Source organism: Curtobacterium flaccumfaciens (genome assembly GCF_013359815.1).
GTDB lineage: Bacteria > Actinomycetota > Actinomycetes > Actinomycetales > Microbacteriaceae > Curtobacterium > Curtobacterium flaccumfaciens.
Genome location: NZ_JABMCF010000039.1, coordinates 167,222 through 222,371 on the forward strand (window position 1 = coordinate 167,222; position 55,150 = coordinate 222,371).

Sequence of the window (55,150 nt, forward strand, 5' to 3'; positions counted from 1 at the left end):
CTCGTCGCGCAGGCTCGCGGCCTTCTCGAAGTCCTGCTCCTCGATGGCGGCTTCCTTCGACCCGCGGACCGTCGAGATCTTCTCGTCGAACTCGCGGAGCTCCGGCGGTGCCGACAGGATCGACAGACGCAGGCGAGCGCCGGCCTCGTCGATCAGGTCGATGGCCTTGTCCGGCAGGAAGCGGTCCTGCACGTAGCGGTCCGCCAGGTTCGCCGCGGCGACGATCGCGCCGTCGGTGATGGACACCTTGTGGAACGCCTCGTACTTGTCGCGCAGACCCTTGAGGATGTTGATCGCGTGGGGCAGCGACGGCTCGTTGACCTGCACCGGCTGGAAGCGACGCTCGAGTGCGGCGTCCTTCTCGAAGTGCTTGCGGTACTCGTCGAGCGTGGTGGCACCGATGGTCTGGAGCTCACCGCGGGCGAGGAGCGGCTTGAGGATCGAGGCCGCATCGATCGCACCCTCGGCCGCACCGGCACCGACGAGCGTGTGGATCTCGTCGATGAAGACGATGATGTCGCCGCGGGTGCGGATCTCCTTCGTGACCTTCTTCAGGCGCTCCTCGAAGTCACCGCGGTAGCGGGACCCGGCGATGAGCGACCCGAGGTCGAGCGAGTAGAGCTGCTTGTCCTTCAGCGTCTCGGGCACGTCGCCCTTGACGATCGCCTGGGCGAGGCCCTCGACGACGGCGGTCTTGCCGACGCCGGGCTCACCGATCAGGACGGGGTTGTTCTTGGAGCGGCGGGAGAGGATCTGCATGACCCGCTCCATCTCCTTCTCGCGCCCGATGACGGGGTCGAGCTTGCCGTCACGCGCGGCCTGGGTGAGGTTCCGACCGAACTGGTCGAGGACCTGCGAACCCTGCTGCGCGTTCTGCTGCTGCTCGCCGCCGACGGCGACCGCTTCCTTGCCCTGGTAGCCGGACAGGAGCTGGATGACCTGCTGGCGCACCCGGTTCAGGTCGGCGCCGAGCTTCACGAGGACCTGGGCTGCGACCCCCTCGCCCTCGCGGATCAGGCCGAGCAGGATGTGCTCCGTGCCGATGTAGTTGTGACCGAGCTGCAGCGCCTCGCGCAGGGACAGCTCGAGCACCTTCTTGGCGCGCGGCGTGAACGGGATGTGCCCGGTCGGCTGCTGCTGGCCCTGCCCGATGATGTCCTGGACCTGCTCGCGCACGGCGTCGAGCGAGATGCCCAACGACTCCAGCGCCTTGGCGGCGACGCCCTCGCCCTCGTGGATGAGGCCGAGGAGGATGTGCTCGGTGCCGATGTAGTTGTGGTTGAGCATCTTCGCTTCTTCTTGAGCGAGGACGACAACACGACGGGCCCGGTCGGTGAATCTCTCGAACATGTGCTCTCCCTTGGCCCCTGATGAGCGGAGCCGACGCTGTGCCGGTCTCGTGTGAGTCCGGCCAAGTACTTCGAGAGTAACCAGCGCTCCCCCCGGGGGCTGCCCCTGTTCGCCGTGGGCGTGACCAGGGTGCGTCTTGTGCGCAGTGAGCGAACGACGAGACGGACGAGACGGACTGGAGGCTCGTGGCGGGATCGCCACGGGCCTCCAGTCCGCTTGTCGGTCGCGCTGGGTCAGGCGCGCCGCACCGCGCGACGCAGGTCGCGTCGGAAGCGGCGCGCGTCGACGCCCAGGGCGTCGAGGACGTCGTGCGCCGAACCGGCGAGCGGATCGTCGACCGAGTCGAGCACGGCGAGGACGACGTGCGGTGGCCGGATGCGCTCCGAACGGCCCGCGACCGTCGCGGCTCGGGCGAGCACGCGCATCGCGGCGGGCGTGCACGCGACCCGGTCGTGTTCGCCGGGGCAGGTGGTGTGGGCGCCGACGAAGGCGCGGATGCCGGAGCGGACGGTGTCCGGGGTGATCCGGTGGGCGTCGAGGACGGGCCGGAAGCGGGGCATGCCGGCGCAGAGCGTGACGGCGGCCAGCAGCAGGTGTTCGGCGTCGACGAAGCCGAAGCCGGACTCGTGGGATTCGAGGTCGGCGAGCAGCACGATCTCGCGGCCGTGCCGGACGGAAGGGAGGGCGACGGAGAGTTGAGCGGTCTGCATGTATTCAGAATATCGCATGCCTCTGAGAAGGGACAGCCCGCATCGGAGGTCCGCTCGGTACGATCCGGTCATGGAGCAGCCCGTCGTCGGCCTCGTCGTCCACCCGACCAAGAACGTGCAGGAGTCCGTGACGACCCTGCAGCGCTGGAACGCGTCCGGCCAGGGCGAGCTGCTCGCCCGGCGTGCGGACGCCCAGCGCATCGGCGGCGGGGTCGACGTGGTGGACGACGACGACTTCACCGACCGCGTCGACCTGGTCGTGGCTCTCGGCGGCGACGGCACCATGCTCGGCGCGATGCGGCTCGTGGCGAAGCGCCCGGTGCCCGTCCTCGGCGTGAACTACGGCAACGTCGGGTTCCTGGTCGAGATCGAGCCGCCCGAGCTCGAGAGCGCGCTGGAGCGGTTGTCCGCCGGCGAGTACCAGCTCGAGCCGCACCACGCGCTCGAGGCCCGGTTGTCCTGGGGTGGCGCCCGCACCGACTACCTGGCGTTCAACGACCTGACCATCGTGCGACGACCCGGCTCCGGGCAGGTCTCGGCGGACCTCAGCGTCGGGGGCCTCGGGTACGGGTACTACCGGGCCGACGCAATCGTGGCCGCCACCCCGGCCGGCTCCACCGCGTACAACTACGCCGCCGGTGGGCCGGTGCTCTCCCCCGCGCTGTCCGGCTCCGTGGTGACGCCGGTCGCGCCGATGGCCGGGATCGACCGCTCGGTGGTGCTCGCCGCGCGGGAGCGCTACCGGTTCGACATCGCCGAGGGCACCAGGAGTGCCGCGCTCGAGGTCGACGGGCTCGTGGTCGGCGAGGTGGCCACCGGGGCGCAGATCGACATGCGGCTCCGCAAGGACGCCGGCAGCGTGGTGCGCCTCGACGCCGAGCGGCACGGGCGCACCGGGCGCGTGAAGCTCAGCCTGCTCGACCTGCCGGTGCGTCCCGACCAGCTGGTCGAGCTCATCCCGAGTGACCTGCGGCAGAAGCTCCGGCGCGAGATCGACGACTGACGCCGCTGGCCCTGGCGCTGGCGCTGGGCCGGTCCTGGCCCCGGCCCCGGGAACGTGAATGGCCCGCTCGAGCAGTGCTCGAGCGGGCCGTCCCATCACCCCACCGGATCGTCTTCCCACAGAACGACCCGGTTTCCCCGCGCCGGCACGGGTGAACGTGCCGGCCGAAGTCCACTGACCTAGTCGGTCAGGTACAGCTGCATGTCCTGCGAGACCGCCTTGGCGAACAGGCGCAGCTTGGCGCGCGACTCCACCCGGCTGACGGCCTGGCGGGTCGTGTGCACGATCTTCGAGATCTCGTCGAGGGTCATCGGCTTGTCGTCGTCCAGGCCGTAGCGCATGCGGATGACGTTCGCCTCGTCGCTCGGCAGCTCGGCGACGATGGAGCGGATGTCGCGGTGCAGCAGCGTCGTCTCGGTGAGCTCGTTCGGGCTCGCGGCGTCCTCGTCCTCGATGAAGTCACCGAGTTCGCTGTCGTCCGAGTCGCCGACCACGGTGTGGATCGAGACCGGCTCGTGCGAGCGGCCCTTGAGGTCGACGAGTTCCTCGACGCTCATGCTCAGCTCAGCGGCCACTTCCTCCGGCATCGGCGCACGGCCGAGGTCGACGGTGAGGTCACGCTCGGTGCGCGAGATCTTGTTGATGAGCTCGACGGTGTGCACCGGGATGCGGATCGTGCGCGCCTTGTCGGCGAGGCCACGCGAGATGGCCTGGCGGATCCACCAGGTGGCGTAGGTCGAGAACTTGTAGCCCTGCGTGAAGTCGAACTTCTCGACGGCACGGACCAGGCCGAGGTTGCCTTCCTGGATGACGTCCATGAAGGGCAGGCCGCGCTGCGAGTACCGCTTGGCGATGCTCACGACGAGGCGGAGGTTCGAGGTGATCATGCGCTCCTTGGCGCGCTCACCGTCACGGACGAGCCAGCGGAGTTCACGCTGCAGGGTCTTCGCGAGACCCTTCTCGGTGGCGAGCTTCTCTTCGGCGAAGAGCCCGACCTCGATGCGGCGTGCGATCTGCGCTTCTTCCTCGGCGGTGAGGAGCGAGAGACGGCCGATGTGACGGAGGTAGTCGCCGACCTGGTCGACCGAGGCGCCGCGGACACCGGCGAGCTGCTCGTCGGCCTCGACCTCGGTGTCGAGGGAGGTGGTGGCGGACTCGGCGGTCGCGGTCTTCGATGCCGATGCCTTCTTGGTGGCGGTGCGGCGGGTGGTGCTGGGTGCAGCCGTTGCGATCGTCATGGTGTTTCTCCCTGCGTTCGACGGTGATGGCTTCGTGGGGCGTTGCCGGGGGGTGCTGATGAGTAAAGCGGCCCGGAGGTGTACCCCACAAATCGTTCGGAGCGATTCTCAGGGTTCTCCGTGCTTCGTCATCGAAAGCGTCCCCCGCGGGGTACAGCCCACCGACAGTCTGGTCCCCCATCCGGCCCCGGATCAAGCCGTCAGCGCCGTGTTTCCGGCGTTGCAGGCGTGTTTCACCAGCGTTTCCAACCCTGTACCCCGAGCGACTGCGTACTCCGGACATGCAAAAGGGGTACGTCCGACCGGATCAGTGCGATCTGGTCGTCGTACCCCGAATACCGAATGGGTGGGGGTCACCAGGAGGGTTCGAGCCACCCGTCCCGGCGCTTGGAGACCTCGAGGTCTGCGTCTCGGTCGAACTCGTCGTACTCGCTCTCGATGTCACCGACGAGGCTGCGGCCCGTGAAGGGATGTGCGGTGGTTGCCATGCGGACGATGCTCACCCCGGCACGCGTCGGCGAGGTGAACGGTGTGTGACGGTCCGTCGGCGCTCAGACGTCGAGGTCGTCGACGTCGCCCTCGTCGTCGAGGGGTCCGTCGTCGCTGCCGACGGGCGAGACGGACGCCCCGGACGCCGGGTGTCCGAAGGCGTCCTCCACGTCGAGGTCGTCGAGGTCATCGACGCCGGCGGCGGACTCCGGGATGGTGGGCATGCGCGACAGGATCACACCGCGCGGTGAACACGGGGTGAAGTGGATCGGGCGCGGGCGGCTACTCGGCCGACGTCGGAGCCGGCGCAGGGCGACCGTGCTCACGCTCGAAGCGGGCGCGTTCCTCGGCCTCGACCTTGGCGTACGCGGCACGCTCGGTCCGGTCGGCACGCATGATCGCGCGCATCACGAACCAGAAGATCAGGCCGACGACGATGGTCGGCGTCAGGGCGAAGACGATCCCGCTTACGACTCCTTCAGGCACCCGAGCATCGTACCCCGGTGGACTCGGAGTTATTTGACCAGCGGGAACAGGATCGTCTCGCGGATGCCCAGGCCCGTGATGGCCATGAGCAGACGGTCGATCCCCATGCCCATGCCGCCCGACGGGGGCATCGCGTGCTCCAGGGCCCGCAGGAAGTCCTCGTCGACGCGCATCGCCTCGAGGTCACCGCCGGCCGCGAGCTTCGCCTGCTCGACGAACCGCTCCCGCTGCACGACCGGGTCGACGAGCTCGGAGTACGCCGTGCCGAGCTCGAAGCCGCGGACGTAGAGGTCCCACTTCTCGACGACGCCCGGACGGGTGCGGTGCTGCCGGGTGAGCGGCGAGGTGTCGACCGGGAAGTTCATCACGAAGGTCGGACGGTCGAGCGAGTCGATGACGAAGTGCTCCCAGAGCTCCTCGACGTACTTGCCGTGCGTGGCGTGGGCGACCTCGACACCCTCGGCCTCGGCGAGCGCCTGCAGCTCGGACAGCGGGGTCTCCGGGGTGATCTCGCGCCCCGCGGCCTCGGACAGCGAGCCGTACATGTCGATGCGGGGCCACTCGCCACCCAGGTCGTAGGTGCTGCCGTCGGGCAGGGTGACCTCGAGCGCACCACCGGTGACCGCGCGGGTCGCGTTCTGCACGAGCTCCTGCGTCAGGTCGGCCATCTGCTCGTAGTTGCCGTACGCCTGGTACGCCTCGACCATCGCGAACTCGGGCGAGTGCGACGAGTCGGCGCCCTCGTTCCGGAAGTTGCGGTTGATCTCGAACACCCGGTCGATGCCACCGACGACGGCGCGCTTCAGGAACAGCTCGGGTGCGATGCGCAGGAACAGCTCGGTGTCGAAGGCGTTCGAGTGCGTCACGAACGGTCGGGCCGAGGCGCCGCCGTGCTGGGTCTGCAGCATCGGGGTCTCGACCTCGAGGTACTCGTGCGCGGTGAAGGTCTGACGGAGCGAGGCCATCACGGCGGCGCGGGCACGCACGGTGGCGCGGGCCTCGTCGCGGACGATGAGGTCGAGGTAGCGCTGGCGGACCCGCGTCTCCTCGTTGAGCTCGTTGTGCAGGTTCGGCAGCGGCAGGATCGCCTTCGCCGCGATCGCCCAGTCGTCGACCATGATCGACAGCTCGCCGCGGCGCGAGGAGATCACCCGTCCGTGCACGAACACGTGGTCGCCGAGGTCGACGAACTCCTTCCAGCGGGCGAGGGACTCGTCCCCCACCTCGGCCAGGGAGACCATCGCCTGGATGCGCGAGCCGTCGCCCGACTGCAGGGACGCGAAGCAGAGCTTGCCGGTGTTGCGCGAGAACACCACGCGACCCGCGATGCCCACGACGTCCTGGGTCTCCTCGCCGGTCTCCAGATGCGCGTACTGCTCGCGCACGGCCGGGATCGTCGTGGTGATGGGGAGCTCGGCGGGGTACGCCTCGATGCCCGACTCCAGCAGCTTCGCCCGCTTGTCGAGCCGGACCTGTCGCTGCTCGCTGGTCTCCTGCTCGGCCAGTGCGGCGGCGTCGGCGATCGCGGTGTCGGGGGTGACGGTCTCGTCGGTCATGCGGGTGCGGCTCCGATGGTCGTGGGGGTCGGGGGAAATGCTACCCGCGCCGCGGTCCCGCCCCCGAACCGCTAGAGCGTCGACTGCCCGTCGGCGGCGGTGAGCGCGTTGTCCACGGCGGAGCGGACGAGCGCACCGAGGACACGGCCCGGGTGTTCGACGCCGATGCCGGACAGGGTGCCCGCCGACTGGTCGACGATCGCGGTCGAGAAGCTCACGGCCGCCCGCACCGCGTCGGCGTAGGCGGGCCGGTCCGCCTCGGCGACGACGAACGGCTCGGCGCCCATCTCGACCACGAGCGCCTGGGCGATCGGCAGGACAGGCGCCGGGGCGGTCACCGCGCAGTACGCGTCGCGCAGCCGGGACAGGTCGACGCTCGTGCCCGTGAAGGCCATCGCGGGGTGGATCGCGAGCGGGATGGCACCGGCCGCCATCGCCGGGGCAAGGATGCCGACGCCGTGGTCCGGGCTGGTGTGCACGACGAGCTGCCCCGGCTGCCAGATCCCGGCGTCCGCCAGCCCCTGTACGAGCGAGGCGAGCTGGTCGTCCGGCACCGCGAGCAGCACGAGTTCGCTCCGCTCGACCAGGTCCGGCGTCGCGAGCACCGGTGCGCCGGGCAGCATCGCCTCGGCGCGGTCACGACCCTCGTCGGACACGGCGGTCACCCCGACGACGGCGTGCTCCGCGTTCGCCAGGGCTGCTCCGAGGACGGGTCCGACCCGTCCGGCGCCGACGATGCCGACCCCGAGACGCCCGGCCCTCATCGTGCGGCTCCGGTCGGTGGGACGTCGTCCCAACCGGCAGGGACGACGCCGGACCGGTGGTCCGCCGTCGGTCCGGCAGGGGCTCCGGACCCGGGCGCGGTGTCGGCCGCAGCGTGCATGGCGGCCGCGGGACGGGCCTCCCGTTCGCGCCAGCGGTGGGTCGTGTCGACGGCGGCCGCCTCGACGGCACGCTGCGTCGTCTCCGACCACAGGCGCTGCGCATCACGCGCGTCGAGCGCGCCGACGCGGGCCGAGACCGGCCCGGCCACGGTGTGGACGTGGACGGCTGCGAGCCGCAGGGCACGCTCGAGCGGACCCTGCTCGACCTTGACGCTCTGCACCCGGGGCAGCGGCACGATGACGAGCGAGCGCCACACGGCACCGAGCCGCAGCAGCACCGCACCCTGCACGAACCGGTAGCCGTTGCGGCGGAACGCGAACGGACGGAGCCAGGCGCCACGGCGTGGGGAGTGCACGAAGCCGCCGCGGTCGCCCGAGGTGGTGAGGCTGTCGTCGACGACGTCCACGGCTTCGGCCGCACCCTCGCGCAGGGCTTCCTGCGACGCCTCGGGGCCGGCGACGACGGTGCCGACGAGCCCGGGCAGGATGATGTCGAGGACCTCGCGGACGTCCGCCGTGGTACCGACGGGCAGCACGATCGAGGACACCTGCTGGTTGCTCGACGCCCCGTTGCCGGCGCTCGTCGCACGGTTGATGCGGATGTCCCACCAGCCGAACGGACGCCACAGCAGCGGCTGCGCGACGCTGACGGCGTGGATGCGGCCGGGCGGCAGCGTCTCGTTCGACGTCGAGACCAGCCCGAAGCCGATCCGGATGCCGTCGCGGGTCTCGGCGATCGTGTACTGCAGCGAACGGGAGAACTTGCGGACGTAGTAGCCGCCGGCACCGAGGACGGCGGGGAACAGCCCGAACAGCACCGCGAACTCGCCGGTGAGGGCGACGCTGACGATCATGCCGGCGATGACGAGCAGCAGGAACAGCGTCGTGCCGGACAGCAGCATCGAGGCGATGAGCCGACCGGGGCGCACCTTGACGATGCGGGTCGCGTGCACGGCTTCCGGATCGAGCTCGGGCGAGAACATCTCGTCGACGCGGTCCTGCAGCGCCCCGTGCGACTGCCGCGACGGGCCACCGTGGCCGTCGTCGTCCTTCGCGCCGGACGCCAGCACCAGGATCCGCTGCCGCAGGTCGTCGGCGGCGCGGGCCCCGAGGTAGGCGAGCTGCACGTTGGCGTCGTTGCCGGCCTGCGCGATCTCGAGCTTGGCGGTGCCGAACACCCGGGGCACGAGCGGCCGCTGGATGTTGATGCCCTGGATCCGGTCGAGCCGGGCCTTGCGGTGGTTCCGGAACAGCACGCCCGAGCGCACCTCGACGATCTCGCCGGTGACGCGGAACTCGTGCATGCGCCAGGACAGGTAGAACAACCCGATCAGCACCAGGAGCAGCACCACGATGCCGAGCAGGACCCAGCCGACGACGCCGTGCTCGTACACGTACCGGACGGGGTCACCGTCCTCCTGCTGCTCGCCCGGGATGAAGAACTCGACGAGCTGGTCGCGCAGGCTGTTCAGCACGTAGCCGAGGATGACGATGAGGAAGATCCCGCCCTTGAGCAGCGGGGTGAGCGGGTGCAGGCGGTGCCACTCGCCGTCGGTCAGGGGTGCCGCGGCGGCCGCGTTGCCCCGGGTGGGCGGGGCGGGCGGAGCGGGGGGCGGGGTGCCCGGTCGGAAGGTCACGGACGACCCCTACAGTCCGGCGCGACGGGACTCGGCGAGCTCGACGAGGCGGTCGCGCAGCTCGTCGGCGTCCGCTGCCGGGACACCCGGGATCCGGACGTTCGTCGCAGCGGCGGCGGTGACGAACTTCAGCTCGCTCATGCCGAGCGCCCGGTCGAGCGGGCCCCGGGCGACGTCGACGAGCTGCATCCGGCCGTACGGGACCGCCGTGAACCGCTGCCACATGAGGCCGCGGCGCACGACCAGGTCGTCGTCGCGGAGCGCGTAGCCGATGGCACGGACCCGTCGGGGCGTGAGCGCGGCGGTGATCGCCGTGGTGACCGCGACGACGATGCCGATGGTGAGCCAGACCGTGCCGGCCCCGGAACCGAAGCCGTCGGTGACGATCCCGATGAGCACGCAGCCCGCGGTGAGCACGACACCGATCACGAGCGTGGTGATGAGTTCGGTCCACACGAGCTTCGCGGACACCCGCTGCCAGGCGATCCCACCGAGGCCGAGGCCGGGCTCGTCGAGTCGTTCACGCGGCATCGCGGGCCTCCTGGGGTTGCTCGGTCAGTTCACCGTCGTCGAACCGTTGCGGGGATCGTCACGGTCGTCGTCGTCACCCGGAGGTGCGATGCACATGCGCTCCGCCACGAGTGCGCAGACCGTCAGGACGATCCCGCCCCCGACGGCGATCACGTTCGGCAGGGTCGAGCCTAGCGAAGGCGTCGCGGAACGGGTCAGCAGGTACAGCACGAGGCCGAGGGCGAACCCGCCGAGCAGCGTGCCGCAGATGCTGGACGCCTTCGCGAGCACGACGACCCGCGTCGCGTAGAGCGGGTCGACCGGCCGCTGGCGTCCGGCACCGTCGCGCGCGTGCCGGCGCACCGGGCGCGCCATGAGCACGACGGCGACGCCGATGAACGCGAGCGTGACGCCGAGCGGGATCGAGAACAGGAACGTCGGCAGCTGGCGCGACGCCAGGACGGCGTCGAGTGCGAAGCCGGCGACCACCGTCACGACGGCGATGCTGATCAGCGTGGAGGCGCGGGTGGGCTTCATGCGCTGGTCGCGCTCCCCGCAGGCCGGGAGGCCCGTGCCGGCTCCGCGAACAGGCGCGGCTCGTCGACGCGCTCGGTGTCGTCCCCCACGGCGGTGAGCAGGTCGGCCACCGGTCCGGCACCGGGCAGGACGGCCTCGGGGTCGGCGTCGAGCCACGGGGCGAGCACGAACGCGCGCTCAGCGGCCCGCGGGTGCGGCACGACCAGGGTGTCCGTGGCGATCCGCAGGTCGTCCACCGCGACGATGTCGAGGTCGAGGGTGCGGTCGCCCCACCGGACCTCACGCGTGCGGCCGTGGGCGTCCTCGATGCCGTGCAGGGCGTCGAGGAAGGCCTGCGGCTCGAGGTCGGTGTCGACGACCACGACGGCGTTCCGGTAGCGGGGCTTCGACGTGTCGAGGCCGTCGAGGGTCACGGCGACGGACTCGACCTCGCGGCTCGAGGCCACCGGCTCGACCCCGGGCAGGGCGGCGATCGCGGTGGCGGCGGCGCGGAGCGTGCTCCCCCGGTCGCCGAGGTTCGCTCCGAGGGCGACGACGACCCGGTGGGTCATTCTTCTTCCTCGTCCGGCACCGTGGCGCCGCGGGTGCGCCGGATGGTGATCGAGACGTCGGTGAACGGCACGGTGATCGGGGCCTGCGGCTTGTGCACCGTGACCTCGGTCGCCAATGCGGCACGGTGGGTCAGCACGGCGGCGGCGATGCGCTCGGCCAGGGTCTCGATCAGGTCGACCGGGTCGCGTTCGATCTCGGCGACGACCTGCTCGGCGAGGACGCCGTAGTGCACGGTGGCGTCGAGGTCGTCGCTGCCCGAGGCGGCGCGGGCGTCGAGCTCCACGGCGACGTCGACGACGAAGTCCTGGCCGTCCTCGCGCTCGTGGTCGAAGACGCCGTGGTGTCCGCGGGCGCGGACCCCGGTGAGTCGGATGGTGTCGTTCACGATCGAGCTGCCCTCCAGGCGTCCCAGACGTCGAGCACGGCACGGGTCGGTGCCGGGTCGTGCACGCGCACACCCCACGCGCCGCGTTCGGCGGCGAGCAGGCTGATGGCGGCGGTGGCGAGGTCGCGCTCCCTGGGCGGGGCACCCTCGGGGCTCCCGACACCGTCGAGGAACCGCTTGCGTGAGGCGGCGACGAGCACCGGCAGGCCGATCGAGGCGAAGCGCTCGTAGCCGGCCAGGATCTCCCAGTTCTGCACGCCGTGCTTGGCGAAGCCGAGGCCCGGGTCGATGACGACCTGCTCCTGCCGGACGCCGAGCACGATGAGTTCGGCGACCCGGAGTTCGACCTCGCGCCGGACCTCCTCGACCGCGTGGGTGTACTCGGCGTTGCGGTACATCCGGTCGCTGTGGCCGCGCCAGTGCATGACGACGAAGCCCACCCCCGTCGACGCCACGACCCGGGCCATGTCCGGGTCGGCGAGTCCGCCGGAGACGTCGTTGACGATGGCGGCACCGAGGTCGACGGCACGTTCGGCCGTCGCGGCGTTCATCGTGTCGACGCTGACCGGGATGCCCTCGGCGACGAGCTGCTGCACGACCGGCAGCACGCGTTCCTGCTCGACCGGCACGGGCACGCGCTCGGAACCGGGGCGGGTGGACTCGCCACCGACGTCGATGACGTCCGCGCCGGCCGCGACGAGGTCCCGTGCGTGCTGCACGGCGGCGTCGTAGGCCTGGTGCAGCCCGCCGTCGCTGAACGAGTCGGGGGTGACGTTGAGGATGCCGAGCACCCGGGTGCGTTCCTCGGCCGGGGTACCGCGGTCACGGCGACGGCCGGTCACGACCTCCGGCACCGGCTGGGGTGCACGGAGGTCGATCGCGACCGTCGCCGGTTCGGCGGCGGCGGCGCGGGCACGACTCACCTCGGCGAGTCGACGCTCTCGTCGCGTCGGCAGCTCGGTCATGCCGGCCTACGCGGGGGCGATACCCGGGTTGCCGAACGGGCGACGACGGGTCTTCGAGGTCGACTCGGAGTCCGACGGGTCCGCTGCGGTCGAGGCGGCCTTGCCGGGCACGTCGATCGCGGGCAGGTTGCTGACCGGGCGCTTGTCGCTGGAGAGCCACTGCGGGCGCTCCGGCAGCTTGCGGACGTCCTTGAAGATCTCCACGAGCTCCGGGGCGTCGAGCGTCTCCTTCTCGAGGAGCTCGCCGGCCAGGCGGTCGAGGATGTCGCGGTTGTCGTTGAGCACCTGGTAGGCCTCGTCGTGCGCGGCCTCGAGCAGGGCGCGGGTCTCGGCGTCGACCGTCTGGGCGATGGTCTCCGAGTAGTCGCGACCGGTGCCACCGCTCATGTCACGGCCGACGAACGGCTCGCTCGAGCCGGACCCGAGCTTGACGGACCCGACGGCCTGGCTCATGCCGTACTCGGTGACCATCTTGCGGGCGGTGCCGGTGGCCTTCTCGATGTCGTTCGAGGCGCCCGTGGTCGGGTCGTGGAACACGATCTCCTCGGCGACGCGACCACCCATGGCGTAGGTGAGCTGGTCGAGGAGCTCGTTGCGGGTGACCGAGTACTTGTCCTCGAGCGGGAGCACCATCGTGTAGCCGAGGGCACGGCCGCGGGGCAGGATCGTGATCTTCGTGACCGGGTCGGTGTGCCGCATCGCCGCTGCCGCCAGGGCGTGGCCGCCCTCGTGGTACGCGGTGATCAGGCGTTCCTGGTCGGACATGATCCGGGTCCGGCGCTGCGGACCGGCCATCACGCGGTCGACGGCCTCGTCGAGGGCACGGTTGTCGATGAGCTGCGCATTCGAGCGGGCGGTCAGCAGGGCTGCCTCGTTCAGGACGTTCGCCAGGTCGGCACCGGTGAAGCCCGGCGTCTTGCGGGCGAGCAGCTCGAGGTCGACGCTCGCGGCGAGCGGCTTGCCCTTCGCGTGCACCTCGAGGATCTGCTTGCGGCCGGCGAGGCCCGGGGCGTCGACGCCGATCTGGCGGTCGAAACGGCCGGGGCGCAGGAGCGCGGGGTCGAGCACGTCGGGACGGTTCGTCGCGGCGATGAGGATGACGTTCGTCTTGCCGTCGAAGCCGTCCATCTCGACCAGGAGCTGGTTCAGCGTCTGCTCGCGTTCGTCGTTGCCACCGCCGATGCCGGCACCACGGTGACGACCGACGGCGTCGATCTCGTCGATGAAGACGATGGCCGGCGAGTTCGCCTTGGCCTGCTCGAAGAGGTCACGGACACGGCTCGCACCGACACCGACGAACATCTCGACGAAGTCCGAACCGGAGATCGAGTAGAACGGCACGCCGGCTTCTCCCGCGACGGCGCGGGCGAGCAGGGTCTTGCCGGTTCCGGGAGGGCCGTAGAGCAGCACGCCCTTCGGGATCTTCGCCCCGACGGCCTGGAACTTCGCGGGCTCCTTGAGGAACTCCTTGATCTCGTGGAGTTCTTCGATCGCCTCGTCGGCACCCGCGACGTCGGCGAACGACACCTGCGGGTTCTCCTTGTTGTTGATCTTGGCCTTCGACTTGCCGAACTGCATGACCTTCGAGCCGCCACCCTGGGCGCTCGAGAGCAGGAACCAGAACAGGGCACCGATGATCAGGAACGGCAGCAGGATGCCGAGCAGCGACAGGAACCAGTTGCCCTGGGCGACACGGTCGTTGTAGCCGTCGGGCAGGTTGGCGTCGTTGACGGCCTGCACCACTTCTTCGCCGCGGGGCGTGGAGTAGTAGAACTGCTCCTGCTTGTCGCCGTCCTTCAGGACGAGGTCGACCCGCTGCTCGGTGGAGTTGATGGTCGCGGACGAGACCTTGTCATCGGAGAGCTGCTCGAGACCCTTCTGGGTGTCGATCTCTTGCGTGCTGCCCTGGCTGATGACGCTCCAGCCGATGAAGATGCCCGCCAGCGCGATCAGCACGTAGAGGTACGGGCCGCGGAAGATGCGCTTGAAGTTCATGTGATCCGGGCGCGAGTGCCCGACACCTTTCTCTGCCGAAGTTGCGTGCAGGTCAGCATACGGCCGCGATTCTGTGGCGAGAATGGGTGTCCTCTGCGGGCGAACTCACCCCCGGGCCAGAGTCGGCCGAGTGCGACCCGAGCGCGGCGGGCCGCCCGTCAGGAGTAGACGTGCGGAGCGAGGACGCCGACGCCGCGCAGGTTGCGGTAGCGCTCGTCGTAGTCCAGGCCGTAGCCGACCACGAAGGCGTCGGGGATGTCGAAGCCCACGTACTTCACGTCGACCTCGACCTTGGCGGCCTCGGGCTTGCGCAGCAGGGCGACGATCTCGACGCTCGCGGCACCACGGGACTGCAGGTTCTGCTTGAGCCACGACAGGGTCAGACCGGAGTCGATGATGTCCTCGACGATCAGGACGTCGCGCCCGTGCAGGTCGGTGTCGAGGTCCTTGAGGATCCGCACCACACCGGACGACTTCGTGCCGGAGCCGTACGACGACACCGCCATCCAGTCCATCCGCGCCTGCATCTTGAGGTGGCGCGAGAAGTCCGCCATCACCATGACGGCACCCTTGAGCACCCCGACGAGCAGCGGGTCGCGGCCCGCGTAGTCGGCGTCGACGACCGCCGCGAGCTCGGCGAGCTTCTCGTCGATCTGCTCGGGGGTGAAGAGCACTTCGGACAGGTCTGCCTGGACGTCGGAGAGTTCCACCACGCCAGCCTAACCGGCGCTGAACTCGATGCGGTCGCCGGTCCGCGTGGCACGGACGCCCGGCAGGTCGATCGGGCCCTGTCCGCTCCAGTCCGTGACGAGCCGGCAGACCTCGAGCGTCTGCACGCGCGACAGCGTCACCCCGAACTCGCTCTCCACCGCCAGGCGCACGAGTCGCTGCCGGAGCGCCGGCGGGTTCGCTCCGAGCGCCCGCACCGACAGCGAGATACCCGCCTCGGAGTGCTCGGCGATGTCCTCCGCGATCTCCTCGGCGAAGTGGTCGAGCGCCGCGGAGTCCTCGCGCAGCTGGTCGGCCGTGCGGGCCAGGGCCTCGGGCACCCCGGCACCGAGCTCCCGTTCGAGCACCGGCAGCAGGGTGTTCCGCACCCGCACCCGTGCGTACGCGGGGTCGTCGTTCTGCGGGTCGCGCCACGGCGCCAGCCCCGCTGCGGCGCACGCCTGCCGGGTCGCGTGGCGCCGGACCGACAGGAGCGGCCGGCCGTAGGCCGGACCGCCGTCGCGCCGAGCGAGCGGCTGCATGCCGGACAGGCTGTCCGGCCCGCTGCCACGCAGCAGACCGAGCAGTACCGTCTCGGCCTGGTCGTCCAGGGTGTGGCCCAGCAGCACCAGGGGTGACCCGGCGGCGGCCGCGACCTCGGCGATCGACGCGTGGCGGGCCTCCCGGGCGGCGCCTTCCGGACCACCGTCGGAGCCGACCGTGACCCTGCGGACCGTCACCGGGTCGAGTCCCAGCTCGGATGCCTGCCGGGAGGCGCGGCTCGCGACCGCCTCGGAGCCCGCCTGGAGCGCGTGGTCGACGACCACCGCCCCGGCCCGGAGACCCTGCTTGCCCGCTTCGAACGCGGTGGCCGCCGCCAGGGCGAGCGAGTCCGGTCCGCCGCTCAGTGCGACGAGCACCAGGTCGCCTGCGGCGACCACGCCGTCGTCGACAGCTGCGGCGAGCAGGTCGCGGACGGCCAGGCGGGTCTCGGCGACGGCGGGGTCGAGCCGGGGACGCGGAGAGTTCACCCGGTAACGTTAGCCGCGCTTTCGCAACACACGACAGTCCCCGAAGCAGACACAGGAGCGCAACATGGCCGCGTACGACGTCGTCGTCGAGATCCCCAAGGGCAGCCGCAACAAGTACGAGGTGGACCACGAGACCGGTCGCGTCTACCTCGACCGCGTGCTGTTCACCTCGTTCGTCTACCCCACCGACTACGGGTTCTTCGAGAAGACCCTGGCCGACGACGGTGACCCCGTGGACGCGCTGCTGCTGCTCGAGTTCCCGACGTTCCCCGGCGTCGGCGTCAAGGTCCGCCCCGTCGGCGTCTTCAAGATGAGCGACGAGGCCGGCATCGACGAGAAGGTCCTCGTCGTCCCCGCCAAGGACCCGCGCTGGGCCCACATCCAGGACATCGCGGACGTGCCGGAGCAGACGAAGGCCGAGATCGCGCACTTCTTCGAGCGCTACAAGGACCTCGAGCCGAACAAGTGGGTCAAGGCCGAGGGCTGGGGCGACGCCGCCGAGGCCGAGCGCATCGTGCAGGCCGGTCAGGCCGCGTACGTGCCCGGCTCGCACTGACGATCCCCTGACGACGAACGGCGCCCGCTCTCCTTCCGGAGGGCGGGCGCCGTTCTGTGGTGCTGCTGTCGCGCGGGGCGGGGCGGGGCGTGCGGGGGCGCGGGCGTGCGTGGGCGCGCCTGGTGGAAACGGGCGTACCGGGTGGAAACGGGCGTACCTGGTGCGTTGATCCGTGCAGGTACGCCCGATCTCGCTTGGTACCGCAGCCGCTCTGGGAAAGAACGGGCACTCCGGGAGCGGGCTACAGGGAACCGCTCGGGCGGGCGACGTACGGCATGAGCTGGTTCGGCAGCCAGATGGCGCGCTCGACGACGCCGACGCCGGGGCGCGCGGCCTCGACCATGGTGCCGTAGCTCGTCACGATCGAGTCGTGGTACGCCCCCGAGGCCGTGCCGTTCGACGAGTAGAACAGGATGTCGCCGGGCTGGCGCTGGGACAGCGGGACGAGGCGGCCGATCGACTTGAAGTAGTTGTACTGCCAGACGACGTTGTGTCCGCCGGTCGCGATGCCCTGCGAGTTGTAGGCCATCATCACGAGGCCGGAGCAGTCCCAGGTGTTCGGGCCGGCGCCGGTCAGGACGTACGGCTCGCCGAGCTGGGCACGGGCGAACGCGATGGCACCGGCGGCCTTCGAGGGGCTGCTCGGGGCAGGAGCGGGGGCCGGGGCGGGCGCCGGTGCGGGGGCGGGGGCCGGAGCAGGCGCGGGTGCCGGCTTGCTCGGGGTGCTCGGCTTCGCGGGGGTGCCGGGGTTCGACGGGGTGCTGGGCTTGGACGGCGTGCTCGGGACGGCCGGGGTGGAGGTCCCGCCGCCGGTGCTGCCGGTGCCGCCCGTGTTGCCCGTATTGCCGGTGTTGCCGCCGCTCGTGCCGCCGCCGGTGGCGTTCCCGGTGCCGGAGCCGTTCCCGGTGCCGGCGTCGCGCGTCTGCTTCGCGATGGCGGCCGCGGCGGCCTTCGCCTGCTGCGCACTCCAGTACGCGGTCTCCGTCGCGACGCTCGTGCCCTTCAGGTACGCGAGCTGGCGCAGGACCTCGGCCTGCTGATCCTGTTCCTTCTGCACCCGGGCCTGGGCGCCTGCGGCCACGTCGTTGGCCGTCGCGAAGGTGGTCTTCGTCGCCTCGGTCGCCTTGCGCAGGGCCGTCTCTGCCGCGGACTGCTGGGCGGCCAGGGACTCGACGGTCTTCTGGTCGGCGCGCGCCTCGGCCAGGACGGTCGCGGAGCGTTCGGACAGGTGCGACATCGTGCCGACGCGGTAGAGCAGGTCCTTCGAGTCCGACGAGTCCATGAGCATGGTCGTCGACAGGTCACCGCCGCCCGTGCGGGACAGCTCGACCACGAGCCCGGCGACCTGGCCGGCCGAGTCGTCCGCCCGGGCCTTCGCACGCTTCGACTGCGCGGACAGGTCGGCGAGGGTGTCCTTCGCCTCCTGCTGCTGCGACGCCGCGAGGGCGTACGCCTGCCCGGCCTGCTGCTCGGCGACACCGGCCTGGTCGGCGGCGTCCTGCAGCGTGCCCAGCCGGTCGCTCAGCTCGTCGACCGTCTGCTGGGCGTCGGCCGCATCGGACTTGGCGGCCTTGACGTCGTCCCACGACGGACCCGAGGGTGCGGCCTGGGCCGGTCCGGCGATGACGACCGAGAGGCCGATGCCGAGCACGGCGATGGTCGCGATCCCGCAGGAGAACGAGCGAGCGGAGGTGGTCATGACGTGGGTCGACGCCTTCTGGTGGCGCTGATGCTCATACCGAGATCCCCCGCGCTGCCATGAAGGGGACCGGGTCGACGGCAGCGCCGTTGATCCGGGTCTCGAAGTGGAGGTGGCACCCGGTCGACCAGCCGGTCGAGCCGATCTTGGCGATCTGCTGTCCCGCGGTGACGTGCTGGCCGGCGGTGACCATGATCCCGCCGTCGACGACGTGGCCGTACGCGGTGGAGATGCCGCCGCCGTTGTCGAGGATGACCTCGTTGCCGTACCCGCCACCGTTGCCGGCGAAGGTGACGGTGCCGTCGTGGGCCGCGTAGATCGGGGCGTAGCAGGCCGGGGCCAGGTCGACGCCGGCGTGCAGGGCGCTGACGTGCGTGTAGGGGTCGACGCGGTAGCCGTAGGGGCTGGTCTGGAACCCGCCCGCGGGTCGGACCCACCCGGCCGGGTTGGCGCTGCCGCCACCGGTGCCGCCCTGGCTGGTCGCCGCGGCCTTGGCTGCTGCCTTCGCGGCGGCTGCTGCGAGGCGGGCCTGGCGGGCCTTCTCGGCGGCGACGCCCTTGCGGTAGTCGGCCTCGACGCCGCGCTGCTTCGAGGTGAGCGCGGTCAGCTGTGCCTCGAGCCGGGACTCGTTGTCGTTCTGGGCGTCCACCGCGGTCTGTGCGGCGTCGGCGGCACCCTGGGCCTGCTGCATCTTCGACTGTGCGGCGTCGGCCAGGTCCCCGAGGGCCTGCTTGGCGCGGTCGGCCTTGTCGGCGAGGCCCTGGGCCACACCGCGGTCCTGCGAGGCCTGCGCGTAGATGCCCTCGGACTGCTCGCTGAGCTTCGACATGGCGCCGAGCTCGTAGAGCAGGTCGCCGGAGTCGGACGGGTGCGTGAGGATGTCCGTCGTCACGTCGTCACCGCTGGTGCGACCGAGCTGGGCGGCGAGCTGACCGGCCTGCTCCTCGGACCGTGCGGCGGTCTGCTTGGCCTCATCGGCCTGCGACTGGAACTTCTTCTGCTTGAGCGTCGCCTCGTCGTACTTGTTCTGCGCGGCCTGGTACGCCTCGCCCGCGGCCTGCGCGGCCTTCTGCTTGGCAGCGGCCTCGCTCTTCAGCGACGAGATGAGCGACTTGATCTCGCTGACCTTGGCCTGCTGGGCACTGGTCGACGACTTCGCCTGCTGCACCTCGTCCCAGCTGGGGTAGCTCGCGGCACTGGCGGACGACGCCGGGGCGAGGACCGCGAGCGTGCCGGCGGTGAGCGCGACGGCGACCGCGGCGGCGATCAGGCGGCTGCGGGAGCGGAGGGAGAAGGGAATGGAGGTCGACATGTATCTCGATTTCGTAACAGCGCGGCAAGGCTCACGCACGTAACACTGTTAACAGGTGCAACAGTAACAACACGGGTCGCAGGCTCGACAGCCCCTCGGACGAGGGGTGCGGCCGCCGACGATGCTCGCACCGACAGCATCGGAGACCCGTGCGCTGACGCCGCGACACGCCGGGGATGCACGGTTGGCGGGGTCGGATTTGTGAAACCCGGGGGGCGTCCGTATGCTTGTCCATCGGTAGCGCGATGCACTGCTTGCGGCCCTATCGTTTAGTGGCCTAGGACACCGCCCTTTCACGGCGGCAGCACGGGTTCGAATCCCGTTGGGGTCACTCCTTGAGTGAGCGAGCAAGTAGTACTGAACAACACCACAGCAAGACACAACACAACATGGCCCTGTAGCGCAGCTGGTTAGCGTGCCGCCCTGTCACGGCGGAGGTCGCGGGTTCAAGTCCCGTCAGGGTCGCCACGGCTGGATAGCTCAGTTGGTAGAGCGTTCGACTGAAAATCGAAAGGTCCACGGATCGATGCCGTGTCCAGCCACCGGTGAAGGCCCCCTGCTTCGGCAGGGGGCCTTTTCCGTTGTCTGGCCGGTGTGACCTGCTCGCAAAACACCGGTGTTCGCGCATCGAGCCGCGGCATGCGCGTGTTCAACGGGCGAACACCGGTGTTTTGCGGACTGCCTAGGCCTCGCGGGTCTTCGGGCTGCTGTCGTTCGTCTTCGCGGGGTCGCGCTCGACCACGGCGCCCAGGGCATCGTCGATCCGCGACATGAGCTCCGCGGGGATCGTGACGCCGGCAGCGCCCGCGTTGTCGTGCACCTGCTCCGGACGCGAGGCACCGATGATCGCCGAAGCGACGTTCTCGTTCTGCAGGACCCAAGCGACCGCGAGCTGCGCCATCGACAGGTTCAGCTCGTCGGCGACCGGCTGCAGCTCCTGCACCGAGGACAGCACCTCGTCGCGCATGAACCGCTTGATCATGTCCGCGCCGCCCTTGTCGTCGGTCGCGCGGGAGCCCTCGGGCAGCGGCTGACCCGGCTTGTACTTACCGGTGAGCACACCCTGGGCGATCGGTGACCAGACGATCTGCGAGATGCCGAGTTCCTTCGAGGTGGGGACGACCTCGTCCTCGATGACCCGCCACAGTGCCGAGTACTGGGGCTGGTTCGAGATGAGCTGGAAGCCGAGGTCCTTCGCGAGCGCAGCGCCGGCCCGCAGCTGGTCCGCGGTCCACTCGCTGACGCCGACGTACAGGACCTTGCCCTGGCGCACGATGTCCGCGAAGGCCTGCATCGTCTCTTCGAGCGGGGTCTCGTGGTCGTATCGGTGCGCCTGGTACAGGTCGACGTAGTCCGTCTGCAGCCGCTGCAGCGAGCCGTCGATCGACTCGAGGATGTGCTTGCGGGACAGTCCGGTGTCGTTGTGGCCCTTCGGACCGGTCGGGCCGAACACCTTCGTGGCGATCTCGAGGGACTGGCGCCGCTCGCCCTTGAGTGCTTCGCCGAGGACCGTCTCGGCGCCGGTGTTGGCGTAGACGTCGGCGGTGTCGAACGTCGAGATGCCGACCTCGAGGGCCGCCTTGACGCAGGCGATCGCCGCGTCGTTCTCGACCTGGGATGCGTGGGTGAGCCAGTTGCCGTAGGTGATCTCGGAGACCTTGAGGCCCGAGTTGCCGAGGTAGCGGTACTCCATGTGCGTGTCACTCCTGTCGTGGGGCGCGTCGGTGCGACCCGAACCGTGACGGTAGTCCGCGGGTCGATGCCGGGACCCAGCGGCAGTCCCCGGCGGCAGGACGAAACCCCGGCGATGTGGCCTGGGCCAGTGATCGTTCCGGGGTCTACAGCACTCCGTTCCCACAACGCCGAGCGCGGTGCATAGGCAAGGTCATGACACCGTTTCAATTGCCCGACGATCTCGACGGCACCCTCCGTCTCCTCTTCCACGCGTTTCGCGTCGGCGAGTTCGTCCTCCGCACCGTCGAACGCCTTGCCGTCACCAGGAGACGGCGGCCGTGCTCGGTGCCCGACCCAGCCTCTGAGGTGCAGGATCGAAAGGGTTGCGGCACGGAGCGGTGCCGCCGGAAGCGAGGGAGCATCCATGACCGGAGCGAGCGTGTTGTTCATCGGCGGGAGCGGCGTGATCAGCGCCGCCTGCGTCCGGGAAGCCGTCGAGCAGGGGTTCGACGTCACCGTGCTCAACCGGGGGACCACCGGGGGCAGGCCGATCCCGGAGGGTGTGACGCGCCTCCAGGCCGATGTGTCGGACCGCAGCGCACTGGCGGACGCACTCGGCGACCAGCGTTTCGACGTGGTCGTGAACTGGATTGCCTTCACGCCGGACCAGGTGCAGGCCGACGTCGACTTCTTCGCCGGGCGGACGCGGCAGTACGTGTTCATCAGCTCGGCTTCGGCGTACCAGACGCCGGCGACGCACCTGCCGATCACGGAGTCGACGCCGCTGAAGAACCCGTACTGGCAGTACTCACGCGACAAGATCGCGTGCGAGGAGCTGCTGATGGAGGCGTACCGGGAGCAGGACTTCCCGGTGACGATCGTGCGGCCGTCGCACACCTACGACGAGACGAAGCTGCCGCTGACCGGCGGCTGGACCGCGGTCGCTCGGATGCGTGCCGGCAAGCCGGTCATCATCACCGGCGACGGCACCTCGCTGTGGACCCTGACGCACAGCCGCGACTTCGCGGTCGGGTTCACGGGGCTGCTCGACCGGGCCGAGGCGATCGGTGAGCCCTTCACGATCACGAGCGATGAGGCGCCGACGTGGAACGCCATCGCGCACGAGATCGCTGCGGCGGCCGGGGTCGAGGACCTGCGGATCGTGCACGTGCCGGCGGACGCGATCAACGCCGTCGACCCCGAGTGGGGCGCGGCGCTGCTCGGCGACAAGGCGAACAGCTCGGTGTTCGACAACAGCAAGGTCCGGTCGCTCGTGCCGTGGTACCGGCCGCGCACGACCTACCGGCAGAGTGTGCGCGAGGTCATCGCCTGGTACGAGGCGCACCCCGAGGAGCAGGTCGTCGACGAGCGGCTCGATGCCCTGATGGACGAGTTGGCGGCGCGCTGGGCGGTGTGAGCCGCACTTGGTGAGCAGAAATGGTCGGGTGCCGTGTGGCGACCCGACCATTTCTGCTCACGAAACTCGCGAAGCGCGCGCGAGCGCGAGCGCGCGGGCGCGCGAGCCCGCGGCGCGCCCGTCAGGCGCGAGCGGTCAGCACGTCCGCCAGGGTTCCGATCGCGAAGCGCACCTCGTCGTCGGTGACGACGAGGGGCGGCGCGAAGCGGATCGTCGACCCGTGGGTGTCCTTCACCAGGAGCCCGCGGTCGGCGAGGTCCTTCGAGATCTGCTTGCCGGTGCCGAGCGCGGGGTCGATGTCGATCCCGGCCCAGAGTCCGGCGACCCGGTGCGAGACGACACCCTTGCCGAGCAGGTCGTCGAGCAGGCCCCGCAACAGCGGTTCGCCGTCGAGGGCCCGCTGCTGGAAGGTGCCCTCTCCGAGCATCGCCACGACCTCGGCGCCGACGGCTGCGGCGAGCGGGTTGCCGCCGAAGGTCGATCCGTGTTCGCCGGGGCGCAGGACGCCCAGGACATCGCGCGAGCCCACCACCGCGGACACCGGCACGATGCCGCCACCGAGGGCCTTGCCCAGTGTGATCAGGTCGGGACGCACCCCGACGCGCTGCACCGCGAGCGTGTGCCCCGTGCGACCGAGGCCGGACTGGATCTCGTCGGCGATGAACAACGCACCGAACTCGTCACAGACCGCGCGGACTTCAGGGAGGTACGACTCCGGCGGGATGACCACGCCGCCCTCACCCTGGATCGGCTCGAGCAGCACGGCCACGACGGTCTCGTCCATCGCCTCGCGCAGAGCCGCAGCGTCGCCGTACGGCACCGTGCGGAAGCCGGGCGTGAACGGCCCGAAGTCGTCGTGGGCCGAGGGGTCGTCGGAGAACGAGATGATGGTCGTGGTGCGCCCGTGGAAGTTCCCGGACGCGACGATGATCGTCGCCCGCTCGGCCGGCACGCCCTTGACGCGGTAGCCCCAGGCGCGGGCCACCTTGATCGCGGACTCGACGGCCTCGGCACCGGTGTTCATCGGCAGGACCATCTCGGTCTCCGTCAACGCCGCCAGTGCTGCGGCGAACGGGCCGAGCTGGTCGTTCACGAAGGCGCGGCTGGTCAGCGTCACGCGGTCGAGCTGCGCCCGTGCGGCGTCGAGCAGCCGCGGGTTGCCGTGGCCGAAGTTCACCGCCGAGTACGCGGCGAGGCCGTCCAGGTACTGCTTGCCGTCGACGTCGGTGACGGTCGCTCCCTGACCCGACGCGATGACGACGGGCAGCGGGCTGTAGTTGTGCGCGAGGGCGCGGTCCTCGACGGCGAGCGCCGCCGCGGTGTTGACCCCGAGCGACGCTGCCGCCGACATCAGCTGACCCCGAGCGAACGCGCGACCGAGGTGCCGGTGCCGACCGGGTGCAGGTCGAGGGTGCAGCACTTCACGCCGCCACCGCCGAGCAGCAGCTCGGACAGGTCGACGCCGATCGGGTTGTAGCCCTTCTCGCGCAGCTGCTCGGCGAACCGGACAGCCCGGGCGGCGATCACGACGTTGTACCCGTCGGAGTACGAGTTCAGGCCGAGGATCGCGGCGTCCTCTTCCGTGGCGATGATCGCGTCCGGGAAGCGCTCGCGCAGGATCGCCAGCGACGGCTCGTCGAAGGCGCTTTCCAGGTACGCGATGTTGCTCGTCCCGTCGACGGCGGGCTCGGGGTCGAGCACGGCGATGGCGGTGTCGAGGTGGTAGAAGCTCGGGTTGATGAGCTTGAGCGTCACGACCTCGCGGCCGTAGATCTTCGCGAGCTCGTCGTGCGAGGTGCTGTCCGACCGGAAGCCGGTGCCGGCGAAGATCGTGTCCCCGATGAGCAGGAAGTCACCCTCGCCCTCGTTGGTCTGCTCCGGCTCGGCGACGGTCAGACCGGCCTGGCGGAACCAGTCCATGTACGCGGGGCCCTCGGGCTGGCGCTCGGGGTACTGGAACTTCGCGCCGTACGCGATGCCGTCGAGGACGAACCCGCCGTTGGCCGCGTAGACCATGTCCGGCAGGCCGTCGATCGGGTCGATGTACGAGATGTCGAAGCCGAGCTGCTCGTAGACGGCGACGAGCGACTCCCACTGCTCGACGGCCTTCGACGTGTCGGTCGGCTCCTCCGGGTGCATCCACGGGTTGATCCGGTAGCTCACGGTGTAGAAGTCCGGCTTGCACATCAGGATCGTGCGCTTGGTGGCGACACGGGCCGGGGTGGCGACGGACTCGGGGGCGGGTGCGGTGTTCGACATCAGTCCTCCTGGAAGGGACCGGGGCCCGAGCCTGCCAGGAACCGAAACGGAACGAGGAGAAGAGCTCCGGTGAGATGCAGGCTCACTCACCGCAGCGGACCAGGTCGACGCCGAGTCGATCCTTCCACAGACTCACCGCAGCGGAACAGTGACACTCATGCATCGACGCCGAGTCGGTCCTGGCACAGACCGTCCACGGAGTGCAGTCCCCCGCCTGCGGGACCGTGACACCCGTTCGGGTGACGCACGTTTCGTGCGCGAGACCCACCAGCCTCGCAACAAGTCCGCGTACGATGGGGACAAATGGATACGCTCGACCACCGCATCCTGGATCAGCTCCGGGACAACGCCCGCGCCGGCTACGGCGACATCGGGTCGGTGGTCGGACTCTCGGCCTCGGCCGTCAAGCGCCGTGTCGACCGGCTGGTCGGTGACGGCGTCATCCAGGGCTTCACGATCAAGGTCGACCCCGCCGTCGAGGACCGCGGCACCGAGGCCTGGGTCGAGCTCTACTGCCGCGGCACCGTCTCGCCCGACGAGCTGCGTGCCCTGCTCGACACCGTCCCCGAGGTCATCGACGCCGGTACGGTCACCGGCAGCGCCGACGCCGTCGTGCACATGCGTTCGAAGGACCTGTCCGCGCTCGAGGAGGCGCTCGACAAGGTCCGCCTCGCACCCCAGGTCGACCACACCCGCTCCGCGATCGTGCTCTCCAAGCTCGTCAGTCGAGAGACCGCGTAACGTCCCACGCATGGGACGGAAGACGGCCGGGAGGCGCGGATCACCGCCCACGGGATCGCGTCCGGCCCGGCAGCTGGTCACCGCTGCGAGCGTCGCCTACGTCGCGAACTGCCTGTGGGGCACCGCGGTCGCCGTGCAGCTGATCCGCACGAAGAAGCTCCGTGTCGTGCACCACGGCCTGTTCGTCGTGACCGCGACCCTGACCGGCGTCGCCGCGACGACCCCCGCGTGGACCCGCGACCGGACCGCACTGTTCCTGCTGCCGGCACTCGTGCCCCTGGCGGTCGCTCCACGCACCGACCCGCGCTCCGGAGCACACTGGAAGGTCGCGGTCGCCGCCGCACCGTCCTACCTGGGGGCCGTGCTCGCCCGCAGGCGATCAGAGAGGTGAGCAGTGGAGCTGTTCGAGGCCATCCGACGACGACGCACGACGAACGGGCCGTTCCTGCCCGATCCGGTGTCGGACGAGCACCAGCGACTGCTCATGGAGCTCGCCGGCCGGGCGCCGTCGCAGCTCAACAGTCAGCCGTGGCGCTTCGTGCTGATCGAGGAGCGCCAGACGATCGACCGCGTCGCCGAGATCAGCGGCAGCTCGATGACCCGCACCATGGCCGAGGGCACGTTCTTCGAGCGGTACAAGCCGTACTTCCGGTTCTCGAAGGCCGAGATGGACGAGCGGCGCGACGGGATGCTGTTCGACAAGCTCCCCGGGCCGCTGCGGCCGTTCACGAAGCAGGTGTTCACGAAGCGCGGGCAGCTGCTCATGAACACGCTCCGGGTGCCGCAGACCCTGGGTGAGGAGAACCGGAAGCTCGTCGCCGGGTCGCCGCTGCTGCTCGGCGTGATGCTCGACCGCCACGAGTACCGGAAGGAGGAGCTGTCCGGCTTCTACTCGGTGTTCAGCATGGGCGCGGCGATGGAGAACATCTGGCTCGCGACGACCGAGCTCGGCCTGGGGATCCAGTTCGTGTCCTTCCCGATGGAGACCCCCGGCGCGTGGGAGGAGATCGAGGGACTGCTCCGCGTGCCCGAGTCGCTCGAGCTGATGGCCGTCTACCGGATCGGGTACCTGCCCCCGGAACGACGACGTCCGGCCATCGACTGGACGTCGAGCGAGCGGAAGCGTCCCTCGCAGTACGTGTTCCGCGGCACCTGCGACACCCCGCAGCGCGGGTGGGACGACGCACCCGTCGCAGCCCACATCGAACCGGAGGCGACCACATCGTGACCGACACCCGACCCACCCAGACCGCTCCGAGCCTCCAGGCCGTCGCCCCCGGCCTGCCGGGCCGCCCCTGGATCTCGCAGGACTGGCTCGACGTCGTCTTCGTGCACTGGCGCGTCGACGTGTCGGCGGTGGCCCCGCTGCTGCCGGCCGGCACGCGGCCCGACACGATGGCGCTCGACGGCACCGACGACGGGGTGACCACCTGGGTGGGCCTCATCGCGTTCCGGTTCGAGGACACGCGGTTCCCGCCGTTCTCGACCGGGAGCATCGGCGACTTCGTCGAGCTGAACGTCCGCGTCTACACGGTCGACGAGCAGGGGCAGCGCGGGGTGGTGTTCCTGTCGCTCGACGCCGGCAAGCTCCTGCCGACCATCGGCGCACGCGTCGCGACCGGGCTGCCGTACCGGTGGGCGGTCGCGGAGTCGCGCAGCGGTGACGGCCGCGTGGGGTACGCGATGCGTCGGCACGGCACCCACCTGCGGTCGATGCTCGACGTCCGGATCGGTGAGGCACTCGACGAGCCGGGGCCCCTCGAGACGTTCCTGACGGCGCGGTGGGGCATGCACGTGCACCGGGCCGGACGGACGCGGTTCTGGCCGAACGAGCACGAGTCGTGGCCGTTGCACCGGGCCTCGGTGGTGTCGCTGCGGGACGACCTGGTCGGGGCTGCCGGGCTGCCCTTCGGGCTGACGGAGCTCGAGCCGGACTCGGTGCTCTACTCGCCGGGGGTCACGACGCGGTTCGGTCGGGGGCGCTGAGGCCTGGCGACGTCAGTCGTGGGGTGACCGACGTGCGACGACGAACTGATGGACGGCGATCACGGCGCTGATCACCGCAAAGGCAGCGCCGAACGTCCAGGTCGTGCTCCGGTAGTCGGGGAGATCAGCGAGCGTCAGGCCGAGGATCGCGAGGACACCGCACCACACGGCGACGGCGAGTGCTGTCCACGCGACGACGAGGCGATCGATCCGCGGCACCGAGCGCGTGAAGCGGAACGCCGTCGGGACGCCGGCGACCGCACCGAACAGGGCGCCGAAGGGGAACCCGACGGTCAGGGTGGTGACCGACACGATGCCGACGCTCACGACCGCGACGACCACGCGGGTGACGTGGGACCGCCACGAGGCTCCGCGGCTCTGCTCGTCGTACGCGCGCCGACCCGTCACGAACAGGGCAACTGCGCCGACGGTCGCCACCACTGCGGCGGACGCCCCGACGACGAGCGCCAACGCACCACCGAAGGCGATCCCGAGGGCGACGTGTGCGGCGGCGAGGAGCAGCACGAGGACCGGGTACGTCCAGACCTCGCGCGGCCGGGTCGGTGTGTTGAGCACCCAACCGGGCGGCGCCTCCTCGGCAGGGCCGGCGGTGTCGGGGTCTCGGGTCTCCACCTGGCCATGATGTCCGATCGGTGCGTGCGTGGTTCGGGACGGCGAATTCGGGGGACAGCGGCTGAGTGGTGCACGGCCGGCCGCAGGTACAAGGGAGCCATGACTCGAGTGGCAGTGGTGACCGGTGGATCCGCAGGACTGGGACGGGCGACCGTCCGGGAGCTCGCCGCACGGGGGTGGGACGTGGCCGTCCTGGCCCGCGGGCAAGAAGGGGTCGACGCCGCCGTCGCCGAGGTCGAGGCTGCCGGGCGCCGCGGGCTGGCCCTGGTCGCCGACGTCTCCGACCGCGATGCCGTCGAGGCTGCGGCCGACCGGGTCGAGCAGGAGCTCGGACCGATCGACCTGTGGGTGAACGGCGTGATGGTCGGGGTGTTCGGGAAGTTCCTCGACACCGCCCCGGAGGACTTCGAGCGGGCGCTGCACGTGACCTACCTCGGCTTCGTGAACGGCACCCGGTCGGCACTGTCGCGGATGGTCCCCCGCGGTCGTGGGCACGTGATCCAGGTCGGTTCGGCGCTCGGGTTCCGCGGGATCCCACTGCAGGCCGCGTACTGCGGCGCGAAGCACGCGATCGTCGGGTTCACCGAGTCCGTCGTCTCCGAGCTGCGCGAACAGGGCAGCAAGGTCAAGGTGTCCCGCGTGGACATGCCGGCGCTCAACACGATCCAGTTCCAGTGGGTGAAGTCGAAGCTGCCGCACCACCCGCAGCCGGTCGCCCCGATCTACCAGCCCGAGGTCGGCGCCCGCGCCATCGCCGCCGTGGCCGAGCGACCGCGCAGCCGCACCTGGGTGGGCGAGTCGACCGTCTACACGATCCTCGGCAACCGGATCAGCGGACGCTTCGCCGACTGGTACGCCGCCAAGACCCTGGTCGACGGGCAGCAGGCCCCCGACAAGGACGGCCTCGAGATGCGGGACAACCTGTACGAGCCGGTTCCGGGCGACCACGGCGCGCACGGGGTCTTCGACGAGTCAGCGCACGCCTGGTCCCCGCAGACCTGGTGGGTGGAGCACCGCCGGGTCGGCAACGGCATCATCGGCGCGGTGCTCGGCGCGGCCGGTGCCGCTGCACTCGTCGTGGGACGCCGACGATGAGCCGCCGGTCGTCTGCCAGCAACGGGGCAGCCGTCGTCGAGCTGGCCCGGGCCGGGCTCGGCCTGTGGCACCTGAGCCGTGCGGCCCGAGGGTCTGATCAGGCCGTGCTGCACGGTGTGCTCGGGGTCCGGCAGCTCGCACAGGCCACGCTCGTCGCGCGGGCGGATTCCGGCAACGCGCACACCCTGAGCGCCGTCGTGGACACCCTGCACGGTGCAACGATGGTGCCGCTGGCCGTCGATCCGCGTCGACGCCGGTTCGCGGTCGACCAGCTCTGGATCGCCGCCGTCCTGGCGATCGCCGAGGCAGCGGTCGTCGGTCGCGGAGGGCGCCGCTGAGTCCTGTCGGGGGTGCTCGGTAGCGTCCCCGGCATGAGCACGATCTACTCCGTCGCGTCCTCGCTGGACGGCTTCGTCGCTGCGCCCGACGACGACCTCGACTGGCTGCTGCAGTTCGGGTTCGAGCCGTTCCAGGAACACCACGACCGGTTCTACGCAGGCGTCGGCGCGATCGCGATGGGGTCGACGACGTACGAGTGGCTGCTCGACCACGACGACACGTGGGCGTACCCGGACCTGGCCACGTGGGTGTTCACGACCCGTGACCTGCCGGTGCCGGACGGCGCCGACGTGCGCTTCGTCTCGGGCGAGGTCGGCGACCACCAGGCCGACCTCGAGCGCGTGGCCGACGGCCGCGACGTCTGGGTCGTCGGCGGCGGATTGCTCGCGGCGCAGTACCAGCAGGCGGGCATCCTCGACGAGCTGCGGGTCACCGTGATGCCGGTCGCGCTCGGCGGCGGAGCGCCCCTGCTGCCGGTCGCCGCACCGACCCCGGTGTTCGAGCTCGTCGGCACCACGCAGTTCGACGGCGGGGCGGTCGAGCTCCACTACCGTTCCGCAGCAACCGCGGCGTAGCGTCCGGAGCATGAGCGACAACGAGCAGACCGAGCCCGTCATGGACGGTGCCACCGATGCCACGAACCACGAGAAGCTGCAGGGCCTGATCGAGCAGGTCGACCACGACCACGCCGGTGAAGGTGCCGGCGCGATGGCCGACCACCTGCGCGACCGCATGGACGAGACCGGTGTCGAGGACGAAGAAGCGGGTGACGCCGAGGACTGATCCTCGGGGCACTTCGTGAGCAGAAGAGGTCGGGTTCCCACACGGGACCCGACCTCTTCTGCTCACCAAGCGGAAGCGCTCAGACGCGCAACTCGGAGAAGTCGCTGTCGACGTCGCCGAACCGGTGCGCCGTGATCGACACCGACTGCTCGCGCAGGTACGGCAGCATCTCGATCACGCCCGCCTCGACCACGGGGGCGTCGTGGATCGCGACGTCGATGCTCGCGCCCAGGGCTTCTTCGAGGGCGAGCGGGTCACCGCCGAGCAACCGGATTCGGGCACCGGGACCACCGAACGCCGTGTGGGCCGGGCGGTCCTGCCCCTGTGACAGCACGGCCTCGAGCGCGTCGACGGGTTGGTCGTCCTGATCGGTGGACCAGTCCGCCTGGAACACGGCCCCCGAGGACGCGCGGGCGTGGAACTCCTGGTCGGACTCCACCAGGTGGTCGACGACGTCGAGCGGGGACCGGTTCGACGCGAGCAGCTGCGTGAGCGGGCCGGGCAGCGGCCGAGCCGTGCTGAGCAGGACGTGCGCACGTGCCGAGGTCGCGGCGACGAGCGTCCGGACGAGGTCCACGGTCGAGGCGTCCTCGGCCTGGCGCACGATGACGGACTGGGGGCGGTGGCGCAGCACGTTCCGCTGCACCACGAGCCCGGACAGGTCCCGCGACCGGAAGAGGGTCTCTCGTGCGTGCACGTCGCTCAGTGCCCCGGCGCGGACGCGGTCGAACTCCTCGAACGACAGCCCGCTGCGCGCGGCCTCGATCACCGCGGTGACGCGCGGGGGCAGGCCGTGCAGCTGGATGCTCTTGTGCACGGTGCGGGGCGTGGGCAGCCAGCGGCCGAGGGTCGCGACGTACATGGGCCCGCCGGCCTTGGTGCCGGTGCCGACCGAGGAGCCCTTCCAGCCGCCGAACGGCTGGTGTCCCACGACGGCACCGGTGATGCCGCGGTTGACGGACAGGTTGCCGGCGCGGACGCGGGCCAGCCACTCGGACACCTCGTCGACGTCGAGCGAGTGGATGCCCGCGGTGAGCCCGAAGTCGGTGCCGTTCTGGATGGCGATGGCCTGCTCGAGGGTCTCGGCGCGCATGATGCCGAGCACCGGGCCGGAGTACTCGGTCTGGTGGAAGTCGCTGCCGGGCCGGACGCCGTCGCGGATGCCCGGCGACCAGAGCCGGCCGGAGTCGTCGACCGCTTCGGGCTGCACGAGCCAGGACTCCCCCGGACCGAGCTCGGTCAGACCCTGGCGGAGCCTGCCCTGCGGTTCGGCGATGAGCGGGCCGACCTGCGCCGTGGGGTCGTCCGGCCACGCGACCCGGAGCGTGCGGGTGGCGTCGACGAGCTGCCGCTGGAAGCGCTCGCTCTCCCCAACCGACCCGACCAGGATCACCAGGGACGCCGCCGAGCACTGCTGCCCGGCGTGCCCGAAGGCGGACTGCACGATGTCCTGCACCGCCAGGTCGAGGTCGGCGCTCGGCGTGACGACGATGGCGTTCTTGCCGCTCGTCCCGGCGGTGAGCGGCAGCCCCGCACGCCACCAGCGGAACGACCGGGCGGTGTCGGACGAGCCGGTCAGGATGATGCGGTCGACCGTGGGGTGGCCGATGAGGTCGCGGCCGAGTTCGTCCTCGGCCAGGTCGACGAGCTGCAGCAGCGAGTGCGGCACCCCGGCGTCCCAGAGCACGTCGGCGAGTACGGCGCCGGAGCGCTTCGCCTCGGGCGCGGGCTTGAGCACGACACCGCTGCCCGCGGCGAGCGCCGCCAGCACGCCACCGGCGGGGATCGCGACGGGGGAGCTCCACGGCGGCACGACGACGGTCAGCCGCGGCGGCACGTACTGCGCGCCCTCGATGTCCCCGAGGCGGCGGGCGCTCTCGGCGTAGTAGTGGGCGGCGTCGATGGCCTCGGTCACCTCGGCGTCGGCCTCGGCGAAGGTCGTGCCCGTCTCGGCGGCCATCACCTCGATCAGGTCGGCACGGCGGGTCTCGATTTCGTGCCCGATGAGGTCGAGGAGCTCGGCACGGTCGGACGGGTCCTGCCGCCCCCAGTTCACGCCGGCCTGGGCGGTCCGCGCCATGATCCGCTCGAGCTTGGAGCGGTCGGCGACCTTCGCACCGCGGATCGTCTGCGCGCCGAGCTGCGAGCGCGGCACCCGGCGCAGGACGTCGAGCGCCCAGGCGCGGTTCGCGGCGATGGACGGGTCGGTGTCGGGGGCGTTGCGGAACGCGTCGCGCAGGACGGGTTCGCCGAGCGCGCGGTGGCGGTCCTGCGTGCGGTGGGTGGCGGGGACGGGCTCGTCGAGTGCGGCGACGGACGCCAGGAACCGGCTGTGCTCCCGCTCGAAGACGCTGGCGTCGTGGTCGATGTCGGACGCGGCGGCGATGAAGTTCTCGGGGCTCGCGCTCTCCTGCAGGCGACGGGCCAGGTACGCGATGGCCGAGTCGAACTCGTCCGGCTGCACGACGGGCGTGTAGAGCAGGATCTGGCCGACGTCGGCCCGGACGGCCTGGGCGTGGGTGGACGCCATGCCGAGCAGCATCTCGACGTCGACGGCGTCGGTGACCCCGCGGCGCTGGGCGAGCACCCACGCGGTGGCGAGGTCGAACAGGTTGTGCCCGGCGACCCCGATCCGCACGGCGTCGGTGCGCTCGGGCGTCAGTGCGGCGTCGAGCAGCCGCAGGTACGCGGTGTCGGTCTCGCGCTTGCTGCCCCAGGTGGCGAGGGGCCACCCGTGCAGGATCGCGTCGACGTGCTCCATGGCGAGGTTCGCGCCCTTGACGAGCCGCACCGTGATCGGGGCGCCGCCGCGCGCCCGGCGTTCCTGCGCCCACGCGGTCAGCGCGTCGAGTGCTCCCGCTGCGTCGGGCAGGTAGGCCTGCAGCACGATGCCGGCCGGCAGGTCGGCGAACTCGTCACGGTCGAGCAGCGCCCGGAACACGGCGAGGGTGACGTCGAGGTCGCGGTACTCCTCGATGTCGAGGTTGATGAACTTGGCGGGGCGTCCGGCGGCCGTCGGTGCCGCGGCCAGGCGGTAGAGCGGGACGAGCCGGTCGACGACGCGCTCGACCGTCTGGTCGAAGGCCCACGGCGAGGTCTGCGGCACGACGGCGCTCACCTTGATCGACACGTGGTCGACGTCGTCGCGGGCGAGCAGGTCCATGGTGCCCTGCAGGCGTCGGTCGCTCTCGGCACTGCCGAGGACGGCTTCGCCGAGCAGGTTCACGTTCAGTCGCGTGCCCGGACCGCGGACCTTGGCGAGGGCCGGGCCGAGCTTGCTCGTGCTCGCGTCGATGACCAGGTGCCCGGTCATCCGGCGCAGGATCCGGCGCGCGGTCGGGATCACGGCCCACGGCGCCATGGTGGCGAACCCGCCGCCGAGCGTCACCGCCCCGCGCAGGTACCAGGCGAGGAAGTCGGGGACGTCACGGCTCAGCTGCTCGAGGTTGCGTGCGGCAACCCGGGGGTCTTCGGGGCGGATGACCTTGTCCACGAACCCCCGCGTGAAGTCGAGGCCCTGCTCGTCGCGCAGGACCTCGGCCAGACGGACCGCACCCGGGTCGGGCTTCACCCCGGCGGACGCCGCCAGCCACCGGCGCACGAGCGCGACGGCGTCATCGGTGGTGTCCTGGAGGCGAGCGCTCGGCATCCCCCGATCGTATGCCGCACGTCCGACGCGACCTCGGAGCACGCCGTACGTCGGCCAGGAGTCATCCGAGCGGATGAAAGGGCTCGCGGCGCGGTCCGATCGTCCGCCCGGTGGATACGCTGGTCGGCATGTCGACGGAGGGCAACGGTGGCCACGACTGGGCCACCTGGGACGCGTACCACGACGCCTGGCGACGACTCGACCGGGCGCTCGACCGCGCCGTCCAGGCGGGTGCCGGCATCTCCGTCCCCGAGTTCGAGATCCTGATCGGCCTGCACCGCGACCCCGACCACCGTCTGCGCGTCCGGGACATCGCCGCGGGGATCGGCTGGGAGAAGTCGCGCGTCAGCCACCAGGTCACGCGGATGGTCTCCCGCGGCCTGGTCGAGCGGGCGGACTGCCCGAGCGACGCCCGTGGCAGCTGGGTGGTGATGACCGCGGACGGCCGTCGCGCGGTGCTCGCCGGCATCCGCGCGCACACCGGTGCGCTCGAGGACCTGTTCTGGAGGCCCGTGGGGACCGACGCCGAGACGCTGCGGTCCGTCAGTGCGCGCGTCCAGGACGCCATCGGCCCCGACGACGCCTCGGACGAGGCCGACGTCGGCTAGAGCGTGACGACGGCGAGCGCGCCGCGCTCACCGCGCAGCCGGACCTGCACGCTCTCGATCTCGTCCCGCGGGATGTCCGTCGACGCCGACAGTCCGCGCGCATCGGCACCGGCAGCCGTCCACGAGCCCACGGTCTGCGTCGTGCCGTCGGTCCGGACGACGACGAGGTCGTAGAGGATCGACCCGTCCGGCGACCACTCCTTGCCGCCGTACGAGCACCCCCAGTCGAAGCGGGTGCCCCACTGCTCGCCGCTGATGGCGAGCTGGACGTCGAGTCCCTGCACGCCGGTCATGTCGTACCGGTCGGCGGTGGCGGCTGCGGTCGGAGCGGCACCGGCCTGCACCGTGGTGCGCTCCCCCGCGGCACCGACCGCGAGCCCGCCCAGGACGGCGGCGACCACCGCGAGCCCCGCGGTTGCGGCGACCCAGACCCGGCGACGGCGGCGACGGTGTCGGACGCGGTGCGCGACGGAGGCGAGGTCGCTCTCGGAACGGGTGTCGGGCCTCCCGTCCGGTTCTGCGATCTCGATCGCCTGGTCGGCCGGCAGCTTGCCGAGCAGCCCCGGCAGACCGACCAGCTCCGCGACGGCGGCCGCACAGCGGTCGCAGTTCTCGAGGTGCCGCTCGTACTCCAGCCGCTCACTGGCCGGGAGCGACCCCAGGACGTACGCCGCATCCCACTCCGCGTACTTGTCGTCGCTCATCGGGTCACTCCTCGTTCCTGCAGTGCGAGCCGCAGGGCTCGCAGCCCGTAGTGCAGCCGCGACTTGGCGGTGCCCTCCGGGATGTCGTGTCGTCGTGCGATCTCCGGCACCGTGTGCCCGAGCCAGTACGCGTCCACCACCACGCGACGGTGGTCCGGGCTCAGTGACGCGAGTGCGTCGGCGACCACGATCCGGTCCAGCACGGCGTCCGTGCTGTCCGACTCGATCCGTTCGACCTGGTGCTCGGTGCCGTGCTCACGGCGGTTGCGGGCCGACCGTGCGTCGTCGACCACCAGGTTGCGCGCCACCGTGAAGAGCCACGCCCGTGCGCTGTCGGGTGCCCGTTCGAGCACGGCCGGGCGCTGCCAGGCGCGGACCATCGTCTCCTGCACGACGTCCTCGACCGTCGAGCCGTCCCGCGTGAGGTGCCGGACGTACCGCGTGAGCGCGTCACCGTGCTCGCGGTACAGCGTCGCGAGCAGCTCGTCCGCGGAACGACTCGTCACGGTCACTTCCCGAGGTCGAGGGAGAACTCGACGGAGCCCTTCCCGTCCACGGTGACGAAGCCGAGCGAGGGGGCCTTCACGCCGTAGTCGGCGAAGGTGATCGGCACGGTGCCGGCGACCTGGACGGTCCCGCCCTTGCCGACCGCGACCTGGGCGTCGGCCGTGACCGGCTTCTCGACGCCGTGCAGGTCCATCGTGCCGGTCAGGGTGACGTCCTGCGTGGAGCCGTCGAGCGCCTTCGTGACGTCGACGGGCTTCGTCAGCTCGAACGTCGCCGTGGGGTACTTGTCGGTCTGCAGCGCCGTGGAGCGGAAGTACTCGTCGCGGGCGGCTTCCGGGGTGCTGATCTTGCCGACCTGCACGGTGACGGACGCCTTGGTGAGGGACCCGCCGTCGACGACGGCGGTGCCCTTGACGTCCTTCGTGCGACCGACCACGTTCACATCATTCCCCTGCAGGACCTCGTGCACCCGGTACCCGGCGTACGAGCTGCTCGTGCTGGTCCAGGTGCCGTCGGCGTCCTTCGCGTCGAGGGTGCCGGACGAGGACGCCGACAGCGAGGGTGCTGCGGCGGCCTGGCCGTTGACGGTGTTCGCGTAGATGACCGGGCCGGCGATGACGGCTGCTGCCGCCACGACGACGACGCCGGCGGAGATCCCGATGATGACCTTGGTTCGTTTGCGGAGTGCCATACCCAGACGACGAGGCAGCCGGGCGGATCGTTCAAACGGGTTTTCAGTCGGAGGTGCGGGCGCGGTCCTGGTCGGCGCGGTCCTGGTCGGATCGGTCGTCGTCGATCGCAGCTGCGTCGTCGTCGGCGGCGGGGGTTTCTCCACGCATGCGCACGAGGCTCGCCAGCGTCGACACGGCCATCGCGGCGACGATCACCAGCAGGGACACCCACGTGTTGATCTCCGGCGCCCACTCGATGTGGTGGCCGCCGTTCAGGAACGGCAGCTCGTTGTCGTGCAGCGCATGAAGCACGAGCTTCACGCCGATGAAGGCCAGGATCACGGCGATGCCGTACTTCAGGTAGATCAGACGCTCGAGCAGGCCGCCCAACAGGAAGTAGAGCTGGCGCAGACCCATCAGCGCGAAGACGTTCGCGGTGAACACGATGAAGGGGCTCTCGGTGATGCCGAAGATCGCCGGGATCGAGTCGAGCGCGAACAGCAGGTCGGTGGTGCCGATCGCGATGAGCACGATGAGCAGCGGCGTGAAGTGCCGGACACCGTCGTGGTGGGTGCGGAACTGCATGCCGTCGTACGTGTCGGTGAGACGGACCCGGCGGCGGAGCAGCCGGACGATGAAGGTGTCCTTCTGGTCGTCCTCGTCCTCGCCGCGGAGCTGCTGGATCGCCGTCCAGATCAACCAGGCGCCGAAGATGTAGAAGATCCACGAGAAGTTCTCGATGAGTTGCGCGCCGACCAGGATGAAGATCCCGCGGAGCACGAGCGCGATGATGATGCCGAGCAGCAGCACCTCCTGCTGGATCTTCTTCGGCACCGAGAAGCGCGCCATGATGATGACGAACACGAACAGGTTGTCGATGCTCAGGCTGTACTCGGTCAGCCAGCCCGCAAGGAACTGCCCCGCGGAGTCGCCACCGGCGAAGACCAGCATGAGCACCGCGAAGACCAGTGCGAGCCCGACGTAGATGCCCACCCAGATGCCGGATTCGCGCAGCGTCGGCACGTGCGGGCGACGCGCGACGATGAGCAGGTCGGCGAGCAGGATCGCGACCAGGGCGATCATCGAGCCGACTTCGAACACGACGGGGAGCTCGGGCATGCGGAGCCTTCCTTGCTGGTGGTGGGGCGGGCGGCTTCGTGAGCGACCCGCACCAGTCTCCGGCATGATCCCGGCGGTGGCGAACCCGGGGGCTGCGTGCGGCGGACAGAGCCGTCCCGCTCGGTGCCCGTCGCGCGGTCCGGACGCGCCGTAGCCTGGGCGCGTGGCGACTCCGCGAGCGATCTGCTTCGACCTGGACGGGACGCTGTTCGACCACCACGGGTCCGCTCGGGTGGGCGTGACCCGGTTCCTGCAGGGCTTCGGCGTCGAGCCCACCGAGGAAGCGATCGGCGCCTGGTTCACGGCGGAGGACGAGCAGTTCGAGCGCTGGCGGTCCGGGGCGATCAGCTTCCAGGAACAGCGACGCGCACGGCTCCGCACGGTCCTGCCGCACCTGGGCATCGAGGCGCCCGGCGACGAGGCCGGCCTGGACGCGGTGTTCGACGACTACCTGCTCGCGTACCGCGAGGCCTGGCGGCTCTTCCCCCAGAGCCTGCCGCTGCTGCACGAGCTGCGCGCAAACGGACACCGCCTCGGTCTCTTGACGAACGGCACGGAGAGCCAGCAGCTCGACAAGCTCGCTCGGACCGGCCTGGCCGACGCGTTCGACGTCGTCTGCGTCTCGGAACGCATCGGGTTCCAGAAGCCGGACGTCCGCGCGTTCCACACCCTTGCGGGGCAGCTCGGCCTCGACCCGACGGACTGTCTCTTCGTCGGTGACGACCCCGAGCGCGACGTGGCCGGTGCCCGGGCTGCCGGGATGCGGGCGGTGCTGGTCGACCACGCGCAGCCGGAGGACCCTGGTCTCCGCGCACTCGTGCTGTCAGCGCGCTGACGTCACCGCGTCCGCGACGGCCCGGGCGACCTCGGTGGCGGGCACGTCGGTCGCGTCGATGACCTCGGCCTCGTCGTGCAGCCAGCCGCGCGCCGCCTCGGCGTAGGCGTCGACGTACGCGAACCGGAACGTGGACGGCCCCACGATCGGGTCGTTCTGGATCCGGTCGCGGAGCGTCGACTCGTCGACGTGCAGCACGAAGTGCCGGACCGGGATGCCGTGGTCCGCGAGCCCCGCGGCGATCTCACGCCAGTACGCCTCGACCAGGACCGTCATCGGCATGATGAGCGGCCCGCCCACGTAGTCGTGCACCCGGCGAGCGGTCTCGACCACGAGCGGCCGCCACGGGTCCCAGTGCTGGAAGTTGTCGCTCTCCGGCAGCCCCGGCGTGACGTCCATCAGCACCTCGCCGACCTTCTCGGCATCGAGGATCCGCGAGCCGGGCAGCAGCGGCTGGAGCAGTCGGCTCGTCGTGGTCTTGCCCGCCCCGTGGGTTCCGTTCAACCAGACGATCACACCAGGACCCTAGCCGCCGACCACCCCGAGGGGCGGTCGGCGGCTGGTTGTCGATCGACCGAACGGTCAGCGACCGCTGAGGTCGTACGGGGCCATCGTCGAGTCGACCGTCGTCAGGTACCCACCCCCGGCGAGCGCCGTGGGCAGCGTGATGGTGCGGAGTACGGAGGGCTTCGTGCCGGTGGTGTCGATCTGGGTGATCTTCCCCTCATCGCCCCGCGTCACGAACACACTGCGGCCGTCGTCGGTCGCCGCGGTGAACCGCACCGACGCCCCGGTGGCCGGCTGTCCGGCGACGGGGCCCTTGCGGAGCGGCGTGAGCGCGACCGAGGTCGTGCGGCCGGAGTAGACACCGTCGGCCTGCTTCCGCACCAGGACGAGCGAGTCCCCGGTGCCCGACGTCAGCGCGACGGCGGCGAACCGGGCGGTGACGGCGACGCGGGTGAAGGACCCGGTGCCGAGGTCGACGCTGCTGATCCGGCTGGACGACGTGGACGAGGTGGTCAGGTATGCGGGGACGGCGTTCCACGGGGTACCGGCAGCCGTGCTGCCGGCCTGGGTGCCGACCACGGTCGTCCCGTCCGGCGCCATGCGGGGGCGGTAGCTCTGCACGCTCGGCTTCGGGTAGGCGACGGACCGGGAGCCCGTGAAGCCGGTCCGCGTCACCCGCACGGTCTGCACGCCGGCGGCCAGGTCGGAGCCGATCACCGTCCCGGTGGCGTTGACGATCGGGCCGTGCGGGTACGCGCCGAGGGGCGTGGTCGCGACGGGGCGCGGGTGCGTCGCGCCGCGCATGATCGCGGAGACGGAGTAGGCGTCGAGGCGTCCGCCCGCGGTGACGACCAGGCGCAGGGGGCTGCCGACCAGGAACGTCTCGACCTCTTCGGTGCCGCGCTTGCCCGTCGTGGCGAGCTGCACGGCCGAGGTGTCGATCCGGGCGGTGCGCTCCGTTTTCCGTCGCAGGTCGATGACCGTGACCCGCTGCCGCTCGGAGCCGTCGAAGTCGGAACCGACCGCCAGGTGCCGGCGTGCGGTGTCGGTCGACAGCCAGCCGGCACGCTCCCAGCGCTGGTCGGCGTTCGGGATCGCGTAGTGCTGCGCGATGCGCGCCGTGCCGTGCGGGCCGATGGCGAGGACGTCGAGCTGCGGCTTCGACTCGTCCATGAACGCGATCTGCCCGTGGCCGAGCTGCACGGACCCCGCGTGGGTGCCGAACTCGATCCCGCTCAGGGTGGCGGTCCGCCGACCGGTCACGGCGTCGTTGACGTACACGCGCTTCGCCGTCGGGTCAGCCGTGACGAGCCAGCTGTGGTGGGCGGTCCGTGTCACGGCGGGTGCAGCCGACGCGGGGACGGCGATCGCGGTGGCGACGAGGGGGACGAGCCCCGCGAGGACGAGGGCGGGGAGGAGACGTGGAGGTCGAGCGGACATGGGGCTCCTGGGGTGCAGTGTCGGATGACGGTCGTCTAGACGATAACCGTTCTCATCTAGACGAGACGCTCCAGAACTGTACGAAGACGCTCAGCATCCCGACGAAGGGGATGGCACCCACGGCCACCGACAGGGCAGCGAAGCAGATCGCCGGCGTCCTGGCCTCGAGTCCGCGGAGCCGCACCGCCGCGACGAGCGCGCCGACCGCGAACGGGAACGTCACGAGGACGGCGTACATCGGCCACGACAACGGCGCCCACGACTCCGCGCTCTCCCCCACGGCCCCGACGGAGACGATCGAGCCGGCGACGACGAGCACGATCTCGACGACCGGGGGCAGGGCGATCGCCACGTCGCGCACCACCCGTCGCCGCTGCCGCCCCATGCGCCGACCCTAGTGATCCGCGATGTGCGTGCTTCCCCGCCTACCACCAACCGGCCGTGCCAAGGTCGAGCCGTGCAGAACTCCACGACAGTCGTCATCGCCGGATGCGGCGACCTCGGGACCGAAGCCGGCCTGCGCTTCGCCGACCAGGGCCACCGCGTGATCGGACTCCGCCGCCGTGCCGAGCTGGTCCCCGCGCCGATCACCGGCCGGAGCGTCGACCTGCGCCACGAGGTCCCCGAGATCCCCGCCGACACGAGCGTCGTCGTCGTGGCCTTCGCCGCCGGCAGCCGCGACGTCGACGAGTACCGCGCCACCTACGTCGACGGGCTGCGCAACGTGCTCGACGGCATCGACGCCTCGGAGGCCGACCCGCGGGTGCTCGTCGTGTCCTCGACCGCGGTCTACGACGTCTCGGACGGCAGCGAGGTCACCGAGGAGACCCCGGCGCGCGGTGCGACCCCGACCGCCGAGGTCCTGGTCGAGGCCGAGGTCCTGCTGCGCGAGCGCGCTCCCGGCGCCGTGCTGGTCCGGCTGTCGGGCGTCTACGGTCCGGGCCGCGAGCGGCTCATCGACCAGGTCCGGTCCGGGTCCGCACGGCTGGCGCCGGGGACCTCACCGCACACGAACCGCATCCACCGCGACGACGCTGCAGCAGCGCTCGTGCACCTGGCGGCCCTGCCCGACCCGGCACCGCTCTACCTGGGGACGGACGACGAGCCGAGCCGGCTGGACGACGTGCTGCGGTTCCTGGCCGAGGAACTCCACGTCGCCGAGCCGTCGACGGGCGACGGTGACGCGCGGCAGGCCGGCGGCGACAAGCGTCTGTCGAACGCGTTGCTCCGGTCGACGGGATGGACACCCCAGTACCCGACGTTCCGCGAGGGCTACCGCGCCGTGCTGGCCGGCGAGGGCACCCGCCACCCCTGACGCCCCGCGAGACACCGGTGTTCGCACTCCGAACACCTACGTGCCGGTGTGCAATGCGCGAACACCGGTGTTTTGCGGACCCACACACCCACGCGACAGACGCGCTCAGTGGCCGCGGTGGTCCTGGATCGTGATCCGCGGTCCGAACGCGGGCTTCCGGAACCCGGAGCCACCGATCAACCGCACGACCCGCTCCCGGTGCCCACGCCAGGGCTCGAGCAGCTCGAGCATCCCGTCGTCGTCCACGGGGGCGCCGGTGAGCGCCCACCCGACGAGCGCCGGCACGTGGAAGTCCCCCACGCTCGGCGAGTCCGGGTCGCCGTGGGAGCGCTGCGCGGTCTCGGCGGCGGTCCACCGCCCGACCCCGGGGATCGACTGCAGCTTCGTGGAGACGACCTCGCCGCCGCGCCCGTGCGCCAGGGTCCGTTCGAGTGCCGGCGCGAGCTTCACGGCGCGCATCACGGTGGCCGAGCGCCCCGGTTCGATGCCCGCCCGGTGCCACTCCCAGCTCGGGATCCGTGCCCACGTCGGAGCGTCCGGCGGCACCATCATGCCCGCGGGTGTCGGACCGGGCGCCGGGGTGCCGTGCCGACGGAGCAGGTACCGCCACGCGCCCCACGCCTGGCGCGAGGTCACCTTCTGCTCCATGATCGCCGGGACGAGCATCGCGACGACGGTGTTCGTGCGGAGCAGCCGGAGCCCGGGCTGCCGGTGTCGTGCCGCGGCGAGGAACTCGTTGCCGGAGACGTCGAACGACGACCAGTCGTCGCCGCGACCGAGCATCTCCGGAGCGTGGGAAACCGCCCACGACGCACCGCTCCCCCACGCCGACACCGCGATGGTGTCGCCGGCCCGCCGGATCGCCACGGAAGCGGGACCGGAGGGCGTGCGCAGCGCGAGCCACACGACACCGCCGACCACCTGGAAGGCCGGGTCGCCGGAGCCGCGCTGCAGGGGCCGCAGGGTCGACGCGACGTCCACCGCGCCTCCAGGCCGGTACACCGTGTCGACGCGAGACGCGTCGCCGGACGCCCCAGCGGCGTCGACGGCGGCGGAAGCGAGCAGGGACACACGGGGATGGTAATGCGGAACCACCGTCAGTCATGATGGGCACTGATCCCCACCACCCGACGACGGAGTTCCCATGCGCATCGGCATCCTCACCTCCGGAGGCGACTGCCCCGGCCTGAACGCGGTCATCCGCGCGATCGTCCTGAAGGGCATCGCCATCTACGGACACGACTTCGTCGGCTTCCGCGACGGGTGGCGCGGGGTGGTCGACGGCGACATCGTCCCGCTCGGCCGCAAGGACATCCAGGGCATCGCGAAGCAGGGCGGCACGATCCTCGGCACCAGCCGCACGAACCCGTTCGAGGGCCCCAACGGCGGGGTCGAGAACATCTCCGCGACCCTGCAGCGGCACGGCATCGACGCCATCGTCGCGATCGGCGGCGAGGGCACCCTCGCCGCCGCGAAGCGCCTGACCGACGCCGGCCTGCAGATCGTGGGCGTGCCGAAGACGGTCGACAACGACCTGGGCGCGACCGACTACACGTTCGGCTTCGACACCGCCGTCGCCATCGCGACCGAGGCGATGGACCGCCTCCGCACCACCGGTGAGTCGCACTCGCGCTGCATGGTCGCCGAGGTGATGGGCCGGCACGTGGGCTGGATCGCGCTGCACTCCGGCATGGCCGCGGGCGCGCACGCGATCCTCATCCCCGAGCAGAAGACGAGCATGGAACAGATCGCGAAGTGGGTGCGGGCCGCGTACGACCGCGGTCGCGCACCGCTCGTGGTCGTGGCCGAGGGCTTCGTCCCCGACCACGAGGACACGGCGCACACGGAGCGCGGGCTCGACGCCTTCGGGCGCCCGCGGCTCGGTGGCATCGGCGAGCGCCTCGCGCCGCTCATCGAGGAGATGACGGGCATCGAGACGCGGGCCACGACCCTGGGGCACATCCAGCGCGGTGGCACGCCGACCGCGTACGACCGGGTGCTCTCGACCCGGCTCGGGCTGGCGGCGATCGACTCCGTGGTCGAGGAGCGCTGGGGCCGGATGGTGGCGCTCCGTGGCACCGAGATCGAGCACGTCTCGTTCGAGGAGGCGCTCGGGGAGCTCAAGACGGTGCCGCAGGCGCGCTTCGACGAGGCCGCCATCATGTTCGGCTGAGTGGGCTGTGCGGCTGGGGCGGCTCGGCTGTTTCGGGCGTACCTGGTCGAATCGGGCGTACCTGGTCGGTTCTTCTGACCCAGTACGCCCGAATCCACCAGGCATCGCACGCGTTCTGGGAAAGAACGGACCGACGGCCGAGCCCGCCGACTCTGCGCCGGGTCGAATCGGGCGTACCTGGTCGAATCGGGCGTACCTGGTCGGTTGTTCTGCCCCGGTACGCCCGAATCCACCAGGGATCGCGCACGTTCTGGGAAAGAACGGGCAGGCCGAGGCGCCCGCCGAGTCTGCGCCTGGTCGAATCGGGCGTACCTGGTCGAATCGGGCGTACCTGGTCGAATCGGGCGTACCTGGTCGGTTGTTCCGCCCCGGTACGCCCGAATCCACCAGGGATCGCGCGCGTTCTGGGAAAGAACGGACCGACGGCCGGGAGGCCCGGGGTAGCGTCCGGCGCATGACCCGCGCCGTCCTCGTGTCCAGTACAGCCCCGCCCACCGTCACCGACGTCGACCTTCCGGATCCGGCCGAGGGCGAGGCCCTCGTCGACGTCACGTACTCGAGCGTCAACTACAAGGACGGCCTGGCCCTCGCGCGGAACCCCGGCGTCGCCCGGCTCGACCCACTGGTGCCCGGGATCGACGTCGTCGGCACGGTTTCGGGGCTCGGACCGGGCGTGCACGAGGTCGCGATCGGTGACCGGGTGGTGCTGAACGGCGCCGGCCTGGGTGAGACCCGGCACGGCGGCTGGGCAACGCAGGCCGTGGTGCCGTCCGGGTCGCTCGTCGTGCTGCCCGAGGCGATCGACGACTCGTTCGCGGCGGCCATCGGCACCGCGGGGTTCACGGCGATGCTCAGTGTGCTGGCGTTGGAGCGCTTCGTCGCGCCGGACGACGGGCCGGTGCTGGTGACCTGGGCATCCGGCGGGGTCGGCACCGTGGCGATCGCACTCCTCGCGGCCCGCGGGTACCAGGTCACGGCGTCGACCGGTCGTGCGGCCAACACCGACTCGCTCCGCCGGCTCGGGGCCACCGAGGTGGTCGACCGCGGCACCCTGTCCGAGCCGGGCAAGCCGATGCAGCGTGCCACCTGGGCCGGAGCGGTGGACAGCGTCGGCGGGGCCACGCTGGCGAACGTCCTGGCCTCGACCCGGTGGGGTGGCGCCGTCACGGCGTGCGGGCTGGCGCAGGACTCCGCACTGCCGACGACCGTGCTGCCGTTCATCCTGCGGTCGGTGTCGCTGCTCGGGATCAACTCCGTCGACGCCCCGCTCGAGCTCCGTCGTCGGGCGTGGGACCGCCTGGCGACCGACCTCGACGCGGCGCTCCTGGCCGACGTCACCCGCACGGTGACGCCCGAGCAGGCCATCGCGGTGGGGGCCGAGGTCGTCGCGGGACGGGTGCACGGACGAACGGTCGTCGCCGTCACGGGCTGATCCGGCGTGCTTTCCGGGCGATTCATTTAGCAAACGTTTGCATATTGGCACGCTAGGATTTCGAGTGTCGATTTCGTCCTCGAGGAGATGACATGCCGGTCCCCAAGTCCACCGTGGAGAGCTCTCCCCGGAAGCTCCTGCGCGACGTCGTGTACGACAAGATGCTCGCGGCCCTCCGCGACGGCACGCTGCAGCACGGCGAGCGCTTGAACGACGACGAGCTGGTCCAGTGGCTGGGTGTGAGTCGCACCCCGATCCGCGAGGCGATCGCGAAGCTCGTCGACATCGGCCTGGTCGAGATGGAGGCGAACCGGTACACCCGCGTCGCCACCCCGACCTTCGAGGACTGGGTCACCGCGACCCGCGCGACCGCCGGGTTCTTCGAGCTCAGCCTGCGCTGGGGCGTCCCCGAGTACAGCGACGAGGACGTCGAGGCCCTCAGCACACTGCTCGACAAGGCCGACCGCATGCGCAAGGTGCGGGACTACGGCTTCAGCGGCGCCCTCAACGAGATCATCGAGTTCGCGGTCGAGCACTCCGGCAACCCGCTGGTGCAGAACGCCGCGGTCGGTGCCATGGAGCGGGTCCGCTTCACGCTCAACCCCACACCTGCGTTCGAGCAGTACGGGTCCGAAGCGTTCTTCTCGATCCTGCGCGAAGCACTCACCGAGCGCGACGGCGAAGGCGCTGCCGAGGCCGGACGCGCCCTCACCCGCAACTTCGAACAGCACATCGAGGCGGTCCGCGCCGACCGCGGCTGACCCATGGGCGTCGGCGAGTGGGGTGACGCCGACCCCTGGGCGGCCGTGCACGACGACGCGTACGCGTCCCTGCTCGCCCACCTCCGGACCGGCCCCCGCGGACCGGTGTCCGTCGACCTCGACGCACTGAGCTGGGAGTGGAGTGCTTCGCTCGGTGACGTCCGATCGGCGGCGGCCCGGCTCGAGGACCTCGGCATCCTGGTCCACCAGCCGGACGGCACGTGGCAGTACGAGGAGCTCTCCGACGCCGACCTGTCCGACGCGCTGGACTTCTGGGTCGCGCTCGTCGGCCCGGCCATCCGAGCCACCATCCCGGCCCTCTCCCCGGAGCTGCGTGCCGAGCTCGACCGCCGGACCGCGCAGGCCCGCACCGCCGCCGCGCTGCGCCTGACGGAGTACCCGACGGTGTTCTCGGCCACCTGCCAGTTCTGGTTCGAGCACTCCCCGAACACCCTCGTGCGCGACCTGGGGCTGCGGGCGTTCGAACGGATGCGGTGGTCGCGCGTCCCGACGAGACCGTGGTCGGTCCACGAAGTCCAACCCTGGTTCGCTGCGATCACCCGAGCGGCGGACACCGGCGACCCTGCCGTGGCGACCGTCGCGGCCGAGGTCATCGACGGCCTGTTCGAGGTCCACCGGAGGAACATCGGGATCCCCCGGACGGCTCGGCCGGCCGCAGACGCCACCGACCGGCGTGCGGGTGCGGTGCACCGTGCGCTGCTCCGCGACCTCCGCTCGGGAGCGTTGCCCATCGGGTCGACGCACTCGTTCGAGGGCCTGGTGGTCCGGACCGGAGCCCCGATCCAGGCGGTCCTCGAGGCTGTCCGATGGCTGCACGACCTGGGCCTGGTCGAGAGCGACGGAGATCGGTACCGCGTCGTGGAACCGTCGCTCGCGACCTGGCGGGACACGATGGAACTGCTCGCCGGGGTCTTCGCCCACGCGACCGTCCACGTGCTGCCCGGGCTCCACGGACCCGAGCTCGACGAGTTCCGGCGACTGGTGGAACGAGCACGCGCGGACGGCCAGGTGCGCGACCACCGGTACACCGAGAGCGCGTTCGCCGTCACCCGGTTCCTGTCCGAGCAGTCCGGCAACCGCTGGACGCGTGAGGCCCTCCGCCTCACGATGGCCCGACTCGCCTACGCGCTGCCCGAGGCTCCGGCGTTCCGGCAGTGGGACGCAGAAGCGCTCTGGCTGGCACTCGACACAGCGGCCGGCAGCGGAGACGTCGGTGCCGGCCGGGCCGCGGCACGCCGGTTCGTCGACGTCGCACGGGCGCACGTGGAGGACGTCACGGCGCGGTGGGGCACGATGGGGTCATGACCGACGCGCGCGACGACGTCCTGATCCACGCCACCGGGGTCCGCGTCACGCGCTCCGGCCGCGACCTGCTGCACGACGTCGACCTGACCGTCCGGCGCGGGGAGCACTGGGCGCTGCTCGGTCCGAACGGCGCTGGCAAGTCCACGCTGCTGGCCGTCCTCGGCGCGACCGGCCACCCCACCGCCGGCACGGTCGAGGTCCTCGGCCGCCGGCTCGGACGCGTCGACGTCCGCGAACTCCGGGAGCACATCGGCCACGTCGACCCCCGGCACCGGATGCTCTCGCCGCTCACGGTGCTCGAGACGGTGCTCACCGGACTGACCGGCACGACGGACCTCATGATGCGATGGGAGCCCTCGGCCGAGCAGGTCGCGCTGGCCGAGCAGCACATCGCCGACGTCGGACTCACCGCACGACGGGACGCCCGCTGGCCCGTGCTGTCGCAGGGTGAGCGGGGACGCGCCCTCATCGCCCGCGCCCTGATGTCCGAACCCCAGCTGCTGCTGCTCGACGAACCGGCGACCGGCCTCGACGTCGCCGCACGGGAGCACCTGCTCGAGACCGTCGACGCGCTGCGGCACCGGCACCCCGAGCTGGGCAGCGTCATGGTGACCCACCACCTGGAGGACCTGCCGGCCTCGACGTCGCACGCGATGCTGCTCCGCGACGGTGCCGTCGTGGCCCAGGGCACCTCGGACGAGGTCATCACGTCGTCGGCGGTGTCGCACGCGTTCGACTTCCCGCTCGCGATCCTGCGGGCAGAGGGGCGCTGGGCGGCACGCCGATCCGCCTGACGCGTGCTTGAATGGCCGTTCAGTGTCCGCGGCCCGTGTCGGGGAGGGACCCGGCACCGCACCACGGTGTCACGCCGCGGACCGTCACCAGGGGGAACCATGACGAACACGCCGCCGCCCTACCCGGGGTCCGAGCCGCAGCCGAACGACGGGCAGCCGAACGCCGGCCAGCCGAACGGCCAGCAGTACCCGCAGCAGCCCGCCGGCCAGCCCTACGCGCAGCAGCAGCAGCCCGCCGGCCAGCCGTACGCCCAGGCCGCTCCCGCCGGAGCCGCTCCCTACGCACCCCCGCCCAAGTCGTCGTCCTCCCGCGGCAAGCGCGTCCTGATCTCGGTGCTCGGCGTCGTCGTCGCTGTGGTGGTGGCCTTCCTCGTCCGCCAGGGCCTCAACGCAGCCTTCAGCGACTCCACCGAAGAGAAGGTCTCGAAGGCCGTCGAGCAGATCCGCGAGCAGAGCGACCTGCCCAAGCAGGTCGACTCCGTCACGACGTGGACCGGGATCGAGGCCGAGGGGGCCGCGATCCACTACGACTACACGGTGTCGTCGAACGTCGATCCGGCCTCGATCACCGAGGGGGCCATCCGCGACGCCGTCGGGCCGAACCTCTGCTCGAACAGCGAGACGAAGAAGCTCCTCGACGAGGACGTCGACATGCGGTATACGTACAAGTTCGAGGGCTCGTCGAAGACCGTCGACACGACCTTCACGAAGGCTGACTGCTCCTGAGCCCCGACGCCCGTCACGCGGGCGCGGCGGCAGCAGCCCCCGCGCCCGTCACACGGTCGCGGCGGCAGCAGCCTTCGCGGCCGCGGGCAGGGCGTCGAGGATCCGTCCGACGGCGCGGTCATCGTGCGCGGCCGTGACGAACCACGCCTCGAAGACGCTCGGCGGCAGGGTCACCCCGGCGTCGAGCATCGCGTGGAAGAACGGCGCGTAGCGGAACACGTCCTGCGCCCGCACGTCGTCGTAGTTCCGCGGTGCCTGCTCGGTGAACGCGAACGAGAACAGGTTGCCGGCGCGCTGCACGGTGTGAACGACGCCCTCGGCCGACAGGGCGTCCGACGTGGCCGCGGAGATGACGGCAGCGGTGCGGTTGAGCGACTCGTACACGGACGGCGTCGCGGCACGCAGCGTGGCGATGCCGGCGGCGACGGCCAACGGGTTCCCCGACAGGGTGCCCGCCTGGTACACCGGCCCGAGCGGGGCGAGGAAGTCCATGACCTCCCGCCGACCGCCGAGTGCGGCGAGCGGCATACCGCCACCGATGACCTTGCCGAACGTGATGAGGTCGGGCTTCCACCCGGCGCCGTCCGGCACGACCTTCGACGCCTCGAGGCCCCACCACCCGGCAGCACCGACGCGGAACCCGGTCAGGACCTCGTCGACGATGAGCAGCGCCCCGTGCGACCGGGTGATCTGCGCCAGTGCGCGGTTGAAGCCGCGCTCGGGTGCCAGGACGCCCATGTTCGCGGCGGCCGACTCGACGATGACCGCGGCGATGCGCTCGGAGTGCTCGTCGAAGGCCCGGCGGACGGCGTCGAGGTCGTTGTACGGCAGCACGAGGGTCTGCGCGGCGGTCTCGGCGGTGATGCCCGCGCTGCCCGGCATGGCTAGGGTCGCGACGCCCGAGCCGGCCTCGGCCAGCAGGGAGTCCGAGTGCCCGTGGTAGTGCCCGGCGAACTTCACGAGCAGGTCGCGACCGGTGTAGCCGCGGGCCAGCCGGATCGCGGTCATCGTGGCCTCGGTGCCGGTCGACACCATGCGGAGCTTCTCGATGGGGCCGTCGCCGTCCACCGACACCCGCTGCTTCACGAGTTCGGCCAGCTCGGTCTCACCCGGGGTCGACGCCCCGAACGACAGTCCGCGCGCGGCGGCCTGCTGCACGGCCTCGACCGTGCCGGGGTGGGCGTGCCCGAGGATCGCGGGGCCCCACGACGCGACGAGGTCGACGTACTCGCGACCCTCGGCGTCGGTGACGTAGGCGCCCTTCGCGGACACCAGGAACCGCGGGGTGCCGCCGACCGACCCGTAGGCGCGGACCGGGGAGTTCACGCCACCCGGGATCGCGTTCTTGGCACGGCCGAAGAGCTGGTCGTTCGTGGTCATTCGGGGGCCTTCCCGGTCGAGGCGATGCCGGCGACGTCCGCGGTGCTGCCCGAGGTGCGGAGGCCCGCTTCCTCGTTGAGCTTCCGCGCGATGTCGACGGCGAAGTAGGTCAGGATCGCGTCGGCACCGGCGCGCTTGATGCCGACGAGCGACTCCATCGCGGCGGCGTCGCGGTCGATCCAGCCGTTCTGCGCTGCTGCGGTGATCATCGCGTACTCGCCCGAGATCTGGTACGCCCAGACCGGCACAGGCGAGGTCGCAGCGGTCTCGGCGAGCACGTCGAGGTAGCTCATCGCGGGCTTCACCATCACGATGTCGGCGCCCTCGTCGACGTCGAGCTCGACCTCGCGGAGGCCCTGTCGACCGTTCGCGGCGTCGATCTGGTACGTCCGGCGGTCACCGACGAGCGACGACGACACGGCCTCGCGGAAGGGGCCGTAGAACGCCGAGGCGTACTTCGCGGCGTAGGCGAGCAGCGCGGTGCCGCTGTGTCCGGCACCGTCGAGGGCGTCACGTGCGGCGGCGATCTGGCCGTCCATCATGCCGCTCATGCAGACGAGCTCGGCACCGGCCTCGGCCTGCGCCACCGCCATGTCGCGGTAGCGCAGCAGGGTGGCGTCGTTGTCGACGGAGCCGTCGGCGGCCAGCACACCGCAGTGTCCGTGGTCGGTGAACTCGTCGAGGCACAGGTCGGACTGCACCACGAGGGCATCCCCCACCTCTTCGCGAGCGACGCGGATCGCCACGTTGAGGATGCCGTCCGGGTCGGTCGCGCCGGAACCCTCGGCGTCCTTCGTGGTCGGGACGCCGAAGAGGTTCACGCCACCCACACCGACCGACGCGGCGTCGACGAGCGCGCGGCGGAACGAGTCGAGGGAGTGCTGCTGCACGCCCGGCATGCTCGAGATGTCCACGGCGTCGGTCGCGCCTTCGCGGATGAACATCGGCAGCACGAGCTCGGCGGGGTGGAGCCGGGTCTCGGCCACGAGTCGTCGCATCGCGGGGGTGGCGCGGAGCCGACGGGGGCGGACCTGGGGGAAGCGTCCAGTCACGGGTGACCTTCCTGGTGGGGGGTGGTTGGGTTCAGTGCCTCGACGACGGCGTCGAGCAGGGCTTCTGCGGACCGTGTGCGTCCGACGGCGTGCACGGGCAGTCCGGCCGCACGGGCGTCGGTCGCGGTCCCGGGGCCGATGCAGGCCACGATGGTGCGGGGGTCGAGCGGGGTCATCCGGCGGGCGATCTCGCGGGCGACGCTGCCGCTCGTCACGAGCACCGCAGCGGGCGCCGTCTCGAGGGTGATCGGCTCGTCGCCGGTCCCCACGGTACGGTACGCGACCACGTCGTCCACGTCGATGCCGCGGGCACGGAGGCCGTCGACGAGCGTGGGTGCTGCGATCTCGGAGCGGGGGAACAGCACGGTGCCGTCGGTGTCCGGTAACTCCTGCACCAGGCCGGCCGCGGACGTCTCGTCCGGCACCAGGTCGACGACCCAGCCCGCAGCGCGCGCGGCACGGGCGGTCGGCTCGCCGACCGCGGCGACGCGCACCCCGGCCGGGAGGCCCGCCACGCGTTCCGACAGGACCGTCACGGCCGTCGCACTGGTCACCACAACCCATGCGTAACCAGCCACAGGGGTCCGGTCGCCGACGGAACGCGGTGATCCGGGCCTCCCGGCCGCTCCGGAGGCGACCAGGCGGCGGACCGCAGCGTCGAGCGCGGCGGGGTCGGACGGCGGAGCGTCCGTGATGAGGGGGACGACGACGGGGGCGAGCCCACGGGCCCGCGCCTCTGCGGCGACCCGGTCCCCCCACGCACCGCCACGCGGGACGAGGACGACCGGGGGTCGCGCCTCGTCCGTCGCGGTGGTGGGGGGTTCCGTGGTGACCGCCTACTCGGCCGGTGTCGCGAGGCCGGGACCCGCGGTGTACGGCCCGTCCGTGGTGTCCTCGGCGACGGTGGTCGCCAGGTCGGCGAGGTCAGCGGCGCCGTTCTCGAGCAGCTCGGTCGCCACACGGCCACCGACCGCGAGTGCCTCGTCGAGACGCTCCTGCGCCGACCCGTCGAGCACGGCCGCGTGCGACGCGGTGCGGTACTCGGTGCCGTCGGGGCGGTAGACGGTCGCAGACACGAGCAGCAGCTCGGCGTCCACGACGGCCGTCGCACCGATCGGGGCGGAGCAGCCGGCCTCGAGCTTGGCGAGCACCTCGCGCTCGGCCGTCACCGTCAGGCGGGTGGGGGCGTGCTCGATCTTGCGGAGTGCGGCGAGCAGCCCGCGGTCGGTCTCGTCCGAGCGGATCTCCACCGCGAGTGCACCCTGTCCGGGAGCACTCGGCCAGAAGCCGAGGTCGAGCAGTTCCGTGGCGGCTGACAGGCGGTCGATGCGTCCGAGGCCCGCAGCGGCGAGCACCACGGCGTCGAGGTCGTCGTCCACCCGGCCGAGGCGGGTGTCGATGTTGCCGCGGATGTCGACGACGTCGAGGTCCGGTCGTGCCGCACGGAGCTGCGCGGCACGGCGGGGCGAACCCGTGCCGACCTTCGCCGCCTCGGGCAGCGTGTCGACGGTGGCGCCGTTCCGGGCGACGAGGACGTCACGGGCGTCCGCGCGCTTCGGCACGGCACCGATCGTCAGGCCCGGGTACGGCGCGGTCGGCAGGTCCTTGAGCGAGTGCACGAGGACGTCGACCTCGCCCGCGACGAGCGCTTCACGCAGGGCGCTGGCGAAGACACCGGTGCCGCCGAGCGACGCCAGGGAGGCACGGTTCGTGTCGCCCTCGCTCGTGACGGTGACGAGCTCGACCGGGCGACCGGCCGCCTTCGCCAGGCGGTCGGCGACGTCCTGCGACTGCGCGACTGCGAGCCGGCTGGCACGGGTGCCGAGCCGGATCGGGGTCGGGCCGTCGGGCCCTGTGGCGCTGGGGTCGTTCACGGTCGTGTCGGTCACGGAGCGACGCCCGCGGCGGCGGGCTTGAACCCCGCTCGCACGTTCTCGCAGCAGCCCGGACGGCACACATCGTACCAGGGGCCGATGTCAGTCATGTGCGGGCGCTCGGCCTTGGGCGTGCCGTTGACCCGCTCGAGCACCAGGTCGACGAGACCGGACACGTAGGCCGGGTCGATGCCGGGGGTCTGCGTGCGGAGCGACCAGAAGCCGAGCTCACCGGCGGTCTCGGTGGCTTCCTCGTCGAGGTCCCACATGACCTCCATGTGGTCGCTGACGAAGCCGAGCGGGACGATCAGCACGGCACGCGTCGGGCCGCCCTTGAGGTCCTCGTTCATGTAGTCGTTGATGTCGGGCTCGAGCCACGGCTGCGTCGGGGGGCCGGAGCGCGACTGGTAGACGAGCTTCCAGGCGGGCTTCGACGTGCCCTGCAGGTGGGCGTGCTCGGGCTGCTCGAGGAGCTCGGCCCAGGCCTGGTCGAGGACGACCTCGCCGACGGCCAGGTGCTGCGCCTCGTACGCGCCGTGCTCGTCGAACCCGCGGTAGTCGGGGCCCGAGCGGGCGGCGTCGGTCGAGGGGATGGAGTGCGTCGAGAAGAGCACCTGCAGCTCGGTCGCGACGTCGAGGCCCTCGTTCTCGGCGATCGCGCGGGCCATGCCGTCGCGGACGCCGTCGATGAACGGGCGGACGAAGCCCGGGTGGTCGAAGAACTGGCGGACCTTGTCGATCTGGATGGTGTCGATCAGTCCGGTCTCGTTGAGCACGCGGGCGTAGTCCTCGCGGTACTGCCGGCAGCTCGAGAACGACGAGTACGCGCTCGTGGCGATGGCGACGAGCTTCGTGTAGCCCTTGTCCGCCGCCTCGGTGAAGGCTTCTTCGAGGTAGGGCTCCCAGTTGCGGTTGCCCCACAGGACCGGCATGTCGATGCCGCGCGACGCCAGCTCGGCCTCGAGCGCGGCCTTGAGCGCACGGTTCTGCGCGTTGATCGGGCTCACGCCGCCGAAGTGGCGGTAGTGGTGCGCCACTTCTTCGAGACGCTCGTCCGGGATCCCGCGGCCGCGGGTGACGTTGCGCAGGAAGGGGATGACGTCGTCCTGGCCCTCGGGGCCACCGAAGCCGGCGAGCAGGATCGCGTCGTACGCGGTCGGGGTCTCGACGTGCTCGGGACCGGACGCCGCCGCGGGGGTGGCGGCGAGGACCTGGCCGTTCGTGATCATGCTGGTGTCGGTCATGACAGCACCTCCGGGAGTTCGGCGGTCGTCACGCGACGACCCGTGAAGAAGGGGACCTCTTCGCGCACGTGCATGCGCGCTTCGGTGTAGCGGAGATCGCGCATCAGGTCGACGAGGTCGACGAGGTCTGGGCTCTCGAGCGGCAGGATCCACTCGTAGTCGCTCAGGGCGAAGGTCGCGATGGTGTTCGTGAGCACGCGGCGGTACTTCGCGCCGGCGATGCCGTGGTCGCGGAGCATCTTCGAGCGCTCCTCTTCCGGCAGCAGGTACCACTCGTAGGAGCGGACGAACGGGTACACCGTGATCCACGCCTCGGGGTCCTTGCCGCGCAGGAACGCGGGGGTGTGCCGCTTGTTGAACTCGGCCTCGCGGTGCATGGCCATGACGTGCCAGACCGGCTCGGCGTCCTGGAACAGGCCGGTGCGACGGATCTCGCGCAGCACGGCCTGGATCGCCTGTGCGTCGTCGCCGTGCAGCCAGACCATGACGTCGGCGTCGGCGCG

General features: G+C 71.2%; 58 protein-coding genes and 3 tRNA genes (2 of these 61 cut by a window edge). 23 read left to right on the top strand and 38 right to left on the bottom strand.

The genetic code is table 11. The annotated features are described in order from the left end of the window. Positions 1 to 1,350, bottom strand: partial view of an ATP-dependent Clp protease ATP-binding subunit gene (locus HP445_RS12330; RefSeq protein WP_027467068.1) — the 5' portion only. The gene continues 1,170 nt to the left of window position 1, outside the view; 1,350 of the gene's 2,520 nt are visible here — the first part of the coding sequence; the start codon lies at positions 1,348 to 1,350; the stop codon falls past the left edge of the window. 233 nt (positions 1,351 to 1,583) lie between these two features. Beyond that, positions 1,584 to 2,060 carry a Clp protease N-terminal domain-containing protein gene (locus HP445_RS12335; protein ID WP_164941149.1) on the bottom strand — a complete coding sequence of 159 codons (477 nt, stop codon included), beginning with the start codon at positions 2,058 to 2,060 and terminating at the stop codon, positions 1,584 to 1,586. A gap of 70 nt (positions 2,061 to 2,130) precedes the next feature. Between HP445_RS12335 and HP445_RS12340 the strand changes: the two genes are divergently transcribed. Then, positions 2,131 to 3,063: an NAD(+)/NADH kinase gene (locus HP445_RS12340; protein WP_071404515.1), complete on the top strand. Its 933-nt coding sequence runs from the start codon at positions 2,131 to 2,133 to the stop codon at positions 3,061 to 3,063. A 179-nt stretch (positions 3,064 to 3,242) separates the two neighbouring features. On the opposite strand, the gene HP445_RS12345 is transcribed toward HP445_RS12340, so the two are convergent. The 15 genes from HP445_RS12345 to tilS form a co-directional block, all read right to left on the bottom strand. Further along, entirely contained in the window at positions 3,243 to 4,301 is a 1,059-nt protein-coding gene (locus tag HP445_RS12345) for a sigma-70 family RNA polymerase sigma factor (RefSeq protein WP_035809350.1), read from the bottom strand. 353 nt (positions 4,302 to 4,654) lie between these two features. Then, positions 4,655 to 4,789 carry a hypothetical protein gene (locus tag HP445_RS18970; RefSeq protein ID WP_258320880.1) on the bottom strand — a complete coding sequence of 45 codons (135 nt, stop codon included), beginning with the start codon at positions 4,787 to 4,789 and terminating at the stop codon, positions 4,655 to 4,657. 63 nt (positions 4,790 to 4,852) lie between these two features. Beyond that, complete coding sequence (locus HP445_RS12350; protein ID WP_163343079.1) at positions 4,853 to 5,014, bottom strand: hypothetical protein; 162 nt, start codon at positions 5,012 to 5,014, stop codon at positions 4,853 to 4,855. Between the two features lie 58 nt (positions 5,015 to 5,072). Then, positions 5,073 to 5,276, bottom strand: a complete 204-nt coding sequence (locus HP445_RS12355; protein WP_071245264.1) for a hypothetical protein — start codon at positions 5,274 to 5,276, stop codon at positions 5,073 to 5,075. Between the two features lie 29 nt (positions 5,277 to 5,305). Beyond that, positions 5,306 to 6,832, bottom strand: coding sequence for a lysine--tRNA ligase (gene lysS, locus HP445_RS12360; protein WP_110895030.1), 1,527 nt, complete (start codon positions 6,830 to 6,832; stop codon positions 5,306 to 5,308). A 71-nt stretch (positions 6,833 to 6,903) separates the two neighbouring features. Continuing rightward, a complete protein-coding gene (locus HP445_RS12365; protein ID WP_164941150.1) occupies positions 6,904 to 7,596 on the bottom strand; it encodes a Rossmann-like and DUF2520 domain-containing protein in 693 nt (230 codons plus the stop codon). Further along, positions 7,593 to 9,353: a PH domain-containing protein gene (locus HP445_RS12370; RefSeq protein ID WP_128780251.1), complete on the bottom strand. Its 1,761-nt coding sequence runs from the start codon at positions 9,351 to 9,353 to the stop codon at positions 7,593 to 7,595. Before HP445_RS12370 ends, HP445_RS12365 begins: the two co-directional genes overlap by 4 nt. Before the next feature lie 9 nt (positions 9,354 to 9,362). Beyond that, a complete protein-coding gene (locus HP445_RS12375) occupies positions 9,363 to 9,884 on the bottom strand; it encodes a PH domain-containing protein (RefSeq protein WP_071245268.1) in 522 nt (173 codons plus the stop codon). 24 nt (positions 9,885 to 9,908) lie between these two features. Beyond that, positions 9,909 to 10,400 carry a DUF3180 domain-containing protein gene (locus tag HP445_RS12380; RefSeq protein WP_071404509.1) on the bottom strand — a complete coding sequence of 164 codons (492 nt, stop codon included), beginning with the start codon at positions 10,398 to 10,400 and terminating at the stop codon, positions 9,909 to 9,911. After that, a complete protein-coding gene (gene folK / locus HP445_RS12385) occupies positions 10,397 to 10,951 on the bottom strand; it encodes a 2-amino-4-hydroxy-6-hydroxymethyldihydropteridine diphosphokinase (RefSeq protein ID WP_111057561.1) in 555 nt (184 codons plus the stop codon). The genes HP445_RS12380 and folK overlap by 4 nt, the downstream gene beginning before the upstream one ends. Continuing rightward, complete coding sequence (folB, locus tag HP445_RS12390) at positions 10,948 to 11,337, bottom strand: dihydroneopterin aldolase (RefSeq protein ID WP_027467059.1); 390 nt, start codon at positions 11,335 to 11,337, stop codon at positions 10,948 to 10,950. Before folB ends, folK begins: the two co-directional genes overlap by 4 nt. Then, the gene (folP, locus tag HP445_RS12395) at positions 11,334 to 12,302 is read right to left on the bottom strand and encodes a dihydropteroate synthase (protein WP_175330815.1); all 969 of its coding nucleotides are present in this window, start codon (positions 12,300 to 12,302) and stop codon (positions 11,334 to 11,336) included. Before folP ends, folB begins: the two co-directional genes overlap by 4 nt. Before the next feature lie 6 nt (positions 12,303 to 12,308). Then, positions 12,309 to 14,297, bottom strand: a complete 1,989-nt coding sequence (ftsH, locus tag HP445_RS12400) for an ATP-dependent zinc metalloprotease FtsH (RefSeq protein WP_027467057.1) — start codon at positions 14,295 to 14,297, stop codon at positions 12,309 to 12,311. 158 nt (positions 14,298 to 14,455) lie between these two features. Continuing rightward, positions 14,456 to 15,007, bottom strand: coding sequence for a hypoxanthine phosphoribosyltransferase (hpt, locus tag HP445_RS12405; protein WP_017887686.1), 552 nt, complete (start codon positions 15,005 to 15,007; stop codon positions 14,456 to 14,458). Between the two features lie 9 nt (positions 15,008 to 15,016). Then, on the bottom strand, positions 15,017 to 16,036 hold the full coding sequence (gene tilS / locus HP445_RS12410; RefSeq protein ID WP_128780252.1) for a tRNA lysidine(34) synthetase TilS: 1,020 nt from the start codon (positions 16,034 to 16,036) through the stop codon (positions 15,017 to 15,019). 64 nt (positions 16,037 to 16,100) lie between these two features. Between tilS and HP445_RS12415 the strand changes: the two genes are divergently transcribed. Next, on the top strand, positions 16,101 to 16,592 hold the full coding sequence (locus tag HP445_RS12415; RefSeq protein WP_128780253.1) for an inorganic diphosphatase: 492 nt from the start codon (positions 16,101 to 16,103) through the stop codon (positions 16,590 to 16,592). A 241-nt stretch (positions 16,593 to 16,833) separates the two neighbouring features. Here the strand turns inward: HP445_RS12415 and HP445_RS18975 are convergent, their stop codons facing one another. Continuing rightward, positions 16,834 to 18,291, bottom strand: a complete 1,458-nt coding sequence (locus tag HP445_RS18975) for a C40 family peptidase (RefSeq protein WP_128780254.1) — start codon at positions 18,289 to 18,291, stop codon at positions 16,834 to 16,836. A gap of 34 nt (positions 18,292 to 18,325) precedes the next feature. Then, positions 18,326 to 19,603, bottom strand: a complete 1,278-nt coding sequence (locus HP445_RS12425; RefSeq protein WP_128780255.1) for a M23 family metallopeptidase — start codon at positions 19,601 to 19,603, stop codon at positions 18,326 to 18,328. A gap of 258 nt (positions 19,604 to 19,861) precedes the next feature. Here HP445_RS12425 and HP445_RS12430 point away from each other — a divergent pair. From HP445_RS12430 to HP445_RS12440, 3 genes are all read left to right on the top strand, one after another. Beyond that, positions 19,862 to 19,934: transfer RNA gene (locus HP445_RS12430), tRNA-Glu, on the top strand. 60 nt (positions 19,935 to 19,994) lie between these two features. After that, a tRNA-Asp gene (locus HP445_RS12435) sits at positions 19,995 to 20,071 on the top strand. 1 nt (position 20,072) lies between these two features. After that, positions 20,073 to 20,145, top strand: a tRNA-Phe gene (locus tag HP445_RS12440). Between the two features lie 140 nt (positions 20,146 to 20,285). Here HP445_RS12440 and HP445_RS12445 read toward each other — a convergent pair. Further along, positions 20,286 to 21,296, bottom strand: coding sequence for an aldo/keto reductase family protein (locus tag HP445_RS12445; RefSeq protein ID WP_071404504.1), 1,011 nt, complete (start codon positions 21,294 to 21,296; stop codon positions 20,286 to 20,288). Positions 21,297 to 21,701: 405 nt separating this feature from the next. On the opposite strand from HP445_RS12445, the gene HP445_RS12450 reads away from it, so the two are divergent. Then, positions 21,702 to 22,694, top strand: a complete 993-nt coding sequence (locus HP445_RS12450; protein WP_128780256.1) for an NAD-dependent epimerase/dehydratase family protein — start codon at positions 21,702 to 21,704, stop codon at positions 22,692 to 22,694. A gap of 121 nt (positions 22,695 to 22,815) precedes the next feature. Here the strand turns inward: HP445_RS12450 and rocD are convergent, their stop codons facing one another. Then, on the bottom strand, positions 22,816 to 24,045 hold the full coding sequence (rocD, locus tag HP445_RS12455; protein WP_128780257.1) for an ornithine--oxo-acid transaminase: 1,230 nt from the start codon (positions 24,043 to 24,045) through the stop codon (positions 22,816 to 22,818). Beyond that, positions 24,045 to 24,953 carry a dimethylargininase gene (gene ddaH, locus HP445_RS12460; RefSeq protein ID WP_071245287.1) on the bottom strand — a complete coding sequence of 303 codons (909 nt, stop codon included), beginning with the start codon at positions 24,951 to 24,953 and terminating at the stop codon, positions 24,045 to 24,047. The genes rocD and ddaH overlap by 1 nt, the downstream gene beginning before the upstream one ends. Before the next feature lie 303 nt (positions 24,954 to 25,256). On the opposite strand from ddaH, the gene HP445_RS12465 reads away from it, so the two are divergent. From HP445_RS12465 to HP445_RS12480, 4 genes are read left to right on the top strand one after another with little or no spacing between them, the layout of a single operon-like run. Further along, the gene (locus HP445_RS12465) at positions 25,257 to 25,694 is read left to right on the top strand and encodes an Lrp/AsnC family transcriptional regulator (protein WP_017887694.1); all 438 of its coding nucleotides are present in this window, start codon (positions 25,257 to 25,259) and stop codon (positions 25,692 to 25,694) included. Between the two features lie 10 nt (positions 25,695 to 25,704). Then, complete coding sequence (locus HP445_RS12470; RefSeq protein WP_128780258.1) at positions 25,705 to 26,085, top strand: hypothetical protein; 381 nt, start codon at positions 25,705 to 25,707, stop codon at positions 26,083 to 26,085. A gap of 3 nt (positions 26,086 to 26,088) precedes the next feature. After that, positions 26,089 to 26,922 (top strand): nitroreductase family protein, encoded by an 834-nt coding sequence (locus HP445_RS12475; protein WP_027467047.1) that lies wholly within the window; start codon positions 26,089 to 26,091, stop codon positions 26,920 to 26,922. Beyond that, a complete protein-coding gene (locus tag HP445_RS12480) occupies positions 26,919 to 27,680 on the top strand; it encodes a YqjF family protein (RefSeq protein WP_206647596.1) in 762 nt (253 codons plus the stop codon). The genes HP445_RS12475 and HP445_RS12480 overlap by 4 nt, the downstream gene beginning before the upstream one ends. A gap of 12 nt (positions 27,681 to 27,692) precedes the next feature. On the opposite strand, the gene HP445_RS12485 is transcribed toward HP445_RS12480, so the two are convergent. Next, the gene (locus HP445_RS12485; protein WP_128780259.1) at positions 27,693 to 28,313 is read right to left on the bottom strand and encodes a hypothetical protein; all 621 of its coding nucleotides are present in this window, start codon (positions 28,311 to 28,313) and stop codon (positions 27,693 to 27,695) included. Positions 28,314 to 28,412: 99 nt separating this feature from the next. Between HP445_RS12485 and HP445_RS12490 the strand changes: the two genes are divergently transcribed. The 4 genes from HP445_RS12490 to HP445_RS12505 are packed head-to-tail and all read left to right on the top strand — an operon-like array spanning position 28,413 to position 30,530. Beyond that, entirely contained in the window at positions 28,413 to 29,408 is a 996-nt protein-coding gene (locus HP445_RS12490; protein WP_111045601.1) for an SDR family oxidoreductase, read from the top strand. Further along, a complete protein-coding gene (locus HP445_RS12495) occupies positions 29,405 to 29,746 on the top strand; it encodes a hypothetical protein (RefSeq protein ID WP_128780260.1) in 342 nt (113 codons plus the stop codon). Before HP445_RS12490 ends, HP445_RS12495 begins: the two co-directional genes overlap by 4 nt. Before the next feature lie 33 nt (positions 29,747 to 29,779). Beyond that, the gene (locus tag HP445_RS12500; RefSeq protein ID WP_111055228.1) at positions 29,780 to 30,322 is read left to right on the top strand and encodes a dihydrofolate reductase family protein; all 543 of its coding nucleotides are present in this window, start codon (positions 29,780 to 29,782) and stop codon (positions 30,320 to 30,322) included. Positions 30,323 to 30,332: 10 nt separating this feature from the next. Continuing rightward, positions 30,333 to 30,530 carry a hypothetical protein gene (locus HP445_RS12505; RefSeq protein WP_071404495.1) on the top strand — a complete coding sequence of 66 codons (198 nt, stop codon included), beginning with the start codon at positions 30,333 to 30,335 and terminating at the stop codon, positions 30,528 to 30,530. A 79-nt stretch (positions 30,531 to 30,609) separates the two neighbouring features. Here HP445_RS12505 and HP445_RS12510 read toward each other — a convergent pair whose 3' ends face one another. Then, positions 30,610 to 34,179: a proline dehydrogenase family protein gene (locus HP445_RS12510; protein ID WP_128780261.1), complete on the bottom strand. Its 3,570-nt coding sequence runs from the start codon at positions 34,177 to 34,179 to the stop codon at positions 30,610 to 30,612. Between the two features lie 128 nt (positions 34,180 to 34,307). Between HP445_RS12510 and HP445_RS12515 the strand changes: the two genes are divergently transcribed. Beyond that, a complete protein-coding gene (locus HP445_RS12515) occupies positions 34,308 to 34,787 on the top strand; it encodes a MarR family winged helix-turn-helix transcriptional regulator (RefSeq protein WP_071404493.1) in 480 nt (159 codons plus the stop codon). Here HP445_RS12515 and HP445_RS12520 read toward each other — a convergent pair. The 4 genes from HP445_RS12520 to HP445_RS12535 are packed head-to-tail and all read right to left on the bottom strand — an operon-like array spanning position 34,784 to position 37,788. After that, positions 34,784 to 35,491 carry an anti-sigma factor gene (locus tag HP445_RS12520; protein ID WP_111028740.1) on the bottom strand — a complete coding sequence of 236 codons (708 nt, stop codon included), beginning with the start codon at positions 35,489 to 35,491 and terminating at the stop codon, positions 34,784 to 34,786. The two genes, HP445_RS12515 and HP445_RS12520, sit on opposite strands and share 4 nt — an antisense overlap. Then, positions 35,488 to 36,003 carry a sigma-70 family RNA polymerase sigma factor gene (locus HP445_RS12525; RefSeq protein WP_071404491.1) on the bottom strand — a complete coding sequence of 172 codons (516 nt, stop codon included), beginning with the start codon at positions 36,001 to 36,003 and terminating at the stop codon, positions 35,488 to 35,490. Before HP445_RS12525 ends, HP445_RS12520 begins: the two co-directional genes overlap by 4 nt. Next, positions 36,000 to 36,689, bottom strand: a complete 690-nt coding sequence (locus HP445_RS12530; RefSeq protein ID WP_111022382.1) for a YceI family protein — start codon at positions 36,687 to 36,689, stop codon at positions 36,000 to 36,002. The genes HP445_RS12525 and HP445_RS12530 overlap by 4 nt, the downstream gene beginning before the upstream one ends. Positions 36,690 to 36,732: 43 nt before the next feature. Then, positions 36,733 to 37,788 (bottom strand): TerC family protein, encoded by a 1,056-nt coding sequence (locus tag HP445_RS12535; RefSeq protein WP_128780262.1) that lies wholly within the window; start codon positions 37,786 to 37,788, stop codon positions 36,733 to 36,735. 163 nt (positions 37,789 to 37,951) lie between these two features. On the opposite strand from HP445_RS12535, the gene HP445_RS12540 reads away from it, so the two are divergent. Beyond that, positions 37,952 to 38,623, top strand: a complete 672-nt coding sequence (locus HP445_RS12540) for an HAD family hydrolase (RefSeq protein WP_128780263.1) — start codon at positions 37,952 to 37,954, stop codon at positions 38,621 to 38,623. Here the strand turns inward: HP445_RS12540 and HP445_RS12545 are convergent. From HP445_RS12545 to HP445_RS12555, 3 genes are all read right to left on the bottom strand, one after another. Continuing rightward, positions 38,612 to 39,139: an AAA family ATPase gene (locus tag HP445_RS12545; protein ID WP_128780264.1), complete on the bottom strand. Its 528-nt coding sequence runs from the start codon at positions 39,137 to 39,139 to the stop codon at positions 38,612 to 38,614. The two genes, HP445_RS12540 and HP445_RS12545, sit on opposite strands and share 12 nt — an antisense overlap. A 66-nt stretch (positions 39,140 to 39,205) precedes the next feature. Next, entirely contained in the window at positions 39,206 to 40,570 is a 1,365-nt protein-coding gene (locus HP445_RS12550) for a hypothetical protein (protein ID WP_128780265.1), read from the bottom strand. A 52-nt stretch (positions 40,571 to 40,622) separates the two neighbouring features. Next, positions 40,623 to 40,955 carry a hypothetical protein gene (locus tag HP445_RS12555; protein WP_128780266.1) on the bottom strand — a complete coding sequence of 111 codons (333 nt, stop codon included), beginning with the start codon at positions 40,953 to 40,955 and terminating at the stop codon, positions 40,623 to 40,625. Between the two features lie 72 nt (positions 40,956 to 41,027). Here HP445_RS12555 and HP445_RS12560 point away from each other — a divergent pair, with 72 nt between their 5' ends. Next, positions 41,028 to 41,885, top strand: coding sequence for an NAD-dependent epimerase/dehydratase family protein (locus tag HP445_RS12560; RefSeq protein ID WP_128780267.1), 858 nt, complete (start codon positions 41,028 to 41,030; stop codon positions 41,883 to 41,885). Positions 41,886 to 41,990: 105 nt separating this feature from the next. Here HP445_RS12560 and HP445_RS12565 read toward each other — a convergent pair whose 3' ends face one another. After that, positions 41,991 to 42,956: a DNA-3-methyladenine glycosylase family protein gene (locus HP445_RS12565; RefSeq protein WP_128780268.1), complete on the bottom strand. Its 966-nt coding sequence runs from the start codon at positions 42,954 to 42,956 to the stop codon at positions 41,991 to 41,993. Between the two features lie 73 nt (positions 42,957 to 43,029). On the opposite strand from HP445_RS12565, the gene HP445_RS12570 reads away from it, so the two are divergent. The 6 genes from HP445_RS12570 to HP445_RS12595 all read left to right on the top strand — a co-directional run bounded on the left by HP445_RS12570 (position 43,030) and on the right by HP445_RS12595 (position 49,097). Continuing rightward, positions 43,030 to 44,058 carry a 6-phosphofructokinase gene (locus HP445_RS12570; protein ID WP_111022389.1) on the top strand — a complete coding sequence of 343 codons (1,029 nt, stop codon included), beginning with the start codon at positions 43,030 to 43,032 and terminating at the stop codon, positions 44,056 to 44,058. A 454-nt stretch (positions 44,059 to 44,512) separates the two neighbouring features. Then, positions 44,513 to 45,490 (top strand): MDR family oxidoreductase, encoded by a 978-nt coding sequence (locus tag HP445_RS12575; protein ID WP_128780269.1) that lies wholly within the window; start codon positions 44,513 to 44,515, stop codon positions 45,488 to 45,490. A 92-nt stretch (positions 45,491 to 45,582) separates the two neighbouring features. Beyond that, positions 45,583 to 46,251: a GntR family transcriptional regulator gene (locus tag HP445_RS12580; RefSeq protein ID WP_111040019.1), complete on the top strand. Its 669-nt coding sequence runs from the start codon at positions 45,583 to 45,585 to the stop codon at positions 46,249 to 46,251. A 3-nt stretch (positions 46,252 to 46,254) separates the two neighbouring features. Beyond that, complete coding sequence (locus HP445_RS12585; RefSeq protein WP_128780270.1) at positions 46,255 to 47,577, top strand: hypothetical protein; 1,323 nt, start codon at positions 46,255 to 46,257, stop codon at positions 47,575 to 47,577. Beyond that, positions 47,574 to 48,371, top strand: a complete 798-nt coding sequence (locus tag HP445_RS12590) for an ABC transporter ATP-binding protein (RefSeq protein ID WP_128780271.1) — start codon at positions 47,574 to 47,576, stop codon at positions 48,369 to 48,371. Before HP445_RS12585 ends, HP445_RS12590 begins: the two co-directional genes overlap by 4 nt. Positions 48,372 to 48,470: 99 nt before the next feature. Further along, a complete protein-coding gene (locus tag HP445_RS12595; protein ID WP_128780272.1) occupies positions 48,471 to 49,097 on the top strand; it encodes a hypothetical protein in 627 nt (208 codons plus the stop codon). Positions 49,098 to 49,145: 48 nt separating this feature from the next. Here HP445_RS12595 and hemL read toward each other — a convergent pair whose 3' ends face one another. From hemL to hemQ, 6 genes are all read right to left on the bottom strand, one after another. Then, positions 49,146 to 50,477 carry a glutamate-1-semialdehyde 2,1-aminomutase gene (hemL, locus tag HP445_RS12600; RefSeq protein ID WP_128780273.1) on the bottom strand — a complete coding sequence of 444 codons (1,332 nt, stop codon included), beginning with the start codon at positions 50,475 to 50,477 and terminating at the stop codon, positions 49,146 to 49,148. Continuing rightward, positions 50,474 to 51,529 carry a porphobilinogen synthase gene (gene hemB, locus HP445_RS12605; RefSeq protein ID WP_258372698.1) on the bottom strand — a complete coding sequence of 352 codons (1,056 nt, stop codon included), beginning with the start codon at positions 51,527 to 51,529 and terminating at the stop codon, positions 50,474 to 50,476. Before hemB ends, hemL begins: the two co-directional genes overlap by 4 nt. Then, a complete protein-coding gene (locus HP445_RS12610; protein WP_258370482.1) occupies positions 51,526 to 52,107 on the bottom strand; it encodes a uroporphyrinogen-III synthase in 582 nt (193 codons plus the stop codon). Before HP445_RS12610 ends, hemB begins: the two co-directional genes overlap by 4 nt. 258 nt (positions 52,108 to 52,365) lie before the next feature. Next, on the bottom strand, positions 52,366 to 53,418 hold the full coding sequence (gene hemC, locus HP445_RS12615; RefSeq protein ID WP_241660388.1) for a hydroxymethylbilane synthase: 1,053 nt from the start codon (positions 53,416 to 53,418) through the stop codon (positions 52,366 to 52,368). Beyond that, positions 53,415 to 54,647: a ferrochelatase gene (locus HP445_RS12620; RefSeq protein ID WP_111022397.1), complete on the bottom strand. Its 1,233-nt coding sequence runs from the start codon at positions 54,645 to 54,647 to the stop codon at positions 53,415 to 53,417. The genes hemC and HP445_RS12620 overlap by 4 nt, the downstream gene beginning before the upstream one ends. Continuing rightward, positions 54,644 to 55,150 carry the 3' portion of a hydrogen peroxide-dependent heme synthase gene (hemQ, locus tag HP445_RS12625; RefSeq protein ID WP_175330816.1) on the bottom strand. It continues 261 nt past the right edge of the window, so the window shows 507 of its 768 coding nt (coding positions 262-768); its start codon lies off the right edge, out of view; the stop codon is at positions 54,644 to 54,646. Before hemQ ends, HP445_RS12620 begins: the two co-directional genes overlap by 4 nt.

Coding starts and splice junctions, on each gene's coding strand:
- HP445_RS12335 (WP_164941149.1), bottom strand. CDS start 2,060: ATGCAGACCGCTCAACTCTCCGTCGCCCTCCCTTCCGTCCGGCACGGC.
- HP445_RS12340 (WP_071404515.1), top strand. CDS start 2,131: ATGGAGCAGCCCGTCGTCGGCCTCGTCGTCCACCCGACCAAGAACGTG.
- HP445_RS12345 (WP_035809350.1), bottom strand. CDS start 4,301: ATGACGATCGCAACGGCTGCACCCAGCACCACCCGCCGCACCGCCACC.
- HP445_RS18970 (WP_258320880.1), bottom strand. CDS start 4,789: ATGGCAACCACCGCACATCCCTTCACGGGCCGCAGCCTCGTCGGTGAC.
- HP445_RS12350 (WP_163343079.1), bottom strand. CDS start 5,014: ATGCCCACCATCCCGGAGTCCGCCGCCGGCGTCGATGACCTCGACGAC.
- lysS (WP_110895030.1), bottom strand. CDS start 6,832: ATGACCGACGAGACCGTCACCCCCGACACCGCGATCGCCGACGCCGCC.
- HP445_RS12365 (WP_164941150.1), bottom strand. CDS start 7,596: ATGAGGGCCGGGCGTCTCGGGGTCGGCATCGTCGGCGCCGGACGGGTC.
- HP445_RS12375 (WP_071245268.1), bottom strand. CDS start 9,884: ATGCCGCGTGAACGACTCGACGAGCCCGGCCTCGGCCTCGGTGGGATC.
- HP445_RS12380 (WP_071404509.1), bottom strand. CDS start 10,400: ATGAAGCCCACCCGCGCCTCCACGCTGATCAGCATCGCCGTCGTGACG.
- folK (WP_111057561.1), bottom strand. CDS start 10,951: ATGACCCACCGGGTCGTCGTCGCCCTCGGAGCGAACCTCGGCGACCGG.
- folP (WP_175330815.1), bottom strand. CDS start 12,302: ATGACCGAGCTGCCGACGCGACGAGAGCGTCGACTCGCCGAGGTGAGT.
- ftsH (WP_027467057.1), bottom strand. CDS start 14,297: ATGAACTTCAAGCGCATCTTCCGCGGCCCGTACCTCTACGTGCTGATC.
- HP445_RS12415 (WP_128780253.1), top strand. CDS start 16,101: ATGGCCGCGTACGACGTCGTCGTCGAGATCCCCAAGGGCAGCCGCAAC.
- HP445_RS18975 (WP_128780254.1), bottom strand. CDS start 18,291: ATGACCACCTCCGCTCGCTCGTTCTCCTGCGGGATCGCGACCATCGCC.
- HP445_RS12425 (WP_128780255.1), bottom strand. CDS start 19,603: ATGTCGACCTCCATTCCCTTCTCCCTCCGCTCCCGCAGCCGCCTGATC.
- HP445_RS12445 (WP_071404504.1), bottom strand. CDS start 21,296: ATGGAGTACCGCTACCTCGGCAACTCGGGCCTCAAGGTCTCCGAGATC.
- HP445_RS12450 (WP_128780256.1), top strand. CDS start 21,702: ATGACCGGAGCGAGCGTGTTGTTCATCGGCGGGAGCGGCGTGATCAGC.
- rocD (WP_128780257.1), bottom strand. CDS start 24,045: ATGTCGGCGGCAGCGTCGCTCGGGGTCAACACCGCGGCGGCGCTCGCC.
- ddaH (WP_071245287.1), bottom strand. CDS start 24,953: ATGTCGAACACCGCACCCGCCCCCGAGTCCGTCGCCACCCCGGCCCGT.
- HP445_RS12465 (WP_017887694.1), top strand. CDS start 25,257: ATGGATACGCTCGACCACCGCATCCTGGATCAGCTCCGGGACAACGCC.
- HP445_RS12470 (WP_128780258.1), top strand. CDS start 25,705: ATGGGACGGAAGACGGCCGGGAGGCGCGGATCACCGCCCACGGGATCG.
- HP445_RS12490 (WP_111045601.1), top strand. CDS start 28,413: ATGACTCGAGTGGCAGTGGTGACCGGTGGATCCGCAGGACTGGGACGG.
- HP445_RS12495 (WP_128780260.1), top strand. CDS start 29,405: ATGAGCCGCCGGTCGTCTGCCAGCAACGGGGCAGCCGTCGTCGAGCTG.
- HP445_RS12500 (WP_111055228.1), top strand. CDS start 29,780: ATGAGCACGATCTACTCCGTCGCGTCCTCGCTGGACGGCTTCGTCGCT.
- HP445_RS12505 (WP_071404495.1), top strand. CDS start 30,333: ATGAGCGACAACGAGCAGACCGAGCCCGTCATGGACGGTGCCACCGAT.
- HP445_RS12510 (WP_128780261.1), bottom strand. CDS start 34,179: ATGCCGAGCGCTCGCCTCCAGGACACCACCGATGACGCCGTCGCGCTC.
- HP445_RS12515 (WP_071404493.1), top strand. CDS start 34,308: ATGTCGACGGAGGGCAACGGTGGCCACGACTGGGCCACCTGGGACGCG.
- HP445_RS12520 (WP_111028740.1), bottom strand. CDS start 35,491: ATGAGCGACGACAAGTACGCGGAGTGGGATGCGGCGTACGTCCTGGGG.
- HP445_RS12530 (WP_111022382.1), bottom strand. CDS start 36,689: ATGGCACTCCGCAAACGAACCAAGGTCATCATCGGGATCTCCGCCGGC.
- HP445_RS12535 (WP_128780262.1), bottom strand. CDS start 37,788: ATGCCCGAGCTCCCCGTCGTGTTCGAAGTCGGCTCGATGATCGCCCTG.
- HP445_RS12550 (WP_128780265.1), bottom strand. CDS start 40,570: ATGTCCGCTCGACCTCCACGTCTCCTCCCCGCCCTCGTCCTCGCGGGG.
- HP445_RS12555 (WP_128780266.1), bottom strand. CDS start 40,955: ATGGGGCGGCAGCGGCGACGGGTGGTGCGCGACGTGGCGATCGCCCTG.
- HP445_RS12570 (WP_111022389.1), top strand. CDS start 43,030: ATGCGCATCGGCATCCTCACCTCCGGAGGCGACTGCCCCGGCCTGAAC.
- HP445_RS12575 (WP_128780269.1), top strand. CDS start 44,513: ATGACCCGCGCCGTCCTCGTGTCCAGTACAGCCCCGCCCACCGTCACC.
- HP445_RS12580 (WP_111040019.1), top strand. CDS start 45,583: ATGCCGGTCCCCAAGTCCACCGTGGAGAGCTCTCCCCGGAAGCTCCTG.
- HP445_RS12585 (WP_128780270.1), top strand. CDS start 46,255: ATGGGCGTCGGCGAGTGGGGTGACGCCGACCCCTGGGCGGCCGTGCAC.
- HP445_RS12590 (WP_128780271.1), top strand. CDS start 47,574: ATGACCGACGCGCGCGACGACGTCCTGATCCACGCCACCGGGGTCCGC.
- HP445_RS12595 (WP_128780272.1), top strand. CDS start 48,471: ATGACGAACACGCCGCCGCCCTACCCGGGGTCCGAGCCGCAGCCGAAC.
- hemL (WP_128780273.1), bottom strand. CDS start 50,477: ATGACCACGAACGACCAGCTCTTCGGCCGTGCCAAGAACGCGATCCCG.
- HP445_RS12620 (WP_111022397.1), bottom strand. CDS start 54,647: ATGACCGACACCAGCATGATCACGAACGGCCAGGTCCTCGCCGCCACC.